We start from the raw sequence: 56724 nt of genomic DNA, 5'->3' as shown, positions 1-56724 counted from the left end.
AAAGCCACCTTTGTCGAAGTATGCAGTGAAAAAGGCGCTGCCCTCCTCGATGCCGCTGCGAAGAGCAGTGCACTTAGCACCTGTGCACCTGTACCCCAGGGACTTGTCATCCGTGGAAAAGTAGAGAATGCCATGCTCAAACTCGGTGACAGATGCCGTGCGGAACAGTTTGGAAAACTCGGTGACAGTGAAGACCGTCTGAAGTATATTATCGACAAGACCTCACGCTGCATCAAGTGCTACCAGTGCATCGACAACTGCCCCATCTGCTACTGCGTGGAATGCTCCACCAAAAAGTCGCACCTGGTCACACCCGGTGAAGTGAACCCACCCTTTATGTTCCACCTCATCCGGTTCAGTCACATATCCGACTCCTGCATCAACTGTGGGCAGTGCGAAGAACTCTGCGCCATGGACATCCCGAATTCACTCTTCATGCATGCCATGCAGGTGGAGATGGAAAGGATGTTCGGATTTGTACCGGGCGTCAATATGGATTTACCCATTCTCGCACTCGTTGAAGAACCCACAGAACGAAAGCGCCTCTCCAATACCGGAGATGATCAGATCTTCAATATTTTCGGATAAAAAAAGAGTCTGGATCTGCAGAATCCCTCAATCAGGAGGGACTGTCCCTCCTGAACCCCCCCATCCCCCCCACACACAATACTCTTCAGATACCCTGAACGCCCGGGAAATAAAGCGGGCAAATCATATTTTACAAAATGATGAGACTGAATAATTCCAATTCTCGTGAGTTGTGAACAGGTTCATCATTTCAGATCAACTCGAAGACAATGAGAGCACCTGACCCGACAGTTTCCACACGAATCCCCGGCAGAAGATGCATCTGCGGCACAGGTTCGGGATGAACACCATACAAATTCACGGTGAAACGGTGTCACCAAAGTAACACAGGAAAAAAAAGAGTTAGTATTTCATATAAAGCTGACCGTAGGTGACGACACCCTTGCGCTTGGGGGGGTGACGTTCGCCCATGTCTCCCTCATACAGAGCAAAGTGGCCTTCCTCGCCATCTACTTCAAGGTCAGCGTCATTGCGGTACTGGAACCCTGGCATCATTACGTCAATGTCACCATAAACGTAAATCGTTCCTTTCACCATCTGTCCGCCGACACGACTCTTTGCATCGCCCTTGACGATGATCGTGCCGCCTTCCATGTGGGTGCCGACATGCACATCGATGTTGCCACCGACGACAATGGTACCGCCACGCATGAACGTACCGACATCACTGCCAGCGTTGCCGCTCACACGGATTTCTCCGCCCTGCATACCACGCCAGTCGCCACGGTATGCTGCGCCGAGATAATTGCCTGCGTTTCCGTTGACAATCAGTTCTCCGCCGGTCATGCCAAGCCCTGCGAATGCTTCGATGTCACCGTTAACAGTGATTTTGCCGCCGGTCATCCAGCCGCCGACATACATGTCTGCATTGCCGTTGACGATAACCTCGCCTGCGGACATTTTCATGCCAATGTATTTCACACGACTGACGTCACCATTGACGACAACCGTGGTGTCGGCTGCAGTTGCGCCACCCTCACCCTTGACAGTGAAGTAGTCACCAAGGGTGACGGTGGTCTTGCCGACAAATCCGTGCAGTGCTGCGATCTCCGCTGCATTCTTCCCTGCAAAAACATCGGGTGTGATGTTCTCTGCCTCAAGGAAGAGTGTGGGGGGTCTGGTTGGGTAAGAATTACTTTTGCCATATCTCCTTCACCTCACTTTGTTGCATCGACCTCGATGACATACGGATTGCGGACATAGTGCTCTCCCTCAACCGTATAGTTGTTCTGTGTCACCGTGTAATACCGGCGGAACTTCTCTGAAATATCACGCTCAACCATCGGGTTGTCATTGACCGTGGCATTGACCCAGAAGGTACGCTTGTTGCCCATGTCAACGATCTCGCCCTCGTTCACGATCAATTTGCCACCCTTGATGAGATAGGCTGCATTACCGAATGCATACTCAATCTTCTCAGGGTCATCAGTGTCCGTCTCGGGGTTGTACGGATAAACTGCGACATCACCCTCAAGACCTGGTTTGAGTGAACCGAACATGTGGGAAAGACCGAGGGTCTTTGCCGGTCCTGCACGGGTCATCATGGCAAGTTCGTAGAGGGATATTTCGCGGTCCAGTTCACCGATGTAACACCGCTCACGGATCTTGTCACCGTATTTGAGCGTGTTGTCAAGCATGTCATCACGTGCCTTTGCACTCATGAGCCACTTGTAGACACGTGGGTAGCGGCACAGTGGTCCTGCATTGGGTGCATCGGTGGTGATGTATGCACGCATCGGGTCCTTGATGAAGAGACCGCATTCAAGACCGACTGCCCACTGGGCACCGGCGATGAACGTCTTCGGGTTGTAGATGAACGGAACAATACCGGATCCGGTCTCAAGCTCCACATCGGTATTTGCCCACTTGAGGTTGTTCATGTGGGAGAGGTGGTGCTCGAACGGACCGTCTGCTGTCATCGTGGTGGTCTCGTCAAGGGTTACGACACCAAGGTCATAACTGATGTTGTCAACGGAGTTGATGTAGTTAACAACTTCCTTGGACTTGGACTCAAAGGACTTGGACGCATAGCTCTCACCGCCATAGCAGTGGAACTGCAGGTGAGTGTTATGCAGCACAACTTCACGACCGAAGTCGTTCTGTGGCTTGAAGTCCTCTGCAATCTTCAGCGTGTCAAGGGTGATCTCGTAGTTGCCGGGTTCACCCAGACTGTTGCCATGCACGTGCATGCAGTGCGGAAGGCCGAGGTACTCGTTTGCGGCAATGAGGCCGGAGACAATCTGCCGCGGGGGGGTCACGTCAAAGTACGGGACCACGTCATCGACGGTCTCACAGTTCATTCCCCAGCCCCAGGACTCGGTACCACCGGGATTCACACACTTAATGCCGAATCCCTTGGTCTGGTTGAGAAGCCAGGCAATGTATGCCGCGGTGTTCTCAATCTCATTCTCCTTGAGATACTCAAGGACAAACCAGTTGTTGCCAAAGACCGGGAGCGCTCCCTGATCGATGATTGGGGGGGTGTCACGGATTTCCTCATGAGTATGGCGTGCATACAGAGGCGGCATCGCTGCCTCCATGGAGAAACCGAATCCCATACGTGCATACAGGTATGCCGTCCTGAGAACGGTAGGGACGGAAAAACCGCCCTCCATGCGCTTTAGACCGCTGCCTGCCGTGGTATTGAATAACTTGTCTTCCGGACGGAAATTCCGGCCCGTATTCACCTTAGGACCTGCGACGTGTGCGTGTACGTCAACACCTGCTGCCATTACGGTCATGCCAGTGGCATCAATGACGGTCGGCTTTGTGACATCGCCTGCATCGACGATCTTGCCGTCTTTGATAGCGACATCCACTTTGTCTCCGTTAATCCCCCCCTGAACAGTCGAAGACAAAACCATTTTTGATGAGATACTCTGTCATGATTATGCTGCCCCCCCTTCAGTTCCCGTACACGGTCGAGGACCTTCTGCAGGAACTCCTCATCGGTGAGCATTCCTTCCGGAGGTTCAACAACCTTTCGGGTCTCAATCGGGACATTGTCCATACGATATGCACATCCGCCGACTTCAACACCCACAAATGCCACCGGCACATGCATCTTTGAGACTGCAGATGTCGGGGGGGTGATATGTGGGTCAATACAGACAGACGGAAGCTGTGCAATCTTCTTCACGGAACGAACCGGGAAATGTGCACCGGGGGGGTCAGACCCAAGTACAAAGACTGCATCCACCTCGTCACGGACAAGCAGATCGTTGGATGACGAATCGCCGGGGTTATACCGGGCAAACCCACGGGTCAGGTCAAGACAGAACGGGAACCCGAACTGCCATCCCCCCCAGACCTGTCCGGAGCCGGTCACATTGTAATGGCCCCCCCGCATCGCAACGATGGCTGCTTTCGTATAGTCATTGAGATCACGGGTGACCATGATTGCAATGTCGATGTTATGGTTCTTTCCCAGTGAATGGGTCACACCCATACCGAAGAAGATCACCGTAAACCGACCGGACTTAAGCGTCTCCGCAGTCTCGTAGATCTCTTCTTTGGGAATGCCTGCAACGAAATCCGGAAGTTCCTCGCCACGGATGGCGACCCGGATAGCGCTCAGGAGCTCATAGTCACGGCCCTGCTCAAGCTGCAGATGGACATCTGCCATCTTGGCGGTGTCGGTCTTACGCGGATCAACCACGATCATCTTTCTTGACTTTGAACCCTTGCCGGTAAAGAAACCACGAGGGAATATGGAGTACCGCGACATGTGACGGGGGTGAGCATGTGCCGGGTTGCATCCCCCCCAGAAGACCACACGGTCTGCACGGTTTGCAATCTCACCAAGGGTTGCTGACGGTACACCAACATCCTGCACAGCAATCAGGGTTGAACCGTGACATACTGTTGCAGTGTTGTCCATGCATGCACATACTTCTTCACCGATCTCGGATCCAACGCCCTGTGCAGGACAGCTGGTAGATGACCAGCCGTACATTAACGGCTTTTTGGCATCTACGAGCAGGTTTGCGGTATAGTCAACCGCATCATCATATGTTACTTCTTTCCAGGAGCCGTCTTCCTGCTTCATCCGTGGGCGGGTGATACGATCCTTTGCCTGGGAATGGAGAAACTTTGTTGCTCCGATAGCGCAGGCATTGTACACCTCGAGGATCTCCTCTCCGTCATCGGAGACAGCGACCTCAAGATCATCGCAGAGCGTCCCGCAGAACGGGCAGACGACATCTGTTATTATTTTTGTCATCTTTTACACCGCCTATAAGCACTCCTCTGTGATCAGAGCGATGGCGTCAAGGACTGTCTCTTCCTCAGCGACCTCGACGGTCACTGGAGTACCCTTGAACGTTGGCATCCCGGTGGAGTAGGTGTTGGGGTCAACAACTGCATTGGCCCATGGTCCCATAGGGATCCACCCAAGTCCGGGGTGCGGACCCTGGGTTGCGCCAATTGCCTTGACCACAACACTCCCAAATTCACTTGAAACACGAACATTCGTGTTTTTAAAGCACCCGAGACGCTTAAACTCGGCGTCATCGAGTTCAAGGATCCCACAGGCATCTCGATAGGCAAGCTTTTCCTTGCCGCCTTCCATCGAGACGCCCTGCTGGATCGTCCTACCTGAAATCAGGTTTATCTGAATAGCTGCCACACCTTCATCTCCGATTCAGTTATCTCTCGTACTTCTTGATCGGGCTTGGGCCAAGTTCTTTGACCGTTTTGACAACATCTTCCATGACTGCTCCCCACTTTGCACCCTCGGATGCAGAGACGAAGGTCATTCTCAGACGGTTGTCATCAAGACCGATATTCTTCAGGAGGTTCTTTACAAGGAACATACGTTTTGCACACTTGTAGTTGCCCTCAAGGTAGTGGCAGTCACCGAAGTGGCACCCTGAGATCAGCATTCCATCGGCACCATCCTGAAACGCCTTCATAATGAAGAGCGGATCAACACGGCCGGTGCACATCACACGGATGGCACGGACATCAGGTGGATACTGAATACGGGCACCACCAGCAAGGTCTGCACCTGCGTATGAACACCAGTTACAGATGATTGCAATAATTTTTGGGTTCCAGGTCTCATCTGTCATTAGTTATCCTCTCCTTTCAAAAGGAATGCGTCTATCTGAGCACAGATCTGTGGTGATGTGAAGTGCTGCATCTTAATTGCACCACCCGGACAGAATCCTCCGCAGGTACCGCAACCCTTACACTTTGCTTCGGTCACTTCCATCACGGTGCGGCCGTTCTTCTCAACAAGGTCCAGTGCACCATATGGGCACTGCTGAAGACACATACCACAGCCTGCACAGATTTCGTCCATGCACTGTGCAAAGTACGGCTCAAGCTGCACTTCACCGGTGTGGATGGGAATCGATGCTGCGGATGCGGCACCCTCTGCCTGTGCGACGGTGTCAGGAATATCCTTTGGTCCCTGGCAGACACCGGCAAGGTAGATACCTGCAGTGGTGGTGCCACATGGGTTGAGTTTCGGGTGTGCTTCAAGCAACCAGCCGTCCTGTGACTTGGAGACACCGAACATCTGGCGAATCTTCTCAGCTTCAGGTTTGGGCTGCACTGCTGCAGCAAGGACAACCATGTCCATTTCCATACTGACAGGTCTGCCAAGCAGGGTATCTTCCGCGTTGACGATAAGGTTCTTTGTGATCGGATCTTCCAGAATGTTTGCCACACGACCGCGGATGAACTTTGCACCCTCGTTCTGGATACGGTAGTAGAACTCCTCGTACATCTTTCCAAAGGAACGAATATCCATATAGAAGATGTAAGGCACTGCACCGGGGATCTTTTCCATGATCTGGTGGGCGTGCTTGAGTGAATACATACAGCAGAAACGGGAACAGTACGGTTTGTTCACGCCGCCGGTGTTGTCACGGGAACCTGCACAAAGCACAAATCCGACTTTCATCGGGGTCTGGCCGTCAGACGGACGGATCAGGTGACCACCGGTTGGACCGGATGCACAGATCAGGCGCTCGAATTCAAGACCGGTGATGACATTGTCAAACTGCTTGTATCCCCATTCCATCTTCTGTTCGATCGGGATGTAATCATACCCGATAGCAAGAATACAGGTACCGACTCTGATCTCTTCAAAGGTGTCGACACTGTCAAGGTCAATCGCACGCTTCTCTGGCCCACATGCCTCAACACAGAGACCACACTTCACGCATGAGTCGAAGTCAATGGTGTACTGCAGGGGGGGCATTACCTGCGGGTGATAGATGTAGATTGCCTTCCTTGGTGCCATACCCATCTCGAAGGGGGGGTTTGGCTTAATGACCGGACAGACTTCAGCACAGTCACCACAGCCGTTACAGCCGCCGCCGACAATGCCGCGTTCCAATGCTTCGGTTGGGTCAAGAACACCACGTCCTTTCTTGCGGAGCGTGATCGTAAAGTTACCGATGTAGCCCTCTACTTTCTCAACTTCCGTATAGGTTTTGAGTTCAATGTTGGGGGGGTGACGACCGACATCCACCATCTTTGGTGTCAGGATGCACTGTGAGCAGTCCAGTGTCGGGAAGGTCTTGTCCAGCTGGGACATGCGTCCACCGACGGTGGGGGGGGCCTTCTCAACAAGGTAGGTCTTAATGCCTGCGCTTGCAAGGTCAAGTGCAGCCTGCATACCTCCGACACCGCCACCAAGGACAAGTGCGGAATGTTCTACCGGCACACTCTTCGGCTGGAGGTCTTCAAGCATCCGGGCCTTTGCCACAGCAATGAGGACCTGATCCTTTGCTTTTTCGGTTGCGCCTTCCCAGTCGTGCATGTGCACCCAGGAGTTCTGGTCACGGATGTTTGCCATCTCGAACCGGAACTTATTCAGTCCGCCTTCCTCTGTTGCGGTACGGAACGTTGGCTCATGAAGACGTGGTGAACACGCTGCAACGACAATACCGTTCAGGTTGTGTTCTTTGATTGCGTCGATGATCTTCGATTGTCCCGGAGTTGAACACATGTACTGGTATTCATCTGCGACAATGACGCCATCAAGGGTCATTGCGTAATTTTTGACCTCTTCAATAGAGAGGGAACCCGCGATGTTTGTACCGCAGTGACAGATAAACACACCTATTCGTGATTCTTCTTTTGTTTCAGCCATTTATTTCACCTCTCAAAGAATCTTCTCCAGGAATGGTTTACAGTCAACAGCGTGTAGATCAAGAGCAAGCTCCTGTGGAGTCATACCTTGTGCAAGACCAAGGAGTTCGTTGTAGTGAAGAACCGGAAGGTTATATGCCTGACCGAATTTCTCCTGAATTTCAACCTGACCCCGGTCGTACTGAAGCTGGCAGAACGGACAGAATTCAGTGATTGCGTCAGCTCCGACTTCCTGTACATTGATCAGCTTCTCATTGGTGATATCCAGTGAGTGAGTCAGATCAAATCCACGGACACCACCACCGGCACCACAGCACTGCATTTTGTTGCGGTACTGAACGGATTCTGCTCCCAGTGCATCGATGAGCTCCTCAAACCACATGGGGGGGTTCTCTGTGTCACCGAAGTGGCGTTCTTTCTTTGGCTTAAGCAGGTGGCACCCATAGTGTGGTGCAATCTTTGTTCCGGAAAGCGGACGGGTAACACTCGCACGAACCTTCTCAACACCGCAGATTTTCTCATCATAATAGAGTTCAATCAGGTGCCAGACATCAATGGAACCCTTGAATTCCATATCAACTTCCGCAAGCACTTCGTTCACACCATCACGGAGTTCATCGTTGTGCTTAAGGATGTGGTTAACTTCCCAGATAGACTTGTAACACCCATTACAGATGAGTGTGATATCCATGTTCATCTCTTCTGCAAGCACGAGGTTACGTGCTGCAAGTGCGTACCAGACCTTCAGGTCAATGGCGCCAAATGCACCAGGTGCAGGACAGCAGCTTGCACCCTTCAGCGGCAGAAGTTCAATACCCAGTTTTTCACTTGTTTTAATTGCTGCTGCCTCACATCCAGGGTAGCGGTTTGGTGCAATACAGCCAAGGAAGAATGCATACTGTTTCATATTTCCAGACATTTACTTACTCTCCTCAGCGAGAATCCGGTCTGCATTCTCTTTCATCTTATAGAAATCCATGATCTTCTGAATTCCCGGAATAAATTCAGGATAACTGTGTGTCGTTGGCGGATCTGCCGGCAGACCGAGTTTTACCCGGGCTGCTCTGTTGACATCATTATTGGGCACACCATGTCCGGTGTTATAGATCAGCTGCACGGTCTTGAGGAAGTTGCGTGGCACAATATCAACTTTGAACGCAAGGTTCCTCATTGCCATGATTACATCGGTCGGTGCAAGGTCACGTGGACAGCGGTCTGTACATGAATAACAGGTGGTACAGAGCCACAGATCAGGATCGTTGAGTGCTTCCTGCTCGAGACCAAGTACTCCCTTCCTCATGAAGAGACGAATCCGATATGAACTGCGGGGGGGTGCTGACGGACATGAACCTGTGCATGTTCCGCACTGGTAGCACATATTGGCAGCTGTACGACTGAGTTTCTTCACATCTTCGAGAAACTGAGGGTTGGAATCAGTTGTATAATAATTCGTATCTCTGAGTTTCTCTTCCAGTTCGGCATTGCCGTATTCTTTTACTCTTGCCATTTCCTTTTCCTCACGCGGTTTCCATCATCTTGAGTTCAACCTCGTCCTTTGCGGCCTCTTTTACCATAGAGGTGCGCGGAGTGCAGAGTTTGTCCTTGATTTTCAGGAAGAGATCCGTCTCCTTACCCTTCACACGGATATTAGTCCGCGTCAGTGTAATGATATCCTCACCAGGACATGCGTTCACACACGCACCACAGAGAATACAGAAGTCTTTATTGACTGCAATTACCGGTTCATTTTCGCCCTTCAGGTCTTTTGCAGCCTTCGGGGGGGTAGGGAGGTAGATTGCATTTGCGGGACAGACCTCAACACAGGTGGAACACCCGGCAGCATTTATCTGCATTGAATTCAATGTCACCTTCAAAGATCTTCTCAACAGTGATTGCCTCGGCCGGACAGTTGATTTCACACCAGGTACAGGTGCAGCAGTTCTCTTCAAGGATTTCGACCTTGCCACTGAGTTTTGCTGATTCAACTGCCCTCTCGACGGTGATTGCCTCTTCAGGGCATGCTTCGACACAGACCTGGCAAGCGTCACACTGTTTCTCGTCCCAGACGACATCGCCCACAATTGCTCCGAACTCTGCGGAGAATGGTTTGCGCTTTACATCGATTGCCGGACAGAGCTCTGAACAGATACCACAGCGAGTGCACTTTTCATCATCAACAGTGAAAGTGGTCTTTCCTGCGATTACTGTCTGCTTCTCAAGTGCTCCCTCGACCGTACCCTCAAATGCAGGGACTTCACGGCTGATGGCATCTCGGGGGGACAGACGTCCTCACAGATAGTACATTTTACGCACTTGTCCTGGTCAATCTTTGTGACCATATCATATTCAGGGAACCCTTCACGTTCGACAATCGGAAGAGCTTCCTCGCCGTCAACTTTGAGAGTCAGGGAGTTGAACGGGCACATCACTACACAGACACCACAATATGAGCACTTCTTTTCATCAATGTTCACGGGTTCTGCATAGTCAACTACACCACGACGAACAGCACCTACCAGTCCAAGACTGATTGCTTCCTCCGGACAGGATTCTGCACAGATTCCGCATCCGGTACATGTCTGTCCGTTCAGGATCAGGTTGCTAACGCTCGTGAGGAGCTTCTGCTCCATAATTACGTTAACGCCTTCTCTCTTTTTGGAGAATTTCGGGAAGAATGTATCCATGTTTAAACCTCACTCCATACCTTCTGCCAGGGATTTGGATTTCGTATCCCACGGTCCTGCCAGCCGTATCACATTAAATGGACATGCCTCAACACATACGCCACACCCGGCGCAGAGTTCGTGATCTACATCGAGAACAATGGCCTTGCCATTCTTCACCTGGTAGATCTTCTCGTCGGTCACCGGATCTATGGTAAATAGCTCCAGTGCATCGACAGGACATGCAACCACACATGCGTTACAACCGGTACACCGCTCCATGTTAATATGCAATGCAAATGCCATGGTTTCACGCACCAGTATCGATCAAATCGATTACAGGAAAAGTTGTTGAAAAGAATAGATAAAGGTATTGAAGTGAGGTGCTTTCAAAAGAAGAGAGTATTATCCGTATTTTCTGATAAAAAACATTTACTATCGGAAAAAATTAATAGCATTCCATTGATTTCTGAGATCGATATCCACCGATAATAATCAAAAATAATTCTTCGGGATTTTCTTGTATTCTGCATTTTAATGATGGTTTCACCTCCCACCCAAAAATCCCCCCCTTTTTAAAATGCAATACCCCCCCAATATTATTCCTCATTTTGGGAACAGCACTGTTGGATTCAGGCAACTTTGCCTCAATATCAACAGGTATTCCCGTAGCAGAAAAATAATATCCGCACGCTGACATCTTCACACAGTAAACCTAATTTCAATCAAAGACCACCATATGTTAGCATGACAACAGACGACCTTGCAAAAATATTCGAAGACTATGGAATTGAAAATGAGATCACCTGTATACAGGCATTTGAGATCTCTGAGAAATATGCGGTATCAAAGACCGCCATTGCCCGCTACTGCAACAGCCGGGACCCCCGGGTCAAGATCAGGGGGGCTGCCAGCTGGGCTGTTTCAAATGAGCATTTTTCTTGATCTTATTCCGGTCTCTGAGGCAGAGGAGGTACTCCGAAAGATCGCACCGCTCATGGGAGAGGAAACAGTAGCTCTCTCTGAAGCATACAACAGAGTGCTCTTTCGTCCGGCCACCGCAGGAGAAGACATTCCCGGCTTCACCCGCAGCGTGGTGGACGGATATGCCGTCCGTGCAACGGATACGGTCGGTGCGGGTGAAGCACTGCCTGCGATGCTCACCATCACCGGCCGCGTCGGGATGGGAGACGGGGGGGATGCCGGAGAGGTCGCACCAAACGAATGCCGGTATGTCCCGACAGGCGCCGTCATCCCGGAGTGCCGATGCCGCTGCCATGATCGAGTATGCAGAGGAATCAGGGGACGATGTGCTCGTCTACCGGGCGGTCGCACCGGGGGAAAACCTCACCCTCCGGGAGATGATTTCCAAAAAGGAGATCGAGTATTTCCGGCGGGCAGGTGCCTGTCACCCCCCCGTGACCTCGGGGTTATGGGTGCACTCGGCATCACCACGGTGCCGGTCTGCAGGCAGCCGGTTCTTGGAATCATCAGCACCGGCAATGAACTCATCAGCCCGGAACAGACACCCGGACCCGGGAGATACGGGACGTCAACACCTATCTCTGCGACGGATATGCACAGACACGGGGGCACCATCCCCCCCGCATCTATGGCATCATCCCTGACGAACGCGGCCCCCCCTTGAGGAGGCCATCCGACAGGCGGTCGCCGAGTGTGATCTGGTCTGCATCTCCGGTGGCAGCTCCAAAGGGGGAACGGGACATGTGTGCGGCCATTCTTGCAGACCTCGGCACCGTGCATGCACACGGGATTGCACTTGCACCCGGCAAACCGACCATCATCGGCACCATTGATGATGTCCCTGTCCTCGGCCTTCCCGGCCACCCGGCATCTGCATATGTGGTGCTGGTGGCACTTGGCGATGTGCTCATCGCTGCCATGACGGGAAGCAATGTCACACGAATAACCGTGCCTGCCCGATGCGCCGCCCCCCCGGTTCCGTCCGCACGTGGACGCGAAGACTATGTACGGGTCAGGCTTGAGGGCCGGGACGCATACCCGCTCTTCGGGAAGTCCGGCCTCACCAATACCCTCATCGAAAGCGATGGTCTCCTCCGTGTCCCGGATGGCAGGGAAGGCTACGAGAAGGGTGCAGAAGTTGAGGTGATCCTGTGGTAACACGATTTCTAGAACTGGTCTCCCTTGAGGAAGCCCTCAGAAAAACACTCTCATCATTTTCCTACACACCCACCGAGGAAGAGGTATCATTATCCGACGCGGCAGGCAGGGTGACGGCCGCACCGGTCTTTACCCGGCAGTCTGTTCCGCAGGTACACCTATCGGCGATGGACGGGATTGCAGTGAAAAGCAAGGATACGCACGGTGCCGGTGAACAGCGTCCGGTGATTTTGCAGGACTTCCTGCGAGTCAACACCGGCAATGTGGTACCCTCAGAGTATGATGCGGTGATCATGATCGAGGATGTGGAGGAGGATGAGGCAGGACACTATCTCATCCGCAGGGCCGCCGCCCCCCCGTGGCAGCACATCCGGCCAGTGGGAGAAGACATCGGCGAATCCGAGATGATCGTCCCTTCATCCCACCGTATCCGTCCCCCCATGAAATCGGGGCACTGGCGGCCTACGGGGTGACAACCGTCCCGGTGCGAACCGTACGGACCGGGCTCATTGCCACCGGCAGTGAACTGGTGCCCCCCCCGGCACCCGGCCAAAAGTAGGGCAGGTCATCGAGAGCAATATGCAGATGGCTGTGGCATGCTCCGTGACCTCGGTGCCACGCCCACCCACTATGGCATCGTGCCGGATGAACCGGAACAGATTCGCGAGGCCGTCATCCGTGGCATCAAAGAGAATGACATGCTCATCATCTCTGCCGGTTCTTCCAAAGGAACCCGTGACTACACGGCATCCATCATCGAAGAGCTGGGCGAGGTGTTCATCCATGGTGTTGCTATCAAACCGGCACGTCCGGTCATCATCGGCGCTATTGAAGGCAAACCGGTCATCGGCACGCCTGGATATCCGCTCGCCGCCTACACCATCATCCGTGAATTCATCACTCCGATGATGGGAGCATATGGCCTGCAGCCACCCGTGCCGGAGACCATCCCTGCCGTTCTGTCCACACGTCTGGATTCAGCAGGGGGGGAACAGACGAATTTGTTTTGCTCTCTGTGGGCAGAGTCAGCGACCGGTGGGTGGCCGTCCCCCAGTCCCGCGGTGCCGGGGGGGTGCAGATGAGTGCCGTCCGTGCCAATGCCTATATGAAAATTCCCGCACGAAAAGAGGGAGTGATGACCAGTGAGGAAGTGCAGGCGACGCTGATGGTTCCCCCCCAGTCCGTTGCAGCGGAATCCCTCCTTATCACCGGCAGCCATGACCCGTGCATCGATTACCTCGGCGACATGCTCCGGAAACACGCAGTCACTCTCCATCCCACCCATGCCGGCAGCATGGGTGGTGTCCTCTCCCTAAAACAGGATACCTGCCATGTGGCACCGATGCATCTTCTCTCAGATGACGGCAGCTACAACATCCACTACCTGGAAAAATATCTGCCGGAGACACCGCTCACTCTCCTCTGCGTGGCAGAACGGGAACAGGGCATCATCGCTCCTGAGCCGATCACGTTTGATGAGTTGCTAGACAAACGGATCATCAACCGCCAGAAGGGCTCGGGAACCCGCATCCTCTTCGACCATCTCCTGAAGGAGAAGGGAGTGAACCCCGCAGAGATCACCGGATACGAACGGGAGGCCACCACCCATCTTGCCGTAGCCCTTGCGGTCCGTTCAGGCGAGGCAGAGGCAGGTATCGGCGTATACAGTGCGGCAAAGGCCCTGGGTCTTTCGTTCACTCCCATCGGGACAGAACGCTATGAACTGGTAACACGAACTGCGACCTTAGATGCCATGCCTGAAGTCAGGCAACTCTTTGAGAACGTGGCTTCAGATACGTTCAAAGAGATACTCCACCGTCTTGGCGGTTACCGTACCGAAGAAACAGGGATCGTAAGAAGAATTCCCTGATATCTTTTAATTTTTAAAAAAAATTATTCTGCGGGAAGAACCTTCTTCCACCAGATGACCTGTCCGTCCTCAACCTTGAGCACTTTCAGGTAATTGATCATTACATCAGCAGGCACTGCAGATACATCTGCATCGGTTGGCACAAAGAGCATCAGTGGTTCAAGTGCCACCCCCCCTGCCTCACGGGCCGCATCGTAATGCTGCTGTATCGTACATGCCTTCTCTGCAGACACACCTGCTTCCATGCAAACTTCCACAGGATAGCGTAACGTTTTGCCGAAGCGTTTCCGTGAGACAACGTATGCAAATGATGCACCGCCGCACTCAGGGTCTCTGTCAATATTCCATCCCTCACCCGGTGAGAACATCTTTCTCAGGTCGCGGGTAACATATGAATTCATTACATCTCTGGAATCGCCCATGTTCCAATCTCCTCTATAATATGAGATTTCATCTTACTAAATTTAAACTTATCTCATTTGTTGGATCGACATATTCATAAAAAAATGGACAATTACTGATTATTTCGGGAAATAACCTGAAATATAACGAAATGCTCAGCATCACCCATACAATCAGCACCTCCTTCGACCGCCCTCATCTGCTGCAAATAACAGCGAAAAAGAAAGCTTATAGTAATGGGGGTGCACCACATATTGGATTAGTATCGAGAGGTTTAATAATGGAATTAAACGGCGTTTTTATCGAAGATGAGTATGCAGAGGCATTCCCCAACTGGGCATGCCGGGTCATTATCACCGCAATCAATGAGAAATGGGCAGTGAACGCAGCAACAGAAGCAACCGGTTTTGCCACATCAGCCATCGGCTGTCCCTGTGAAGCAGGCATCGAACGGATTCTCTCTGCCGAAGAGACACCGGACGGACGGCCCGGCGTTGCCATCCTGATCTTTACCGGCGGCAAAAAGAAACTCAAGGAACAGGTTGTCGAGCGCCTTGCAGAGTGTGTGCTTACCTCACCCACCGCAGCAGTCTTTGACGGCATGCCCGAGGCAGAGGAACGCATCGATGTCAAACTCCACTTCTTTGGCGACAAATTTGAGCACAAAGTGGAAGTCGGCGGACGCAAATGCTGGGCCATCCCCCCCATCATGAACGGCGAATACATCGGTGAGGAAGAGTTCGGCATTGTCAAAGGCATTGCAGGCGGCAACTTCTTTATCATGGGAGAGTCCGTTGAAGCTGCACTCGAATCTGCAGAGAAAGCAGTCGAGGCTATTAAGACCTGTCCAGGCTCCATCACCTCATTCCCGGTTGTCGCATCCGGTTCCAAGGTCGGCTCAAAGGCCTACAAGTTCATGGCGGCCACCACCAATGAGAAATACTGTCCCACCATCCGTGACCAGGTGGAAGACTCCAATGTCCCCCCCGAGGACGTTGCATGTATCTACGAGATTGTCATCGACGGTGTTGACGAAGCAGCTATCAAGGCAGCCACCAAGGCAGGCGTTGAGGCAGCAGTCACCGTGCCCGGCATCAAGCGGATCACCTCAGGAAACTTTGGCGGCACCCTCGGTCCGTACAAGTTTTCACTCTCAGAAATACTCTAACACTCTTTTTTCCCCCCCGGTGCACTGCGCATCCCTTAAATACCTTTGTTGCCGATAATTCTGTTAACGAAATTTTCGGTGACAAACACATATGATAGTATTCACACCTGACGAGATACAGAAACGCTTCGGGCGCCTCTTTTCCCAGCGCCTGTTGGTAATGGTTGACGAAAACGCAGGACGTGCAGAGATTCTGGAGGAGTGCCGGTGCCGCGGTTCCATTGAATGGGATGTCATGAACCGGAAGCGTGCCGGTGGTGCTGTTACGGGCATCACGGTCGAGGGTACATCGATGACCATGCAGGCGAAGATCGGCCTCTACCCCCCCGCCCGCTTTGGCCCGGCGGATCAGGAACTGGGCGGTCAGGCACTGGAAGGTGTGGAGATCTGCGGTGATGAGGTCGTCACGTCATGGGCAGGCATTGCCGGCGCCGGCGTCGGTGTCGCCGCATGCCTCCCGCAGGCACCCGGCGTCATACGGACCGAGTTTGAATCTGAAGATGAACTGAAGATCGGCGGTGCCCGCCTCAGCCGGTCACGGATTTTCACCCCCCCGCTATGAGAAGGTGACCATCGGTATCGATGACACGGATACCAAAGAGGAAGGGGGGGCCACCTGGGTGCTTGCAAGCCAGTGTGCCGAGCATGCCCGATTGAAGGCGTGGAATACCTGAATATGCGCCTCATTCAGCTGAACCCGAAGGTCCCGAACAAGACAACAAACTGCGTCGGTTCGGCCCTGAACTTCGCAGTGCGCCCGGATAAAATTGATGAACTGCTCATTTATGTGCGTGACTTCATCCAGAAAAATGCGGTCAGTGATGACACCGGCATTGCCGTCTACCGCGGCATTGACCTGCCGGAAGAGTCAGCCTACAAGACAAAAGTAAAGACCGAGGTCTTAAACCAGCAGGAATGTGAAGCAGAGGCAAAACGTCTGGGCATCACCTATATCGACACCTGCGCAGGGAAGGGCAGAATAGGGGGGGCACTCGGTGCAGTGCTCTGGGCAAATGCAGGCATTGAAGCGGCCGGGTTATATGGCGAACATCTCTGACCCCTATTCCATCCGCTACCCGGAGATCTGCGCGGTCGCAGATGTTGACGGCAAAACCGTAGAACTCATCGAAGAGTTTGCCTGCACCGGCGGGGCGATGTGGGCCGGACACAATTATCAGAAAAGCCCTCTGGTGCAGTCTGTCCGGGTGATCGGCAACACCCAGCGTTTCCTGCTCTCAGCAGGAAAGACCACACTCCCGCTGGAGGGATCCTACTTCCCGGCAGGGATTGCCGCCGTCGTTGTCACCGATGAGAGATCGGCATCACCTACCGCGGCGTGGGCGGCGGTGGCGTGGGCGCCACGGTCTGCCGGGCAGAGGCAAAAGGCGTCATCCGGTCAAAGAGCGACCCCCCCTGCGGCGGCGGGCGTGAGGCTGGTGCCCAAATCTGGCTGCCCCCCCGGCGGGAACGGGTGATCATCGGCGTGGACGACACCGATACCCCCCCGGAGGAGGGGGGCCACATGGACCCTGGCACACAACATCGCTGAAGCCGTTCAGACCCCCCCGGAGACCCGCTACCTCTCCCATACCATTGTCCAGCTCTTCCCGGTGCCCTACCGGACAAAGAACTGCGTGGGTGTGGCATGCGAGTTTGCCACATCAGAACCGGAACGGCTGGTGGCCGCATTCGAGGAACTGCTCCGGAAATATACCCTCTCGGATGAGACCGGCATGGCAGTCTTCCGCGGCTTCTCCCCCCCGGCACCTCTCATGGATTATGGGTGGAAGGTGAAACACGGCGAGGTGACCCGCGATGACCTTGACGCCATTAGTGAGCATATTGAATGCCGCCTGAACGGGCGGGGGGGCATCATCGGTGCTGCAGCGGCCATCCCGTTTGCAACCCGCTACCATGAGGCGCTGTCCATATGCACTGGGGAACCCTGAAGGCTCGGATTCTCGCGCACGGCAGCGTGCGCCTGACAGGCACCTACCGGTTCCATCCGGAACAGTCTACCGCAGGCCCGGGGGCAGGCGGCAGGGGTTCCATCTTTTTTGCGACATCACAGGGTCGCATCCGGCTTGCCCTTGATGATTATTCTCTTCTGACACTGACCGCAGATGCAGACGGCAGCGCCCGCCTCACCGGTCCGGACATTGATATCTGCGGCCACATTGAAGAGGCGGTATACCACTGTCCCCGGCAGCATTCATCACCCTCTCGGAGGGGGGGTGCATCTTCTCCTGCCGCTACTGTGCGGTGCCCTCTCTTCCAAAATATATCAAGACGAGAGATGAGGTCTGCGCAATGATCACAGCGGTGAAAGATGACATTGATGCAATATCACTTACGAGCGGAGTGATCGGATCTGTGGAGGAGGATGAGAAAAGAGCCGTTGCCGTGGTGCAGGCGGTGGCAGACTTCGGTATTCCGGTGGGCGTCTCCATCTATCCCCCCCTGCCCGGCACCCCCCCGCAGCGGCTCAAAGACGCCGGTGCCTGCGAGGTGAAGTTCAATATCGAGGCAGCGACACCGACCCTCTTCCATGAGATGTGCCCCGGTCTGGACTATGCAGCCACTTGGGAGATACTGGAGGATTCGGTTCGCATATTCGGCAGAAACCGGGTATTTTCCAATGTCATTCTCGGACTGGGAGAGACCGATGCGAGATGGAGACCTGCATCCGCCGTCTCACGGAGATCGGCGTGATCCCGGTCATCCGACCCCCCCTTGCCCCCCCCCCCCCCCCGGCCTGCCGGGGGGGCTTCTCCGCCCGACGGCAGACCGCATGCTCCGGATGGCAGAGTTTGCCAAAAACGCACTCGCGAAAGCGGGCCTTGACCCCCACACAAGCAAAGACGATGTGCACGCTCTGCGGCGGATGCGACCTTGTCGCCGGGAGGGACATATGAACCCCCCCGATCGGCCCGGTGAAACCGGCGAAGCGTGCCTTGCCACCGCACTCCGGACGGCGGCAGACCGTTTCTACACCGTGCCGGGATACCCCATGACCACGCTGGGAGAGAGCTGCGGGGGGGCAGTCTGCACCGTTAACGAAAAGGTGGCGCTTGAGTACGCACTCGGGGGGGACGCTGTCTCCGGGCGGCGTGCCTGTGTCATCCTGAAAAATGTCGGTCTGAACGCCTGCATGGATCCCCTGATGAATGCTGCCGTGCAGGGACTTTCCGGAGGCCTTGTGATCGTTGTCGGCGATGATACCGAAGTCAAAGGCTCACAGAATGCACAGGACTCCCGCTGTATCGGGAGAGTCGCAGAGATACCCGTATTCGCCCCGGCGGCAGACGAACTTGCCACCGTTGTCGAGACGGCATTCCGGGCCTCGGAACAGTTCTCCCGCATCGCACTGGTGCGGGTGACCCCCCCCGCAGTCCTTACCGCAGAGACAAACGGCCACCCTCCGGCGCGAAACCAGCGAGCGGGAACCATCGCAGATGCGTCACTGACCATGCGGGGGGGGCGGTCCGAGGCAGCGGAGAACCGGCGCAGAGAGATGGTCAGGTGGGCACAGGAAAACACCATCCCGCACTCGTTTTTCCGCCGCATCAGGCAGCGTGCCCTCCTGTTCAACCGTCTCACCCCCGGCCGGTGCGCCGGAAACGATGCAGTCACGCGGCTCGGCCCGCACCTTCTGCCGGGGGGGCTGTCCGTATATCCCCCTCCTGGAGGTCATGCGGGAGAAGAACCTGCACCCGATCCTGGACATCGGTTGTGGCCTTCTCTCCAAAAACCCGCCATGGGAAATTGGCACTGCCGGATATGGGCTGGGATCAGCCCTGCGGTTGCTGCGACAAGCACCGGGGGGGTGGCGCTGATGGGCGACTATGCACTGATGCACTCCGGCTGAGCGCCCTTGCAGACATACACGAAAAAGGGCTGCCCGTCCTTGTCGTGATTGTGGAAAACGGTGTTCTGGGGGGGATGACCGGAAAACAGGCGGCACCGGATATCCTGCCCTACATCAGCTGGGCAACACCGGTGCTGGTGGATGCCGCAGACCGTGAGGCCATCCGGGCCGCACTAGTGCCGGAAGACCGACTGAAATGCATAATTATCAGGGCAGATGCCCCGAGGGAGAATACCATGAAACCGTGGAATGTTGAGATCTGTGATGTGACACTCCGTGACGGTGAACAAACACCGGGCGTGTCCTTCACCTGCAAAGAGAAAATGGCAATCGCCTCGCTCCTGGATGAGACCGGAGTGGAGGTCATTGAGGCCGGTTTTCCGGTAGTATCAGAAAATGAATACCGATGCGTACAGGAGATCTGCAGAATGGGACTGGACGCCCGCATCTGCTGCCTCGCACGTGCCGTCCCCCCCGGCGATATTGACGCGGCCATCGGCTGCGAAGTGGATCTGGTGAGCATCTTTATTGCGACATCCGACCTGCACATGCGAATAAAATACCGGTGCACACCGGATGAGATGCTGGAACGGGGGGGTCTTGCCATGGTTGACTATGCCCATGATCACGGGATTGCGGTTCGTTTCGCCGCAGAGGACGCATCCCGCAGCGACCCTGTCTTTCTGCAGAAGATGTATGCGGCAGGGGGGGCAGAGCATGGTGCCGAATACTCTGGATTTGCCGATACCCTCGGCTGCCTGACACCGGTTGATATGATGCAGTTCATGGAAAAGACCGGCAGTACCATCTCAAACAAGCTTGCCATCCACTGCCACAATGACCTTGGGTGCGCCACCGCAAACACGATCACCGCAGCAGCATGCGGGGCATTTCAGCTGCACACCACGGTAAACGGCATCGGGGAACGGACCGGCAATGCCCGGCTCGAAGAGGTGCTCACCCTCCTGCAACTGAACGGGGGGGCGTGGACCGCTATGACCTCACCCGCCTGCCCGCGCTCTCGGCGATGGTGGAGAACTACAGCGGCATCCGGATGATGGATACCAAACCGGTGGTCGGGAAGAATGCCTTCTCCCACGAAAGCGGCATCCATATCGCAGCGATGCTCGATGACCCGGAGACCTACGAAAACCTCCACCCGGAGACAGTGGGTAGCATCGGCGGTATATCCTCGGCAAACATACCGGCAAAAAGGCCATCGAGCATGTAATCGCCTCGAAGGGATGCACCCTCTCCCCCGCACAGGTGCACTGGGTGCTCTGTCGGGTCAAGGAGATCTCGGAAGGGAAATGCAATGTCACCGATGAGGTCCTGATGAACCTCCTGCGTGAGGCACAAAACCGGGGGGGTGAGGCATGAGCACGCTTTCCGAACGTATCCTCGGCGGCCCTGCGGGCAGCTATGTGGATCGCGACGTGGATCGGGCCTTTGCCCACGACGGCACCGGGGGGGTGCTTGCCATGGAGGCCTACCGAAAGATGGGGGGGAACCCGAAACCGGCCCGCCCGGAAACGGTCTCGATCATCTACGACCATATCGCACCGGCGAACACCTCCCATACCGCCTCGCTCCAGAAGGAGCTGCGGGCATTCGCCGCTGCCGCAGGTTTTGTTCTCACCGACGTCGGCGTGGCATCTGCCACCAGCTGATGAGCGAAGGGCGGGCATTGCCCGGTGAGGTGGTCGTTGGGGCAGACTCCCATTCCTGCACGATGGGTGCCTTCGGCGCCTTCTCAACCGGCGTGGGTGCGACCGACATGGCGGCCATCTGGGCGGAGGGGAGCACGTGGTTCCGCGTCCCGGAAACAATCAATATCGAGCTCACCGGCCGTCTGCCTGCGTGCTGCGAGGCAAAGGATATCGTCCTCACGGTCACCGGCGAAATCGGCATGGACGGCGGCACCTACCGTGCACTGGAATACACCGGCGACGGCGCCGCCGCACTCTCGATGGCAGGCCGCCTCACCCTCTGCAACATGGCCATTGAATGCGGTGCAAAAACCGGTCTCTTCTACGCCGACAAAACCACACAGGAATATCTCGCCCAATACGGTCACCGCATCGAACGACAGGACCCGGAGGATGCCACCTACTGCCGTGAGCTCCCGGTTGATCTCTCCGACATGGAGCCGGTCCTCTCAGTCCCGCACCGTGGATACCGTGGCCCCCCCGGTCACCGAGTATGCGGGCACCCCCCCCTCGATCAGGTCTTCGTCGGCACCTGCACCAACGGGCGCTACGAGGATCTGGAACGCTTCGCCCATATCGTCCGCGGCAAAGAGGTCGCATGCCGCACCATCGTTATCCCGGCGTCCCGTGCGATCATGCAAAAGGCGGCGGAGAGCGGTGTCCTCGCAGAGATCATCGCCGCCGGGTGTATGGTCGGCCCGCCGGGATGCGGCCCCTGCCTCGGCATGCACATGGGTGTCCTCGGTGAAGGGGAGGTTGCCCTCTCGACTGCCAACCGCAACTTCAAAAACCGGATGGGCGTCGGGGGGGCGGAGTATTATCTCGGCTCGGTGGCAACGGCCGCGGCAAGTGCGCTGAAAGGCGAAATAACCTCACCGGAGGGGGGTATTATGACCCTCTCCGGCCCTGCCGTCTGCATCGGAACCGACATCGACACCGACCTTGTCATCGCCGGTCGCTACCTCCGGACAAAGGACACCTCCGTCTGGGCCGAACATGTCTTCGAAGACCTCGACCCGACGCTTGCTCCCCGCTGAAGGGCGCCGTTCTTGTGGCAGGCAATAATATGGGCTGTGGGTCATCCCGCGAACAGGCACCGGTCGCCATACGGGAGGCGGGTGCCGTCGCCGTCATCGCCCCCTCCTTTGCCCGGATCTTCTTTCGGAATGCGATCAATGTCGGTCTGCCGGTCATTGAGTGCGAAGGGCTGACCTGCTCTGAAGGCAGCAGCGTCATTATATCACTGGAGGAGGGCTGGGTGGAGACGGGCGGGGTGCGCCACCCGATCCGCCCCCCCTCTCAGAGCGGATGCAGGAGATTCTTGCGGCAGGCGGGCTCGTTCCCTACTGGAGAAACAAATGATCTTCCCGGAAGAGTGCAAGACCGTCGGATCGGCAGATGAGAAGCCCGCCGGAGAGCGAGTATACTTCCTCTCCCGCTACCTTGTCCGCCGCACGGATACCGGCCATGAAGTATGGGCGGTTGAACCGGAAGCAGGCACGACAATGCTCCGTGCGATAAAATCATCCCGCCTGCTGGCGGGCGCTGCAGATGTCTGCATGTACCCGGAAAAGGTGAACCTCCACAACCGCACCGACCTCATCCGGCGGGCACTCGCGACAGGAAAACGCTGCACCGTCTTTACGGGGGGGCTGGATGAGCACAGGACCTTTGTCTGTGACCCGTCAGAAGAGGAACTCTTTACGATCCATGTCTATGACGCAGAACCGCCCCGGCCGAATCTCGCCCACAACATCCGTGACCTGGAACAGACCGGCCTCTTCGGGGGGGAATGCACGGTGCAGTTCTGCTACCATATCGCAGACATCCGGAAGACTGACGCAGAGGCCTACCCCCCTGCCGGGCGGCAGGATTCTCCCGGACGATTGACAATGACCGTCTGCGGGGGGGTGATGAAACGGTCGCAGGGTGCCTGACCGCACGCCAGGTGCTTGCCGAATGCTACGGAGCGGAGGCCGCGTTCTCGGTCACCGACATCTGCCCCCCCGCAAACCAGGTAACAGCAGAACCATTCATCGCCCGCTGCTGCCGGTCGGAACGGGCCGGCATTGGTGTCCATGATGGATACTACGGGGCAGTCGTCCACTGGGGGGGGCCACCCCCCCCGAACCATCGCCGAGGCAGTCTTTGCCATCTGTGCAGGTTGGGAAGAAAGAAAATCGAACGAAAAGGAAGAAAGGGGGGGAGAAAAGGGGGGGATCAGAAATGACCGCCATTGCAGTCGTGGAAGGGGGGGACGGCATCGGACGGGAAGTCATCCCGGTGGCTCGTGACGTCCTTGCCCTCCTCCACCCGGAGTATGAGTTCTATCCGGTGGAAGTCGGCTACGCGACATGGCAGAGAACCGGGGGGGAGGCATGCGGGGGGGCAGATGCCATCTCCCTCCTCCGGGATGCGGATGCCATCCTCTTTGGGGGGGCGGTGACCACTCCCCCGGCATCCGATTACCGCAGTGTCGTGTTGCAGATCCGAAAGGAACTGGATCTCTATGCCAACCTCCGGCCCATTCAGGGAAACAGAGTGGACATCATGGTCGTGCGGGAGAACACCGAAGGCCTCTACTCCGGGATTGAATGGCAGGAGGAAGACCGGGCCTCCACCCTGCGGGTCATCACCCGCAAGGGGAGCGAGCGGATTGCACGAACCGCCTGCCGCATTGCACGGGAACGCAAAAACCAGCTCACCATCGGGAACAAGGCAAACGTCATCAAATCGGATGTATTCTTCCGTGACATCTGTATCAGAACAGCAGAAGAGATGGGCGTCAGCTACACCACCGCGTTCATCGACGCCCTGACACTGGATGTGCTCATGCACCCGGAGCGGTATGATGTCATCGTCACCACGAACATCTTTGGCGACATCCTCTCTGACGCAGCCGCCTATCTGGTGGGGGGGGACTGGGTATGCTGCCCAGCGCCAACATCGGCGATTCGCACGCCCTCTTTGAACCGGTACACGGGAGCGCCCCGGATATCGCAGGACGGGGGGGCATCGCCAACCCCATTGCCGCCGTCCGGTCGGCGGCGATGCTGCTGCACCATCAGGGAGATATCGCCGGGGCAGCCCTTATCGAAGATGCCATCCGCCTGACAACAGAGGCAGGCATCATGACACCCGACACCGGCGGGAAGGCATCCACCAGGGAGGTGGGTGCCGCAATGATCTCCGGACTCAGCCGGTTAATGGAACAAAACTGACCGGGAACCTCTCCCATCATTCCTCCAGTTCTACATCCGGCGGCCCCCCCGCCCGCCAACATGCCACCCTTTTTGTCTGCCGGATGCAGATGCATTCCTGACAGCCATGATCAACATCGGATGCCACGTCTCCATCGCAGGATCCCTCGCACAGGCCATTCCCCGTGCACAGGAACGCACCTGCAGCACCTGCCAGATATTCACCTGTAACCCACGCAGCTGGAAGACAAAACCCCCCCTGACCGCAGAGGCAGCATCCACCTTCCGGCAGGCCGTAGAGGAGAGCGGCATCGCCCCGGTGGTGGCGCACATGCCCTACCTCCCCAACCCTGCCACACCCCCGGCCGGACGTCTGGGAGAAGTCAGTTTCAGCGATTGTTGAAGAAGTGGAGCGCTGCCGCATGCTGGGCATCCCGTATCTTGTCACCCATCTGGGCAGCAGTCTCGGCAGCGACGCTGCGGCGGCACGCGAACGGGCGATAACGGCCATCGGCAAAGGAGTGGCAGCCGCTGAAGGTGAGGTGATAATACTCCTCGAGAATACCGCAGGGACACAGAACAGCATCGGCACCACCTTTGAGGAGATTGCAATGATCATGGAGGGGGTGGAGCAATATGGTCCGGTCGGTGTCTGTTTTGATACCTGCCACGCATTTGCGGCAGGCTACGACCTCAGGACAGCGGAGGCCACAGACTCTGTCGTCAGACACTTTGATGCAGCAATTGGTCTCTCCCATCTGAAGATCATCCACCTCAACGACACCCTGTCCGAACTCAACGGCAGGCGTGACCGTCATGCCCATATCGGCCTCGGGATGATCGGCGAGAAAGGCATCCGGTCGGTGGTCACCCACCCGGCACTGCGGGCCCTCCCGTTCATCTGTGAGACACCGGTGGACTGCCGCCGAAACGACCGTGGGAATATTGCATGTGCCCGGAAACTGGCAGAAGAGGCAGGTACCGGAGTGCCTTCCCACCCAACTATTTAAGATATCATCCCCCCCAATTTTACTAACAGTGAAGGCGAGACGGGACGGCACCACCGTGGTGCTCGGAAAGGACGGACATACCCTGTATGACCAGAGCGGGTATGGACGAAAGACAGCGGACGGCCTCAGCCTATCTCCGGAAGAGGCCCTGTATCTGGTGCTGAAAAAGAAGATCACCGTAGAGGGCGAGAGTTTTGAGTCACTCATCACAGACTTCTCATCTCTGCCCGGGTTTATGCGGCGGTTTCTGGTCTACCGGGATATGCGGGAAAGGGGGGGCTACGTGATTCTACCCGGCCCCCCCCAGGACTTCCGCGTATTCCGGAGGGGGGGAGAGCGCCCCCCCGGCACCGGGAGAACAAATTATCTCATCCGTGTGCTCTCCGAGCGTGACCTCATCACCTTCCGTGAGCTTGCCGGGGGGGAAGTGGAATCGGCAACGCATATGCGCAAACAGTTTGTCCTCGCCGCAGTCGATGATGAAGACGAACTCACCTACTACGATGTGAAGACCGAGTCCCTGAAGGAAACAGGTGCGGCACCGGATATCCCCCCCAGATAACCGGCATACGTGCCGGAAATTCTGTCATCACGAATGACACCGAAGCGTTCCCCCCCGACTCCCTGTGGTTTGGTACAAAACTGGACTCCGCACGTCTGATGCTCTCCCCCCCGATGGAGACGCTCTACCTGCTGGACACACGGGGGGTTCTCACCATCACCGGAGATGAGAACGGAGAAGCCATCCGACAGGATATCCCCAAAGAGGACGCGGAATGGAAAGAGAAGTCTCAGGTCTATGCATACCTGCGCTCTCAGGGCCAGACCCCCCCCGTACCGCCTATAAATTCGGCCACCATTTCCGCGTATATTCAGGAGAGAAGAAACACTCTGAACTCCTCGTCCACGCCCTTCCCGCCGATTCATCCCTGCCCATGAGCGTGATATCACGTTCCGTCAGGCTGGCACACAGTGTGCGCAAGAAGATGCTTTTTGCATGTACCGAACAAAATGGTATTGAATTCGTTGAATTTGCACGAATCAAATTGTGAGTGATCTGTTTCTATGCAGTCGGAGATTAACCCATGGTCTGCAAACCAGTCCATCGACACGGATAAACTCTTTACGGAGTTTGGAATCGAACCTATTGAGCCGGTGATCCCGGAGATCCACAACCCCCCCCGGCATTTCTGCGCCGGGGCATTGTGATCGGGCACCGTGACTATCGCCCCATCGTGGATGCGATGAATAATAACACCCCCTTTCATGTGCTGACCGGGTTTATGCCATCCGGGCATCCCCATCTCGGTCACCTGATGGTGATGAAGGAGGTGGCCTGGCACGTGCAGCAGGGCGGAAACGGCTACGTGGCAGTCGCCGACCGTGAGGCACATGCCGTGCGCAATATCTCATGGGACAAATGCAACGAATACGGCAGGGAATATCTCACCTGTCTCTATGCACTGGGGGGGTATGAGGGAGAAACCTACTACCAGAGCACCAATAACCGCCTCAAAGACCTCGCCTTTGAAGCGGCAATAAAGATGAACTTCTCCGACCTGCAGGCAATATACGGCTTCGGGCAGGAGACAGCCCTTGCCCATGCGATGAGTGTCGCAACGCAGGTCGCCGATATCCTCTTCCCACAGGAGGATGCCGGGCCCGCACCCACCATCGTTCCGGTGGGCATTGATCAGGACCCCCCCACATCCGCCTCACCCGTGACATCGCACACAAACTCCGCTTTTTCACGGTCGAGATGCGGGACGGGTATGTGAGCGTGCGCTCCAAGAACGCACCCGAAGAGGCACTCGCCGCCGTGCATACGGCATTCCCCGGCTCAAAGAAATACGAGGGGGGGCATGTTGATATCAAAGGGGGGGCAGGCCTCGCTGACGTGGATGCAAAAGTCCGCAGCATCGAGATTGAATATGGGGGGGGATTCGGATTCTACTCTCCGTCTGCCACCTATCATTACTTTATGCAGGGCCTGCAGGGCGGTAAGATGTCGTCCAGTGTCCCGGAGAGTTTTATTGGGTTCTGTGACACAGACAAGGCGGTCAAAAAGAAGATCATGGGCGCTGTCACCGGCGGCCGGATGACCCTTGAGGAACAGAAAAAGCTTGGCGGTGAACCGGAGAAGTGCTCGGTGTATCTCCTCAACCTCTTCCACATGGTGGACGATGACGACGAACTCACCGAGATTTGCCGGGCCTGCAAGGCGGGTGAACTGATGTGCGGCACCTGCAAGAAGGCAACCTACGAACGGGTCAAAGAGTTCCTTGCAGACTTTAAAGAGCGGATGGATGAAGCGGAACATAAGGTGGATGAACGATAATGGCGGAACTGACATATAACGAAAAACGCATGATGGTGGTCTTAAACACCATCAAAGAGCTACACCCGAGGTGATTGCCGGGGGGGAACTGAACACAACCGCAGCAGCGGTGGTACAGTTCGCCCACCTCTGCGCCGACAAGGGTATTGCCAGCCTTGACCGAACCATCACGGTCAGCTATGCCCTCACGACAGAAGGAGAGCAGTATGCCACCCTTGGCCTCCCGGAGCGGCAGGTCTATGCCTCATTCCAGAATGAGATCAGCATGAAGGAGATGCAGGCACATCCACTCTCCCGGATTGCCATCGGCTGGATGAAGAAGAAGGGCTGGGTCACCATTGAGAAAGGGCAGGTAAAAAAGACCGGTGATGCACCGGAAGGCGCTGACGAAGTGGCGCTCCGTGACCCTGACGCAAACAGGGAAGGTATCCTTGAACTGGTGAAACGCGGTCTCGCCGAAGAGACCGAGACCACCACCTATTCGATTGCCATTACCGAGGCGGGAAAGGCGCTTGTCGAAGCAGGCATCGACCTGAGAGAGGAGGTGGGCACCCTCACCCGGGAACAGATCCTCTCGGGTGACTGGAAAGACCTGAACCTCCGGCGCTACAGCGTAGACAAACTGCCCAAACGCATCGTCCCCCCCGGCAAGATACACCCCTACCAGCGCCTCATCAATGAGATGCGCAATGTGCTCCTTGAGATGGGGGGGTTCATTGAAATCTACGGGGGGGATGTGGTGCAGAGTTCTTTCTGGAACTTTGACGCCCTCTTCCAGCCACAGGATCACCCCCCCGCACGGGAGATGCAGGACACCTTTTATCTGGACAGCACCACCCCCCCCTGCCGGAGAACTGGGAGCAGGTTCGTGACGTGCACGAACACGGCGGCACCACCTCATCCGTCGGATGGGGCGGCACCTGGTGCCTGCCAAGCACAGACCAATGTGCTGCGAACCCATACCACCGGCCTTTCAATCCAGTACCTCAAGGATCATCCCGACGAACCGGTGAAGGCCTTCTGCATCGGGAGAGTCTACCGGCGTGAGGCCATCGACCCCCCCACCCCATACCCCCCCGGAGTTCGAGCAGCTCGAGGGTATTGTGATGGACAAGGACGTCTCATTCCGCCATCTCATGGGATTCTTAAAGGAGTTCTACGGGAGAATGGGATTCGAGGACGTGCGGTTCCGCCCGGCCTACTTCCCCCCCTACACCGAGCCATCGGTCGAACCGGAGGTATATGTGGACGGCCTCGGCTGGGTCGAACTTGGCGGAGCAGGTATCTTCCGTGAAGAGGTCACTGACCCGTGGGGGCGTAAAATACCCGGTGCTTGCCTGGGGGGGACTCGGCGTCTCCCGTGTTGCGATGCTAAAGATGGGTCTGCGTGACCTGCGCCAGCTCTACCGCAGTGACGTGGACTGGATACGTGACACCCCCATGATGCAGGGAGGGAAAGACTAATGCCAATCATCAAACTGCCCTACAAATATCTGGAGACCCTGACCGGCACCGACCGTGATACCATCATCGACCGGGTGCCGATGATCGGTGCCGACATTGAACGTATCGAAGAGGATCATATCGATGTGGAGTTCTTCCCTGACCGGCCGGATCTCTTCTCCACCGAAGGGGGGGTTGCACGGGCGATGCAGGGATTTCTGGGACTCAAAGACGGTATCAATGACTATCCCATCACCCCCCCTCCGGCATCAGCTTCCGGGTTGACCCCCCCGGCCTCGCTGAGATCCGGCCCTTCCTCGGGTCTGCGGTCATCCGCAACGTCTCGTTAACGGAAGAGGCCATCGAGAGCCTGATGGGTCTGCAGGAAGCCCTGCACTGGGCGGTCGGCAGAGGCCGCGGCAAGGTGGCGATCGGGGGTGCACGACATGGACACCGTCACTCCACCGTTTTACTACCAGGCCGCACCGCGTGACCGTGCCTTCGTGCCCCCCCTCGATTTCGCAGAGGAGATGACGCTGGAGGAGATCCTTGAGCGCCACCCGAAGGGGATGGACTATGCCCACCTCGTACGCGACTATGCACAGTTCCCGCTCATCACGGACGCAAAAGACAATGTCCTCTCCTTCCCGCCCATCATCAACGGTGAACTGACGAAGGTGACCACCGCAACACGGAATATCCTCCTCGACTGCACGGGCACGGACAAAAAGGCCGTGATGACCGCGGTCAACAACATCTGCACCGCCCTTGCGGATGCCGGGGGGGCCACCATCGAGAGCGTGGAGATAGACGGCACACCGATGCCTTCCCTTGCCCCCTCCCTCCGCACGGTCAGTGTGGACGAGTGCCGCCGCCTCTTAGGCATCCCCCTCACTGCAGAGGAGATGGTTGCACACCTGCAGACCATGCGGTTCGGGGGGGCTGAGGCAAAAAGTGAGGATGAGGTCACAGTCACTGTGCCCTGCTACCGGTCTGACATCATGCACGACTGGGATATCTTTGAGGATGTGGCCATCTCCTACGGCTTCGAGAACTTCGATGCCGCCCTACCGGAATCGTTCACCACGGGAAGACCTCATCCGGTGATGGTCATGATGGACGGGGTGCGTGAGATTCTCGCCGGTCTCGGATTCCTGGAGATGATGCCTTCACGCTCACAAATGAACGGGTGCTCTATACCGCGATGCAGCGGGAACCAAACGCAGAGGTGCTGAGACTGCAGCGTCCGATATCAGAGGAGCAGACGGTCATGCGCACCGACATTCTTCCGCTGCTGGTGGAGACGCTCCAGATCAATCACCACCGGGAACTGCCGCAGCGCCTCTTTGCCATCGGTGACTGCGTGGAAGGCACCGAGACCTTCCAGAAGGTGGCCGCCGTGAGCATCCACACGGAGGCGGACTTTTCAGAAATTTATGCCTGCGCAGACGCCTGATGCGGGAGATGCAGCTTGCCTATGAAATAGAGGAGTCAGAGGATCCCGCATTCATTCCCGGACGCCGGGCGGATATCATCGTGGACGGCAAAAAAGCAGGGGTATTTGGGGAAATAAACCCGGATGTCATCCGGGCCTTTGAACTGGACGCACCCATATGTGCGATGGAAATAGATCTCAGATGCGTACAGGCACGTCTCTGTCTCTGAGATACTCTTTTACCTCTTTTACGGTCATCTCACCGAAGTGAAAGACACTTGCGGCAAGGCAGGCGTCGGCATGGCCCACGACAAAACCGTCATAGAAGTGTTCCAGCGTACCGACACCCCCCCCGCTTGCAATCACCGGAATGCGACGGCATCGGATACGGCCGCAGTCACCGCCACATCAAAACCCTGTTTTACGCCATCGGTTTCCATCGAGGTCAGAAGAATCTCACCCGCACCACGGCGTTCAACCTCCTGTGCCCATTTTACCGCGTCGATGCCCGTCGGGTGGCTGCCGCCGTAGATGACCACTTCATACCAGACGACGGACCCGTCCGGCATCGTGATGGGCGTCACCCCCTCCCGCATCTCATCGTTTTTGCGCACATCCATTGCAACAACGATGCACTGCGACCCGAACATCACCGCCCCCTTCGGATATGAGTTCCGGGTGCTGCACGGCGCTGGTGTTGATACTGACCTTGTCTGCACCAGCCCGGAGAATCTCCCGGATATCGTCAATGGATCGGATGCCGCCGCCGACCGTGAGGGGGGGCAAAAAGAGCTGATCCGCCGCACGCTCGATCACATCGATAATGATACCACGGGCCTCCTTTGATGCGGTGATATCCAGAAAGACCACCTCATCGGCACCCTGTTCATTATACCGGGCCGCAAGTTCCACCGGATCCCCCGGCATCCCGCAGACCAAGAAAATTAACCCCCCCTTTCACAACCCTGCCGTCCTTTAAATCCAGACACGGTATGATACGTTTGGTGAGAACCATCGTAGTAGATGGTGGGCAGGGGGGGCATATGATTATTGTGTATCAGTCTGCCGAAGTGTCTGAATTCGTGATAATAAAAAGTCCCTTAAACCGCTGTAACATACGCTAATCAGGACAGTGAAATGACCATGGACTCAGGAGAACTGAAGATGGGCTGGGCCCGGCAGTATATGCCGGTGCTTGCAGAGATTCGCAAGCGGTTTGAAAAAGAACAGCCGCTTGCCGGGGGGGCCACCGTTGGTATGGCCCTCCACGTAGAGGCAAAGACCGCGGTCCTTGTCGAAACAATGGCCGCGGGCGGGGGGGCAGAGGTGCATATCACCGGCTGCAACCCCCCTCTCAACACAGGACGATGTGGCCCGTGCTCTTGGACGGGTGCCCGGTGTGCACTGCTATGCTACCCGTGCCTGCAGTGTGGACGAGTATTATGCCGCAATGGACCAGGTCCTTGATGCATCCCCCCCTAATATCACCATCGATGACGGTATGGACCTCATCCACCGCATACACACACTTCGCCGGGATCTGCTCGATACGATCATCGGCGGGTGCGAGGAGACGACCACCGGTATCCAGCGCCTGCGGGCGATGGCAGACGACGGGGGGGCCTTGAGTTCCCGGTCATCGCGGTGAACGACACCCCGATGAAACGCTCCTTTGACAATATCCACGGCACCGGCGAGAGCGCGCTCTCCTCCATCATGATCACCACGAACACCCTCATCGGCGGCAAGTGGTTTGTGGTGGCAGGATACGGCTACTGCGGCCGCGGACTGGCACGAATGGCACACGGCCTCGGTGCAAAGGTCATTGTCACCGAAGTGGATCCCCCCCGGCGTGCTCTTGAAGCACACATGGACGGCTACCACGTGATGACCATGAAAGAGGCGGCGGCCATCGGTGAAATCTTTGTGACCACGACCGGCAACACCTCCATCATCACGGGTGAGCACTTCCCGCTGATGCGAAACGGCGCAATTCTTGCCAACGCCGGGCACTTCAACGTGGAGATTGAAATCCCGTGGCTGGAAGAACATGCAGAGGCAAAAGAGACGCGGGACAGCATTGACACGTATCTTGTGAACGGCAACCGCATCAGCGTGCTCGCAGAAGGGCGACTTGTCAACCTCGCCACTACGAAGGGCATGGGCCATCCGGTGGAAGTGATGGATCTCTCCTTTGCCCTACAGGCACTCTGCACGGAGTATATGTATAAAAACGGCGGTGACCTGAAGGGCGGCGTCTATGAAGTGCCCCATGAGATTGATACAACGGTCGCGCACCTCAAACTGGCATCCCTCGGTGTCACCATCGACACACTCTCAGAGGAACAAAATACCTACATGCACTCCTGGACAACAGGCACATAATACCTTTTTTTGATTTCGTTTCAGCATTATTCGTCGGCATAGGATTCGCGGACAGCAAAGAGATACTCCTGTGCGTAGCCTGCGTAAGGCCCGAAATGCTCCTGTGCAAACCGGCGGATACGCTCGTATTCCGCAGGCGTGAGGGATTTTTCCGGATTGCCGATGCCGTAGAGACGGTGCATGATCATCCGTATCCAGACATCCACCGGAAAGGACTCGTACTTCTGGAAGCCAAAGAGCAGCACACAGTCCGCCACCTTCGGGCCGATGCCGGGATAGGCCTGCAGCGCCCGGCGTGCCTCTTCAAAGGGCAGCTTTCGGATGCGTTCGGCCCATCCGGGGGGGTCTGCAGCGATGGCAGCGGTGGTTTTGTGAATATAGGGTGCCCGGTATCCAAGGGAACATCCGCGTATCTCTTCGAGAGAAAGGGTGGCAAGGGCCTCTGGTGTGGGAAAGGCATACCGGATCGTGTTGTCCGGTGCTTTGATCGGTCTCCCTGCGGCGTGGCACAGGTTCTCGATCATCCGGGTGATGAACGGGATGTTCGCATTCTGGGCACATATATACGAGATAAGACACTCCCATGGATCCTGCCGGACGATGCGCAGACCACCGATGCGGCGTACGGCATCGGTGATATGGGGGGGTCACCGCAGAACCCGGAGACGATGGCATCACAGGCGCAGTCGAGGTGCAGATATGAGATGAGAAATGCTTCCGAACAGCCGGTAAAGGAGAGCCTCACCCCGTCCTGACAAAGGCTGATGACCCTGCCATCCACCACTCCCTGCCAGGTATCTCCCCCTTTTTTTCCATCTGAAGAGCTGGCCGCAGGAGAGGGTGGCATCCAGGTTCAGTGGATATGCAGGTTCGTACACCAGAACCTCATGTGCGGGTATCTCTGTTCTGCCTGTCATTGTATATCCTGTAGCGTTCCCCCCCGCAACTCTTCAAAAAAATAGTGATACCGGCATGCAAAAAAGAGGAGTGCTCAGGCCCGGAACATCGTATCATTAAGTTCGCGAAGATCTGCCCTGACCCGTTCGAGTTCATCCACATGTGCCTGCAGGATGACCTCCACATCGTCCAGATCCATGATACCTTTCTGTATGCCGGAGGTGAGACCTTTCAGGCTGGCCCTGACCTGCTCCACCGGATTTTCCAGTTTGTTGGTCACCGCAGAGAGGCAGGCGACACGAGCCTCCTCCGCCACGAACGCCGGTGTTTATAGATGGATGTCTCAATCGTGGTATAGAGTTCCCGCGGCCGGATCGGTTTTATCAGGTAGCCATATGGGTTCGTCCGTATCGCACGCGAGAGCGTCTCCTCATCCGAGTAGGCAGTGAGAAATATCACCGGGATCTTCAGGCGCCGGTATATCCTCTCCGCCGCTTCAATGCCATCCATCTCACCATCCAGACGGATGTCAATGAGGGCCAGGTCAGGTTGGGTCTCCATGGCAAGATCAATTGCCCGCTGTCCCGTCGTTGCCCTTCCTGCCACCAGGTACCCGAAGCCATGAACAGAGTCTTCCAGAGCCATTGCGATGATGACCTCATCCTCTACAATTAGTATCTTCGCATTGGTCAGAGAACTCTGATAGCTCTCACACTTCATCACCATTGCTAGGGAGGGTATAGTATTAATATTTGATCTGCCGAAAAACCCGGACTGAACAGAACAAAACGGCAAAACCACCGGCATCATCCACCGGCAATCAGATTCTGAGCATTTCGACGGCAAACCGGGAAAAAACAGATACTGAGAACATTTTATGCCTCATGCCGGGGGGGAGCCTGCACCGGTAGATTACATGTCTGACGGGCGAGAGAGATACTCCGGAAAAAGCCGACATCGCCGAAGAAATGACAGGAAACAATACGGACAGGAATAGTGAGGCTTCCCTGTCATCCCCCCCGGACAGACAGAGAAGCCAACACACCTAAATCAACAGTATCATAATTAATACTTTGCCTTGCAGACCCCCTGAGGAGGATGGCGCACGGCAGGTAGGGTAAACGGGGTCGTCTTTCCCATCCGGTTGTGTGCCACCATGCACCAGATGGGCTCTCCGGCGATAGGATCCTCTGTCCGGCGCTGTCTCTGCCGGTCTGTGCATCCGGATACCTTCCGCACTCTTTTCCCCCCCTGTTACCGCAAACAGAACAGATACAGATTTTTACGATATCACACGAGGAGACCGAAAGATGGAGAAGAAAGGTGACGGCAGGCAGAGGCGGAATATCTCCCCCCCGGGGGATAACGTCAGGATTGTCCTGAAAAAAGATCAGAGAACCGGGAAACTGACAGACGGCATAGTAAAAGATATTCTCACCAATTCCTCATTTCACCCGCATGGTATCAAGGTGCGGCTCGCCGACGGACAGGTCGGCCGGGTGCAGGAGTTTGCCGGGGGGGACGAGTAAACACCGGCGTCCGGGGGGGGCCGGGTCAGGTAAAACCTCCCGGCCGGACAGAGCCGGAAACAATCCTGTCATAATCGGCCTGTGTCAGCACCACCGGTGCATACGATTCACCCTGCTGTTCGAGGTTCCGTACAAAGGCACGCAGGTGATTCTCCGACCCCCCCCGTATCAGATTATCATAGACATAGCGGATGTCCCCCCCGTTTTCTGTCCGGCTCATCGCATCCCGGAGATCCACAATATCAGTCTCTTCAACCAGAATGGCGGCACGAAGGGCGTCTTCAGGAGACCGGGCACCTCTTTTCACCAGATCATCGTAGAGCTCCTGCAGTTCGGGATAGGCAAACACCCCCCCTGTGGTGGCTGATGCAGACGGATTCTCCAGTCCGTAGCGTTTGATGAGAACGGTCACACTGTCCATATGTGTCTGTTCCGCCTTCCCGATATTTTTGAAAACCTGCATGTTCCAGGTATCAGAGAAGACACCATACACATCACGGGCAAGTTTCTCTTCTTCCTGCATGTAGAGGAGATCTGATTCCTCTGCTGCCGAGAGGGTTGCTACCGGATATTCGTCAAGTCGTGCACCAAGTGTTCCCGCATCCAGAACGGTTGCATAGGATGACTCGTCCGGAGTTCCGTCAGATTGGGCAGGAGCCTGTTGCTGGTCGGTGGTACAGCCGGTGCTTAACACCACGATCAGGATGCAGACGACGGCGGCCGCACCACGGGTGGTCAAAACCTTCATGTTCCGGTGTTGGGCAGGGGGGGAAGAGCAATAACCCTTTTGGAAGGGGGGGGACATTCGCATCTCCCGCAAAAGCAGCTGCCATTGCAGGGGGGGATGCGTATCTCTATTGACAAATCTTATCAGATGCCGCGACCGGTGCCGGGGGGGAATGCTGAACAAAAATCACCACTGAAAACACTAACCATTCCAAAGAAAAGCACATGACCGGCAGCAATGACTACGGAAAAAACCTCACCAATGGCTCTATTTTCTTTTTGCACATATAAAGCTTCGAAGCAAAAGATAAAGCGGCAGCTCTATAATCTACAGTCTCCAATGTCCACATATGGCCATCCGGATTCTTCTGGTAGATGACGAACCGGTCCTGCTTGATATCGCAACGATATACCTGCAACGCGAGGAAGACTTCTTTATCGAAACCGCACAATCTGGAGACCAAGCTTTGGAATTACTTGCATCCAACTCTTTTGATGCCATTGTCTCGGATTACCAGATGCCGGGGGGGATGAACGGCCTTGCACTGCTCTCTTCGATCAGAAAGCAGGGAATTTCAATACCATTTATTATCTTCACCGGCAAAGGCCGGGAAGAGGTCGTCATTGAGGCGCTCAACCGTGGGGGGGCCGATTTCTACCTCCAGAAGGGAGGCGACCCAATGTCCCAGTTTGCCGAATTGAAGTCCAAGATTATCCATGCGGTGGAGAAGAGAAGGGCCAACACAACCTTAGAGGAACAGAATCAGCGCCTTGAGGAAAGCGAGGCAAAATTCAGGAATCTGGCAAATTCCACCTCGACGGCCATTCTCCTCTACCAGGACGACCAGTGGATTTATGCAAACCCGGCAGCGGAGAGGATGTGCGGCTATTCAGCAGAAGAGATCTGCGCAATGAAATTCTGGGGATTCGTTGCACCGGAGTTCCGGGACGTTGTGAAAGAATGGGGACGGCTAAGAGAATCGGGAAGGGATGCCCCCCCAAGACTTATGAATTCAAAATTCTCACAAAAACCGGAGAGAGAGTCTGGGTTCACCTCATGGGGGGGAGTACAACAGAATATCAGGGCAGACTGGCGGGGGCTGATATCGGTCATCGACATCAGCGAACGGAAAAATATGGAGGAGGCGCTCAGGGAAAAGGAGGAGAACTACCGTACCCTCCTGAATTCCATGAGCGAGACTATCCTCATCATCGATGGGGGGGAAGACCGGTTTACCGGCGTACACCACAATAAAGGAAAAATCTACGCCCTGCCTGAGAATTTTCTGGGCAAACACATCGGGGGGGATGTTCTGGCCCTCCCTATTTATGAGCACTACCGCGTCGCAGCAGATATCCTGCGAAAGACCGGAAAAACCCAACTGGGCGAATATTTCCTTGAGTTTGAGGGTGAACAGCACTGGTTTGAAGCAACGCTGAATCTCCGGGATGGGGATGAAAGTATCGTCGCAGTGATCAGGAATACTACTGATCGAAGGCAGATGGAAGAAGTACTTCGGGAAAATGAGGCACGATTCCGTACTCTGGTCGAAAATGCCCCCATCGGTATTATTCAGGCGGATACCTCCGGACGGATCAGCTATGTCAACCATCAGATCCTTGAGATCCTTGGGTCACCTTCCAAAGAGGCAACAGCACAGATCAATCTGCTCACCTTCCCCCGTCTTTGTGAATCCGGGATCAGCCATGATATCCAAACAGCAATCCGGGAGAAACGGACCGTAGAAAGCGAACATCGGCATGTAAGCAAATGGGGGGGAACCGATTCCTGCCTGAGATGCCGAATGGCACCGCTTGATACCGATGGTGACGTGACCGGTATTATGGGAATTGTCGAGGATATCACGGTGCGCCGACGGGCAGAGGATGCACTCAGGCTCGCCAACCACAAACTCAGCCTCCTCTCACGGATCACCCGGCATGACATCCTGAACGACATCACGACCGCGAAAGGCTACCTTGAACTCCATGAAGCCGAGTGTCCCGCAAGGGTATCCCCCCACTCTCACCCATGTGGAAGAGGCGATCACACGCATTGAACGGGAGGTAGAATTCACCGCGGAATATCAGGAACTCGGGACATCACCCCCGAAATGGCAGGGAGTCAGGCAGGTCACCGAGGACAGTCTCAGCCAGATGAATGTGCCAGTAGAGATCCAAACAGAAATGGATATCTCCCCCCCGGTGGAAATCTATGCCGACCAGCTGCTGACACTTGCCATCTCCAATATCATCCGAAACGCCCTCGTCCATGCCAAAGGTCTGACGAAGATCACGGTCATAACCCGTGAGAAACCGGGAGGTGAGCTCTGCATCGCAATCGAGGATGACGGAACAGGCGTGCCCGACGAAAAGAAGGAGGCGATACTGCAACCAACCTACAACCGGAGGTCCGGACACGGTCTCTATCTGGTCCGGGACATTCTTGACCTGACCGGGATCACCATCCGGGAAACAGGAACACCGGGAGAGGGGGGCACACTTTGAACTGGTAGTGCCGGCCGGAAGATGGCGGTATTTTACCGAAGACTCTCCCTGAGGATCCCATACCATTTTCAATCCGGAGGGATATTATCCATCGTTTCATGGGGGTGAAACAGTAATGGCAACAGTTACACGAAAAATGGTGGAGGATGCCGGTGTCGATGTCGATCACCTTGTCGATCTGCTGGTACGAAATGCGGCAGCAGAGCTTACGACGTTTTACTACTACACGATTCTCCGGGTCAATCTTATTGGTCTTGAAGGAGAGGGCGTCAAGGAGATCGCCGAGACCGCACGTATCGAGGACCGGAATCATTTCGAGGCACTGATTCCCCCCCGGATATATGAACTGGGAGGGGGGGAGCTTCCGGCAGACATGATGGTGTTCCATAACATCTCCGGCTGTCCGCCGGCATCCCTCCCCGAGGATCCGACCGACGTCACCGCAATGATAGAGGTTCTCCTCCAGGCGGAGCAGTGTGCAGTCCGACAGTATACTCATATCTGCAACCTGACAGCAGGAAAGGACCACCGGACCTATGACCTTGCACTCTCTATTCTCCACGAGGAGATCGAGCACGAATCATGGTTCTCGGAGTTCCTCGGCCATGGACCTTCCGGACATTTCCTCAGGCGGGGAGAGACGTCACCGTTCGTCTCCAAGTTCCTGCGGTAAAAAAAGACTTGGCACAATCATCCCATTTTTATGAACCACGACCTAAACTCTGAAACGATCCGAATGTACGCAATTCCTGTTTCTCCTTTAGATATTCCATTTGTGATCGAAATTCTCTTCAAAAATCAGAAACCAAATGCACCAGGTGTTCCATGATGTGGGACTATTTTCTGACGCTGACACCGGTGACACAGGCACTCCTCGCAGGAATCTTTACCTGGGGAATGACGGCGTTCGGAGCTGCAACCGTATTTCTGACACGGGAGGTGAACCAGAAGTTTCTCGATGTGATGCTCGGGTTTGCTGCAGGCGTGATGATCGCCGCCAGTTTCTGGTCGCTTCTGCTGCCGGCAATAGAACTCTCAGCGGGACGGATCATTCCCGCATGGTTCCCCGCCGCTGTCGGGTTCATTCTGGGAGGCATCGCACTCGGTTCCATCGACCGGGTCCTCCCACACCTCCATATAGGATATTCCAGAAAAGAGGCGGAGGGTATTCCAACATCATGGCCCCGGAGCACACTCCTCCTCATTGCGATAACGATGCACAACATCCCCGAGGGACTCGCCGTGGGCGTGGCATTCGGCGCTCTTGCCGTGGGATCGACAGAAGCCATGGCCGCCGCCGTCGCTCTTGCGATCGGCATTGGCATCCAGAACTTCCCGGAAGATGGCCATCTCGATGCCACTGCGCCGGGAGGGGTTTTCGGCCCGCCGGAGTTTCTGGTACGGGCAGCTCTCCGGTCTGGTCGAACCGGTGGCAGCCGTCATCGGAGCAGCGGCGGTCATCATTGCCACACCCATCCTGCCCTATGCCCTTGCCTTTGCCGCCGGAGCGATGATCTTTGTGGTCATCGAAGAAGTGATTCCTGAATCCCAGCACAACGGCAATGCCGATGCGGCAACCGCCGGGGCGATGATCGGGTTTGTGGTGATGATGATCCTGGATGTGGGGCTGGGGTGAGGAAACATTTCCCTAACACGACACCCGTACAATTTTGCATACTCCGTGCCCAAGCATTTTTTTATCCCATAGGTTGGATAGTCTCCTGAATGGACGTCATCCTGCAGATTCTTCTCCTCCTTATCGGTGCCAAGCTCTTTGGTGAGCTGGTGGAGCGTTTGGGCTACCCCGCACTCATCGGCGAGATTGCTGCAGGGATTCTCCTCGGGCCCTCACTTCTGGGATGGGTGACGACGAATGAGACGCTTGAGGTCTTTGCCGATATCGGTATCATTGTCCTCCTCTTTGTCAGTGGTGCGGAGATGAACCTGAAGTCGTTTCTGGAGCGGCGAAATGTCGCGGTCACCACAGCCGTTGCGGGCGTTCTCGTCCCTTTCGGGAGCGGGATACTGTTGGGATATCTTTTGAATTTCTCACAGGCTGAGGCACTCTTTCTTGCCATTGCCCTCTCCATCACCTCCATCGGTGTCTCGGTCCGGATGCTTGTCGATTACAAACAGTTAAACACGGTCATCGGAACCGCCATCGTGAGCGCCGCTGTTCTGGACGACATCATCGGCATCTTTCTTTTAGGCATTCTCTCTGCGGTTGCAATGCAGGGCACCACCCTTGCAGGGGATTCCCTGTCTGCAGGAATCCTCATCGCCATCGGGTTTCTGGTGCTCTTCGTCCTCATCGCACCCCCCCAGTGCTGCGTGTTATATTCGACCGGGCACGAAAAACCGAGACACACGAGATGGTCTACTCGGTGGCCCTCATCCTCGCCCTTGCCAGTGCCTGGCTCTCTCACATGGCAGGACTCCACTATTCCATCGGTGCGTTCATCGCAGGCCTCATCCTCGGAGACAGGATCAGGCACGACCGCATGCTCTTCGACAGCCTGATGGACTTCGGGTTCGGATTTTTTGTCACGCTCTTCTTTGCATCCATCGGCCTCCTCTTCAGTTTCACCGGGGGGGAGACATTTCTCTCCCCTACATCATCCCCATCATTGTGGTCGCCGTTGCAGGCAAGATCATCGGCGGCTATATCGGCTCTGTCCACTTTCTTTCAAAAGCAGAGGCACTCCTCGTCGGTCTGGGGGGGATGACACCACGGGGGGGGAGATCGCCCTCGTCGTCGCCAAGGTGGCCCTCGTGGGGGGGGAATCATCGGAAGTGCCCTCTTCTCCGCGGTGACGGTGATGGTGATTGCCACAATCATCATCACCCCCCCTCTGTTGATGAAGCGGGGGGGATTTGTATGGGCACAGATCAGGGATCGGGAATCACCCTGAAAAGAAAAACATGCAAAAAAACAGCCCAGAAGTAATCCTCTGAAAAAACAGAGATCACGGAAAATGAAGAAGATGGCATATCGTTAATTTAAACGCATTTTTCCGACACAACAGTGATTTTACCTCATATTTGCCCGGGAAAAACGAGTCCACACAGAGGCACGGAGTGGGCCGTACCCAACCACAGACAACCCATACATCCTCTCAAAATATCCGCCAGTGACGACTCCACAATAGTCTGCAATAATCCGTAATTTTAGCAAATAAGAAGCATTACAGACGTATTTTTTCCGGCAGAAAAATCGATCAGAAAATACATCCGTTTTAGCCCCCAATCCCTTGGCACAAGGGACCAAAGAGAATGGACGCCGGGGGGGATAGGTGGTGAGGAAATAAAACCCATTTCCAATCACTCATCCAAACGGGGTTTTCACATTCGCACACCTGTTCTTCCTGTTATTTTCGGGTGTATGGGATGGGATTCCTGTGAAGAGTCCGGATCAGATCTCCCTTCCCGGACGAGAAACGCAATAATATCGCACATCTCCACCAGACCCACGGCAACACCATCGCCATCAATCACAATCAAATCCGGATGCCGGTTCTTCTCCATGGCAAGCAGGTCTCTGCAATGGTAGCGGTATCAGGGACAGTCACATGGCTGCGGGTCATCAGTTCCCCCCCGGCATGGCGTGCTGCACTCTTGTGCAGGCATTCCAGACACCCCAGTTTACGCCTGCTCCTGACACCCATACCCGGTGTGATTGCAGAGAGAAGGTCCATGCGGGTGATGATACCCAGAAACCGGCATGCCTCATCACAGACGATGATATCGAAACACCCTTCCGGGTAAACGAACGATAGATATCAGCAACCGGCGTCTCCGGATGCACACGGACAAAGTCCTCCTGCATGATCGCGGTGATCGGGATATCTTCCGGGTCCGGTTTGTCCACCTCTCTGCTCTCTCCTTTCCCCCCCATCATGTGGATAGTCTGTGATCTGCGCCGCAGAAGATATAGATAGTGGCAGGAGCCATCGTTACAAAAACCCCGGAGCCTTCGAAAGAGACATCCCATGAATGACATCAGATGATTCGCCACCAGAAAAAAATGACAATAAAAAACAGACCGGAACACCCGATCGCCGGGAAAGATCAGGTATCTTAGCCGGGCACTAGCATAAATACCACAAGTGCCACCTTCCTCGCGGGAATATCGATTATTCCCATCACACAGGAGGAGAAAAATGACATATGGCCCAATACACCTGTTGGCAGTCGGGTTTGAAAACCCCCGATTTTCATGGACAGATACTCAAAGAGCTTCAGGCAGTCAGAGAAAAAGGACTGATCAGACTGATTGATGTACAGTTTGTCTGGAAGGATGAGAACGGGGGGGATATTGCAGCACTGGAAGCAACCGATCTCTCCGAAGAAGAACGAATACGATTCGGCGCTGTCGTCGGGGGGGGTCTCATCGGCCTCGGTGCGGCTGGAGAGAAAGGCATGGAAGCAGGTATCGAGGCAGGTGCTCTTGCCGTTGCCGAACGCGACTTTGGCCTCACCTATAAAGAGTTCATCGAACTCGCCGATGCCATCCCCAATAACAGCGCTGCTGCAATTATGCTCTTTGAACACCTCTGGGCAATTAAATTAAAAGAAGCACTCATTGATGCCGGTGCGATACCCATCGGGCAGGGCATCGTTACCCCCGGAATCGCTGATGATGGTTGGTGCAGAACTTGCAGCAGCGGTTGAGGCGGCAAAACTCGAGGAGTGAAAAGAAAATACAAACTGCCGGGTAATCCGGAGAAGATACAGGAGGAATGATATTTATGGGACTTGGACCGCTGGGCCGGGGTGGAGCGAGACGCCGGACCCGAAGGCGCTGGATGGCGATGTCTGCCATGCTCAGCTCAAAACACAAAGCAGAGATTGAGCAGACTACCGGAAAGAAACTCGATGATCTGTCAGATGAAGAACTGGAAGCAGAGATGAAAAAGAGGGGCATTACCCCCCCGCCGCCTCCGGGCCCTGACGACTAATACCCGATACCGGAGTGGGGAGTTTTAAATCCGGAACCCTGCGGAATGAAGAACAGGGTATCTGGAAACGGGTTTTTCAGTGGCCGGAAGAAAACAGGACCACCTCCTCCGGCACCGCCCATCATCAGAAAGTACCGGTGAGGGAAAAAGGCTACTTCAGCCCGCCCTGTATGGTAACTGTCTTCTCCGTAACCGGGATCGTCTTCCCCGACTGTTCCAGTGCCCGGTCGACGACATGCCGCACACCGCCGCAGCACGGCACCTCCATACGGGCGACGGTGATCGATTGGATCGTGTGGAGGGAGAAGATCTCTGAGAGTTTCGCGACATAGCCGTCAAGATCAGCATCCAGTTTCGGGCAGAAGATGATCACGATCCTGTCCCGCAAAAACTCCGTGTGAAAACCGGCGAAGGCAAAGGGCACACAGTCAGCAGCGATCAACAGATCCGCATTGTCAAAATACGGAGCGGAAGGGTTCAGAAGGGTGAGTTGAACCGGCCACTGCCGCAGCTCTGACTCCATATTCGCAGACGGGACACGGTGCCCATGCGTATCCCGTTTAATACTCTGCGCTGCCGTCCCCCCCGGACACGCAGCAAACAGATGGTTGTCACTTTTCGCAGATTCCGGAGAAGAAACCGTGACATCATGATACGGGATGGAGGACTCATGTTCTATCAGGTACTCGATTGCCTGATTGTAGAGTTCTCTTTGCCCGTGACCCGCAAGATGTTCGAGATGGGCCCGGATGACTGCTTCTCCCTGCCGCACAATGGTCGCCATCACCGCCTTCTCATCGTAGGCCTCCGCCTCCCGTTCAATGACCGTGATGGCCCCCTCCGGGCAGGTGCCGATGCAGGCCCCGAGACCATCGCAGAAGAGATCGCTTACGAGCCGTGCCTTACCTTCGATGAGCTGAATGGCCCCCCCTCCGGACAGTCCGGGATGCACGCACCGCACCCCGTGCATTTGTCTTCATCGATACTGATTATTTTCCGTTTCATACCTGCGTTCCCCCATACTGATAGCAGTCAGATGGAGTTCATCACATAAATACTCAGGTCTGATAACGGAGAACGGATCGAGCTGTGCGACAGTGAGGGGGGGAGACATACTAAAAACGATGAATCTGAAACGAAACGGATTGCTGATACCATGCAAACGGAAAAATGAGTATACCCCCCCGGGCGGATTCGAACCGCCGTAACCAGCTCCAAAGGCTGGTATGATTGACCGCTACACCACGGGGGTGCATATACAGAAACAGCAAGTTTCTGCCTTGTGCCTGAATCTATTTCTTCTGCAACGATTTTAGTGTTTCCCGAAATTGGGTGAGAATAGTGACCACCGGTCACTCCATCCGGGTCACCCTGATATGAACATCCTTCCCCCCCGTAAGCTTGATGAGCCGAAACACCACATCCATTGTCCGGACTTCTCCCGGTTCATAGGAACCGGCATCAATCTCCTGTGAGGCAAGGAGCGTTTCGCCTCCGCCGGTCACATCCAGTAATTCTGCCTGCAGACGGATATCAGCTACTGACAAAATCCCCCCCTTGTTTTCAACCATGACCGGATAGGAAGCAAAATTCTGCCCGACCTTCCCGTCCCCCCCGGTGGTGATCACTATGTCCTCTTCAAGCGATGGCAGTGCGGTATTACCGGGAAGCGAGGAACACCCCCCCGCAGCCATCACACCCCCCCATACCATCGCGCATGCCAGTATACCAAGACAGACGGCATGTCCCCCCCTCGCCGTCAGATCCGCTCTCCTTTGTATCATATTCAGGCCCCCCCCGTTATGAACAGTTCTGTTGCATATCTGTCCCCCCCACAGGTACGGGGGGGCGTATATACCGACCCGCATTGCTGTGCATCATTCAGTTGCATGCAGATATGGGATTCCCATCCCCCCCATCAATCAGACGGTGGTTCCCCGGCAGAGACCGATTCACCAAAGGAGATATCCTATCGGCGGGTACCATGCACCAGATGCGCCGCACAGGTGCACCAGATATTTAACTATATTTAATGTGGCCAAGAGTATTGATTACTATCAAATACCAGACAGAGTAATGGAACAGCCAATGGCAGCAACAATCACAGAGAAGATCTTCTCCCGCAGATGCGCAACGAAGATCTCAGCAGGTGATGTCATGATAGCCCCCCCATCGATGCAGCGATGATCCATGACATCACGGGCCCGCTTGCAATCAAGAAGTTCCGTGAAATGGACGGAACGACGGTCTTTGACCCGGCAAAGATTATTATGCTCTTTGACCATCAGGTCCCGGCCGACTCTATTCCTGCAGCAGAGAACCAGAAATTTATGCGGGCATTTGCTGCCGAACAGGGAATTCTCAACTACGACATTCACGAGGGTGTCTGCCATCAGGTGGCAGTCGAGAAGGGACGGGTGCGTCCGGGCGACATCGTCGTCGGCGGTGACTCGCACACCTGCACCTACGGGGGGGCCATCGGAGCCTTTGCCACCGGCATCGGCTCAACCGACATGGGCTTCGCGATGAAGTACGGCGCCCTCCACTTCCGGGTTCCGGAGAGTCTGAAACTCACCACAACCGGCAGGTTCTCACACCGTGTCGGCCCGAAAGACCTCATTCTTTCGATGATAGGCGACCTCACGGTGGACGGCGCCACCTACCGGGCAGTGGAGTTCACCGGCGACACCATCTCAGACATGTCTGTCCCCCCCGGCCGGATGACCTGCTGTAATATGGCCATTGAGATGGGCGGCAAGGCGGGCATCGTTGCACCGGACGAGGTGACCCGCGCCTACTGCGGCGGACGCATGGACGGCGGCTGGTTTGACCTCGCCCCCCCGGATGAGGACGCCACGTATGTAGTGGAACGGGACTACGACGCAGCCGACCTCGTCCCGCAGATTGCGGCCCCCCCCACAACGTGGACAATGTGGCGGATGTGACAAAATATGAGGGCACACCGCTGGATCAGGTCTTTATCGGGTCCTGCACCAACGGCCGGTATGAAGACCTGGCAGAAGCGGCAGAGGTCCTAGGCGACCGGAAATTCTCACCGGACATCCGGGTGATCATCGTGCCCGCCTCAAAGACCGAATACCTGAAGGCCCTCCGGGCAGGCCTCATCGAGACCTTTGTCGAGGCAGGGGGGGGAATGGTCGAGGCACCCTGCTGCGGCCCGTGCATGGGCGGGGGGGCGTTCGGCATTCTCGCACCGGGCGAGGTCTCGCTCTCCACCTCCAACCGCAACTTCCGCGGCAGGCAGGGGAGCACCGAGGCAGAGGTCTACCTCTGTTCACCGGCCACTGCCGCTGCCAGTGCGATAACAGGCGAAATAACCGACCCGCGGGAGGTGGCATAATATGGCGACCTGGAAATTCGGCGATGACATCGACACCGATGCCATCATACCGGGCCGCTACCTCACCCTCTACGACCCGAAGGAACTGGCGGCCCATGCCTTCGAAGCACGAGGGATGCATTCGCAACAGAGGCAGCAGAGGGGGGACATCATCGTTGCGGGCAGAAACTTCGGGTGCGGTTCCTCACGCGAACACGCCCCCCCATTGCCATCCGGGGCGCCGGGGTGCAGGTAGTCGTTGCCGTATCCTTTGCACGAATCTTCTACCGCAACTGCATCAGCACCGGTATCCTGCCGGTGATATGCCCAAAGGCTGACAGCATCACCGAAGATGAAAAAATTACCCTCCACCTCGACGAGGGATACCTGACCGCAGGAGAACGCACCCTCGCAGTCGAACCCGTGCCGGTGTTTATGCGCAAAATCATCGATGCGGGCGGACTGGTTGAATACGCAAAGATCCTCACGGAGATAGAAACATGTACAAAGTAGCCGCCATCGGCGGGGACGGCATCGGCCCGGAGATCGTGGACGCCGGAAAGGTGGTCCTCGATGCAGCAGGAGAAAAATATGGATTTGACATTGACTGGACCGACTTTGATATCGGGGGGGCAGACCGGTATCTTGAGACCGGTGAGCTTCTCACCGAAGAGGATCTGAAGGCACTCGACGCCTTCAAATCCATCTACTTCGGATCCATCGGCGACGACCGCGTCAGACCGGGGATCCTCGAAAAGGGTATCCTCCTCGGTCTCCGGTTCCATTTCGACCAGTACATCAATCTCCGGCCGGTGCGCATGCTCGCGGGCACCCGGACACCCCCCCTGGCCGGGAAAGGGCCTGACGACATCAACTTCCTCGTCGTCCGTGAGAATACCGAGGACTTCTACGTCGGCATCGGCTCGCGGTTCAAAGGAAAAGAACACCGTGACCTTGAAGTGATACGTGACATCTACTCCATCAAATTCGGTCTGGACGTCGAGTCCGACAGCGAGGAGATCGCCTACCAGATTGGTGTCATATCACGCGAAGGATCGGCACGGGTCATGGAGTATGCCTTTGATGCGGCGATGAAGCGGAACCATAAAGTTGCGAGTGTGGACAAGGCCAATGTGCTCTCTGACGTCTACGGCCTCTGGCGGGACGTCTTTACCGAGACGGCCGCACGCTATCCGGAAGTCACAACCGAGTTCACCTTTGTTGACGCCATCACCATGTGGTTTGTGAAAAACCCCCCCGAATGGTTTGACGTGGTCGTCGCCCCCCCCAACATGTTCGGTGACATCATCACCGACCTGGGTGCGATGATACAGGGCGGTCTGGGCCTCGCCCCCCCCGGCGGCAACATCAACCCAAAGGGCACCTCACTCTTTGAACCCATCCACGGTTCGGCGCCAAAATACAAGGGCATGAACCGGGCAAACCCCCCCATTGCGACCATCTGGGCAGGCTCCCTGCTCCTCGATGATCTCGGCGAACCGGAAGCGGCCGCAGGCGTGCTTGCAGCCATTGAGCAGAGCATCGCAGCAAAACAGACCACGGTGGACCTCGGCGGTTCCCTTGGCACCCGTGAAGCAGGCGCCTGGATCGCAGACGCGGTACGGAACGGATAAGACCGAAGGGTGCACAGACACCCATCCCTTCTTCATGCGGCAGGTGCCGGGCAAAAGATCGGGCCATACCGGCCCCCCCGCACCCGTGCCCGGTGCCGTCACCGGGACAGATATTTCCGGAATGCATCCGGAACCGCATCAATGCCGTCAATCGCGACCTGGTTCAGCTCTGCGATATTCTCTTCAATGTAACTGAGCGCTTTCATCTGAAGAGAGAAGAAGATCATCAGCTCCTCGGTGGGGGGAGAGAACCGTCCTGCATGGCCGAGACCGTCTCCTCCAGATTGCTGCGCATCTGGGAGAGCGGCACCGTAATCTTTACCACCGTATCCGCCAGGTGCTGAACAAGCCGCATGTCAACATCGTGTTCCCAGGTAACATCACAGGAATGTGCGATCATGCCTGAGACAGTCCCCCCCGCCGGGTCATGGAGCGGAGCCAGGGAGACAACCAGATCCATTACCTCACCGCTCTTTTTGAGGCCCTGCACAGTAAACTGCACCATAGACTCCCCCCCCGCTGCCACACGGTCCACATATTCCCCGAATATCTCCCGGGATGCGAGGGGGGGGACCAGTTCATGAATCCCTACCCCCGAGAGATCTTTGGTCGGGTATCCAAAGATCCGTTCGGCCCCTTTATTCCAGCGGACAATGGTGTGGTCAGGCCCGGTCACCACCACCGCATTATCGGTGGCTGCCACCAGGTGATTCAGCTGTTCGGTTTTTTCCTGGAGACGGACATGATCACCGCCATCCCGTATGTGTGAGATCATCCCCTGGAATTCCCCATCTGCCCCAGCACCGGGGGGGTCAGCCGGTTGATGTGCCAGGTATTATCATACTCCATCATCACCGACTCCTGACTTTTGTTCTTCAGTATTCTTTCATACGGGCAGTCAGAGAAATTCAGTCCAAACCTGCGAACCATCTCATAGCAGTGCCGACCCAGCAGATCGTCAGCATCCACCCCCCCAAAAAAAGAGAGTGAGGCAGGATTTGCCCAGAATACCGTACCATCAGCATTAAAAAATAAGGCAGGCTCTGCGATAACATCCGATGTCCGTTCCCACAGACCCTTTGTGGATGTATCCGGCGGGAGCCAGTCATCCGGCCCATCCGCATTCTCCTGAAGTTCAGTTTTTCGCATCGTGTTCCCCCCCGGACTACACATTCCCCTCTCCAGGGGGGGAATGCACTGAAACGTCCCTTATATCATGACACATATTTAAATTCACTCGTAGCCGGGTATCTTCCATACACGATAGACAGAATACACCCCGATCACAAACGCGGACAGATAGCCAAAGAGTGCGAGATGGTAGGGCACAGACGTCTCTTCCGGGGGGGAAAGAAAGAGCATCATCGACGACCCGATGACAATCGCCCCTACGATAAATCCGACCAGCATCTTATTGGAGGCACGGTCAATCGACCGGGACAGGTGCAGGACATCCACGGCTGCCACATCGATATTGATGCTGCCGTCCGTTGCCTTGGTCAGTGCCCGGTTGAGTGATTTTGGCACCGAGAGCACATCGTCCACGAGATCCATCGCCTCTTTTGCCACATAGCGAATGGTGTCCCGTGACAACAGGTGCTCGATCTCCATCTCCTTGATATAGGGTCCCACTTCGGTTGAAAAATGAAAATCCGGGTCCAGATGTTTGCCGGTATCGAGCACCATCGCGATGACCTTGATGACCTGCATCAGGTTCATCGGCACCTGCAGCTGGTAGCGGTTGAGCAGACCGGGGGGGATCTGGTTCATCAGACCGGGGGGGAGATCAAAATGTTCAATACTGGAGCCGGAATATTCTGCAAGAATACCATAGAGATCATCCTTGAACGCATCAAGGTATCGGTCATCGATATTCACCCCCAGCTGAATGAACGAATTCACAATCTCATCCACATCATCCTCAAGGATGCCCAGAAGCAGCGTGATGATGGCCTCCTTTCGTTCCGGCCGTATCATTGCCACCGACCCAAAGTCCAGAAACACCAGGTCTCCTTCCATATCGACGAGCAGGTTGCCCCCCCCGTGCGGATCAGCGTGAAAGAACCCGTATTTCAGGATCTGTTTAATATAACATTTCGTGCCCCCCCGGTTGGCTACATCACGGGGATTTGCGCCGATGAGACGAATCGACGCAACGTCATCAACCCGTACACCCGCGATATACTCCATCACAAGCACCCGTTTTCCGGAATACTGCCAGTAAATATCCGGGACACGGACATGGGGGGGCACCTCGGCGACAATCGGACGGAGGTGGTCCGCATTCTTCCCGTCATTGCGAAAATCCAGTTCTCGACGAATCTGGATGGCAAACTCCCGCACGATGCCGGTGGGATTGTATATCTTCATCTCCGGGTAGCGGGTCTCTATCCGTTCTGCAAACGACTGCAGAATGGCGAGGTCCACTTCGATAACCTCTTCAATATGCGGGCGCTGAACCTTGACCGCCACGAGAGTGCCGTCTTTGAGCATCCCCCCGGTGTACCTGTGAGAGCGAGGCTGCAGCGATGGGTGTCTCTTCCAGACACTCAAACGCCTCGCCAACAGGTCCGCATGCTTCCAGAATCGTGGGATGCACCTCTTCATACGGCAGGGAAGGCACCTTATCGGTCAGTTTCTGGAGTTCAGCAATCAGTTCTTCCGGGAACATCTCCCGGCGGGTACTGACAATCTGGCCGAATTTGACGAAGGTCGGTCCAAGCTCTTCAAGTGCGAGACGGATACGTTCGTAATCAGATAGGTCGTTTACCGGGGGCTTTCTTCCGAAAGAACCGGCGCCGGGCGCTCCCCCGGGTCCACCTGTTCAAGAGCGATGCCAAAACCATATTTGATGAGTATATCGGCAATCTGGCTGTAGCGTCGCAGCCGGGTGACCATCTGACGAAAATAGGTGAGATACCATTAAACAGTTTCCCTGTTCCGGGTATGCCACGGGTAGGGGGGGACGAATGCAAAGAAGACCAGCGATAACGCCACGGGCACCGTAATCAGAAGCATCGCGGTCGTCAGTCCGGCCACATCAGCGATATATCCACTCACGGCGACACCCAGACCTCCCGCACCCACCGCAAGACCCAGCATCAGACCGGAAACCAGACCCGGACTGCCCGGCATCATCTCATGCGACATGGCAACGGTGGTGGAGAAGGTCGACCAGAGGCAGAAGCCAAACAGGATCAGACAGATGAGGGAAAGCATGCCCGACAGGGTGAAGGCGGCGACAAAGAACGGGATCGCAAGCAGGGTGAAGAGCAGCACCAGCTCCTTTCTCCCATAGGTGTCAGAGAGGGTGCCGATGATAATCTGTCCCACCACCCCCGCGACGAGCAAGACGGATACGATGATGTTTGCCGTTGCAAGGTCAAACCCGCGTACCATGCTGAGATAGGTCGGCAGAAAGGCAACCGACCCGAATATGCCCCCATGCACGCAGGGCTGAACCGGTGATCAGAAGCGATATGCCATGGTATTTTTGGAAACCGTTCTCTGTCGGGGGGGCAGCCGAGGAATCTGAGGAAGAGATCGGAGAAGGAACAGGGGGGGGCGGATGCCTCCGGTTGGGCATCGATTCCCTTCGGGATGATCACGTGCAGGATGACAGCCATGCAGATACCGGGAATGATCATGACCACCAGGCCGGGAAGTCCCCCATAGCGTGACCAGCACTCCGGCGATCAAAGGCCCTACGGCAAACCCGATGTTCCCTCCTACTACGAAAAAAGAGGTGAGACGTCCCCGGTTGGGCCCGGAGGCGAGACGGGAGACGAGGGACAGGGCACTCGGATGAAAGAGGGCATGCCCGAGTGCCGCACAGGCGGCGAAGAGCAGTGTCAGCCAGTAATTGGATATCAGCCCGATACAGGAGATGAAAAACGCACAGATGAGGATGGTGTATTTCACCGGCACCCCCCCAAAGCCCCGTTGGTCATTCAGCCAGCCAAAGAGCGGCTGGGTAAATGACGAGGTCAGGTTCCATACGGTGACAATGAGCTGCGAGAAAGTAGGAGTAACCGTATTCAAGTATCAGAAGTGGCAGGATGGCCGAGAGCACGGGGGGGGAGTAGATATCTGTCACCACATGGGCCGCGGAAAGGCCCATGATGGGCCGGAGGTTTGTCATAGTTCATCTTCTCCGGTACGCACCAAACGGATAAAGTCGACAGGGATTGCCATGATATCGCGGGTGTGATGGGCAAAGGTCCGGCGGATGGGAAATGTGGCTGAAATCTCGGTGTCAACGACGGCCCGGCCGCGAATGTATGACTCCAGAAAGGAACGCGACCCGCTGTTGAAGATACCCCCCCATACCACCTCTGCGGAAGCAAGCCCGGCGTCGATGAACGGCCGATCCGCATGGGCCCGCTGGGCACCGAAGGGAGGGTTCATGATGACCGTATCGGCAGGCGGAATATCCGCACCGGAGCGGGAGACATCCGCTTCCAGAAAGGTGACGTCGCATCCGAGTGCTGCCGCATTTTCCCGAGCCACGGCAAGGGCTCCTCTGTCCCAGTCGATGCCGATGACTTCTCCTGCGCCAAGGAGGGCTGCACCGCAGGCAAGAATACCCGTCCCGCAGCCGAGGTCGACCACCCGCATGCCCCGGATATCGCCCTGACGGTTCGCTTCATAGAGGAGACGGGCGCCACCACTGCAGGGGGGGTGGCATACTGTTCGCTTCTCGCGTCCGGGTCGGGAAACCCTGCACATTTTTCCAGTAGTATCTCAAGCTGACGAATACGCATGATCAGATCTCATCGATAATATAATCGTCCCAGTCACGGATGCCCCCCCGCACGATCTCATACTCCGGCGGGGAAAGGACCGGCACCGGAAACCGCACCTGATCGTCATAGGCCAGACGCGGGCAGGCGGTGTTGACGTAACATGCATACCCAAGGTTCAAAAGGGAGTCGGGCGAGACCTCCTGCATGCAGATGATGTCTGCCACAGGCGAAAGGGACGCCAGATGCCGGGCAAGTTCCTCCCGTCGCTGACCGGTCTTGGTGCTGAGAATGATCCCCCCCACCGTCTCTGCCTCTCGTGCCTTCTCGATCTGGGCAAACCGGCGACGCAGGAGTCGGCTGGCATCGGCCTCTTCCACAACTCCCGTGTACGGGTCAAGGGCCACCACCCGTGCCCCCCCGGTGGCAAGCCCGACGCCTATTGCATGGAAGACACCGGTGCCGATATACAGAAACTGGCTGGTGCCTGCCGCACGTGCGGTGGCATAGGAACAGCCCAGCACCTGCCCGCGGCAGGGAGTGCGTGCATTGCCGTCACCCACCACAACCGTAAACCCGTGGCCCTCAAGGACTGCTGCGACCGCATCGGTGAGGTGCGCATGCTGAACCGTGGTGACCAGTCCCACCGGTTGGGCCGGGTCTAACAGAGCAATGGCATTTTCTGCGATTTCCGGGTCAAAATCAAACCGCACATACTCATAGATCACGCCGGGACGGCTGTCCACTGGTGCATGACCGAAATGGATGAGCACGTCGGCAAGGTCCAGCGCATCCGTTGCGAGATCACAGGCGCCATAACACGGATCTCCGCTGATAATGACGGCATACCCCCCCGCCTCTTTCAGGGCGGCGGCCGTCTCCGGGGCCCGGCGTTTGAGCCTTCCGGAAACTGGAGGGCCACCGTCCGGGCAGGGGGGGATGCACGAAGCTGTTCCCACGTTTCAGAAGAAAGTATCTTTGACATGCACGCCTGACTCATCGACTTCAATTTCCACGAGCGCCTTATAGGGTCGGCCGATATCACATTCGCCACGTTTAATGACCACAAGGACATCCTGCACTTCAGCACCCGCAATCGCAAGGCCTTCAAGCAGGGCCTTCATCGTACCGCCGGTGGAGAGCACATCGTCAACGATGATGACCCGATCGCCGGACTCAACACCATTGAGATAGAGTTCTCCCTTGGAGTAGCCGGTGGACTGGTGCAAAGCCACCTCACCCGGCAGGTCATAATTCCGTTTCCGGACAATGCAAAGGGGGGGAATATCGGTAATAAGCGAGAGGGCCACACCGATGTGAATACCCATCGCCTCTGCCACCACGATCTTTTGTACCCCGGTGAAGTCCAGCACACGCACCATCTCGACCGCGATCTCCCGCAACAGGCCGGTTCGACGAGAGGCACGCCGTCGCTCACCGGGTGGATAAAGTAGTGGTAGTCGCCGCGCTGTACCATCGGGCATGATTCAAGAGAAGAAACCAGTTTTTTAAACATGCATATCGCCAATATCCTTCAGAAATTCTTCGATTATGGTGGTGGTGATGTGGGGCATACAGACAATTCTCATATGCCCGTGACGGGTGCGTGAGACCTGCCACCCTTCGGGACTGAGCGGGCAGTCGAACGCTGCGACATTCACCTCGGGTTCGGCAAGAACCGGATAGCCGAGGGCGGCCATACCGTCCGTGAGACGGCGGTGGTTTGCCATGCACTCCGCCACAACGGTGGTAAAGCCGTCACGCCCCAGATGTTCAATGACCGCAAGGGCGCCTGCTACCGCTCCACCGGAACGGGTGCCTGCAAGCGTAAACTCCTGTTTTACCGTCAGGTAGGGAGTGTCTACGTTCAGGGAACAGAGCATGGAGGGGTCGCGTGTCAGGAGGCAGCCGACCGGGATCGTTGACATCCCCATCTTATGGGGGGGATCAACCGATATACTGGTGACCCCGTCCAGCTGGAAGTCAAAGAGAGGGGGGGCTTCGGGCAGAAACGGCAGAACCAGCCCGCCAAATGCCGCGTCGACGTGAAGAGCGATGCCCTTGTCCACTGCGATATCCGCAAGGGCGGCAATCGGGTCGACCACCCCCGTATTCGGTGGTGCCAGCCACGCCCACGAGGGCGATGGTATTTTTGTCGGCAAGACTGGCTGCCGCCTCTGCGTCCATCCGGTATCCGTCACCCGAAGGTGCCACCCGCATCTCAAGACAGAGAATTTCACACGCCTTCTCAAACGAGAAATGGGCTGATTCCGGCACGATGACATTGGGGGGGGAACGCACACTTGCATCCCTGCGTGCCATCCTCAATGCCTGCAGGTTGGATTCCGTACCGCCTGAGGTCGCATATCCGCAGGCCTCCGGAAGATGCATCAGCGAACCCAGCCGTTCAACGAGAAGTGCCTCAAGAGAGGCCGTTCCTTCAAAGAGACCCGGGTCACCAAGATTTGACTCAATAAAAAGGTTCATTGCCCGCACGGCCACCGGATGAGGCAGCGAGCACATCGAACTGAGCACATGTCGATAACGCCGATCCTTCTCTCTGACCGATGTAAAAAAGAGAAGAGTTCCTCTTCTGCTACGCCGTGGCTGCGCATCTATCGTCTCGCCATGTCAAGGATCATCCGCTGCTCGGTTCGGGCAGCGGTCACACGGATCTTCTGCACCGCGTCAATGTTTGAGGAGACGCTGGAGATACCGGTCTTGATGAGCCACTCCACCATCTCAGGGTCGGACCCTGCCTGCCCGCATATGGAACACTCGACACCGCCTTCACGGCACCTTTCGATGGCATATTTAATGAGTTTCAGGACGGCCGGGTGTTTTGGGAAGTACATGTCCGCCACATTCTGATTGTTGCGGTCTATTGCCAGCGTATACTGGATCAGATCATTGGTGCCGAAGGAGGCAAAGTTGATTCCTGCCGCAATGAACTCGTCGATCATCAGTGCACTGGATGGAATTTCAACCATGATACCAAGGGTGGTGTTCTCCACATCCACACCCCCCCAGCCGGCAAGCATCTGCTTTGCCTGAATGAACTC

At 56.0% G+C, this 56724-nt stretch carries 52 protein-coding genes, 1 tRNA gene and 24 pseudogenes (2 of these 77 cut by a window edge); 39 read left to right on the top strand and 38 right to left on the bottom strand.

Going from position 1 to position 56724, the window contains the following annotated elements; genetic code table 11:
* Positions 1-588, top strand: partial view of a Coenzyme F420 hydrogenase/dehydrogenase, beta subunit C-terminal domain gene (locus JCM10550_RS01655; protein WP_062396485.1) — the final stretch only. 651 nt of this gene lie to the left of the window's left edge; only the last 588 of its 1239 coding nucleotides appear in the window; its start codon lies beyond the left edge, outside the window; the stop codon is at positions 586-588.
* A 342-nt stretch (positions 589-930) separates the two neighbouring features.
* Here the strand turns inward: JCM10550_RS01655 and JCM10550_RS01650 are convergent.
* From JCM10550_RS01650 to JCM10550_RS17910, 11 genes and pseudogenes are all read right to left on the bottom strand, one after another.
* Positions 931-1701 (bottom strand): annotated as a pseudogene (locus JCM10550_RS01650) (formylmethanofuran dehydrogenase subunit C); the annotation flags it as partial.
* Between the two features lie 44 nt (positions 1702-1745).
* Positions 1746-3407, bottom strand: a complete 1662-nt coding sequence (locus JCM10550_RS01645; protein ID WP_245618596.1) for a formylmethanofuran dehydrogenase subunit A — start codon at positions 3405-3407, stop codon at positions 1746-1748.
* Entirely contained in the window at positions 3326-4810 is a 1485-nt protein-coding gene (locus JCM10550_RS01640; protein WP_245618595.1) for a formylmethanofuran dehydrogenase subunit B, read from the bottom strand. Before JCM10550_RS01640 ends, JCM10550_RS01645 begins: the two co-directional genes overlap by 82 nt.
* A gap of 12 nt (positions 4811-4822) precedes the next feature.
* A complete protein-coding gene (locus tag JCM10550_RS01635) occupies positions 4823-5215 on the bottom strand; it encodes a molybdopterin dinucleotide binding domain-containing protein (protein WP_083475216.1) in 393 nt (130 codons plus the stop codon).
* A gap of 19 nt (positions 5216-5234) precedes the next feature.
* Positions 5235-5660, bottom strand: coding sequence for a hydrogenase iron-sulfur subunit (locus JCM10550_RS01630; RefSeq protein ID WP_062396482.1), 426 nt, complete (start codon positions 5658-5660; stop codon positions 5235-5237).
* Positions 5660-7696: a CoB--CoM heterodisulfide reductase iron-sulfur subunit A family protein gene (locus JCM10550_RS01625; protein ID WP_062396481.1), complete on the bottom strand. Its 2037-nt coding sequence runs from the start codon at positions 7694-7696 to the stop codon at positions 5660-5662. The genes JCM10550_RS01630 and JCM10550_RS01625 overlap by 1 nt, the downstream gene beginning before the upstream one ends.
* Positions 7697-7708: 12 nt before the next feature.
* On the bottom strand, positions 7709-8602 hold the full coding sequence (gene hdrB / locus JCM10550_RS01620) for a CoB--CoM heterodisulfide reductase subunit B (RefSeq protein WP_172673726.1): 894 nt from the start codon (positions 8600-8602) through the stop codon (positions 7709-7711).
* Between the two features lie 12 nt (positions 8603-8614).
* Positions 8615-9202: a CoB--CoM heterodisulfide reductase subunit C gene (gene hdrC / locus JCM10550_RS01615; protein WP_062396479.1), complete on the bottom strand. Its 588-nt coding sequence runs from the start codon at positions 9200-9202 to the stop codon at positions 8615-8617.
* A 10-nt stretch (positions 9203-9212) separates the two neighbouring features.
* Positions 9213-10379: pseudogene (locus JCM10550_RS01610) on the bottom strand (4Fe-4S binding protein).
* A 9-nt stretch (positions 10380-10388) separates the two neighbouring features.
* Positions 10389-10664 carry a 4Fe-4S binding protein gene (locus tag JCM10550_RS01605; protein WP_062396478.1) on the bottom strand — a complete coding sequence of 92 codons (276 nt, stop codon included), beginning with the start codon at positions 10662-10664 and terminating at the stop codon, positions 10389-10391.
* Positions 10665-10806: 142 nt separating this feature from the next.
* Positions 10807-11058 (bottom strand): hypothetical protein, encoded by a 252-nt coding sequence (locus JCM10550_RS17910; RefSeq protein ID WP_157199828.1) that lies wholly within the window; start codon positions 11056-11058, stop codon positions 10807-10809.
* A gap of 47 nt (positions 11059-11105) precedes the next feature.
* Here JCM10550_RS17910 and JCM10550_RS01600 point away from each other — a divergent pair, with 47 nt between their 5' ends.
* The 4 genes and pseudogenes from JCM10550_RS01600 (at position 11106) to JCM10550_RS01590 (ending at position 14370) form a co-directional block, all read left to right on the top strand.
* Positions 11106-11303, top strand: a complete 198-nt coding sequence (locus tag JCM10550_RS01600; RefSeq protein ID WP_245618594.1) for a hypothetical protein — start codon at positions 11106-11108, stop codon at positions 11301-11303.
* On the top strand, positions 11287-12006 hold the full coding sequence (locus JCM10550_RS21405; protein ID WP_245618593.1) for a hypothetical protein: 720 nt from the start codon (positions 11287-11289) through the stop codon (positions 12004-12006). The genes JCM10550_RS01600 and JCM10550_RS21405 overlap by 17 nt, the downstream gene beginning before the upstream one ends.
* 29 nt (positions 12007-12035) lie before the next feature.
* Positions 12036-12500: a hypothetical protein gene (locus tag JCM10550_RS21400; protein WP_245618592.1), complete on the top strand. Its 465-nt coding sequence runs from the start codon at positions 12036-12038 to the stop codon at positions 12498-12500.
* A pseudogene (locus JCM10550_RS01590) lies at positions 12494-14370 on the top strand (molybdopterin biosynthesis protein). Before JCM10550_RS21400 ends, JCM10550_RS01590 begins: the two are co-directional and overlap by 7 nt.
* A 23-nt stretch (positions 14371-14393) precedes the next feature.
* Here JCM10550_RS01590 and JCM10550_RS01585 read toward each other — a convergent pair.
* Entirely contained in the window at positions 14394-14792 is a 399-nt protein-coding gene (locus JCM10550_RS01585) for a hypothetical protein (protein WP_157199827.1), read from the bottom strand.
* Between the two features lie 260 nt (positions 14793-15052).
* On the opposite strand from JCM10550_RS01585, the gene fhcD reads away from it, so the two are divergent.
* The 21 genes and pseudogenes from fhcD (at position 15053) to pheT (ending at position 31173) form a co-directional block, all read left to right on the top strand.
* Complete coding sequence (fhcD, locus tag JCM10550_RS01580; protein WP_062396474.1) at positions 15053-15940, top strand: formylmethanofuran--tetrahydromethanopterin N-formyltransferase; 888 nt, start codon at positions 15053-15055, stop codon at positions 15938-15940.
* 91 nt (positions 15941-16031) lie between these two features.
* Positions 16032-16502 carry a hypothetical protein gene (locus JCM10550_RS21395; protein ID WP_245618591.1) on the top strand — a complete coding sequence of 157 codons (471 nt, stop codon included), beginning with the start codon at positions 16032-16034 and terminating at the stop codon, positions 16500-16502.
* A complete protein-coding gene (locus JCM10550_RS21390) occupies positions 16459-16614 on the top strand; it encodes a hypothetical protein (RefSeq protein WP_245618590.1) in 156 nt (51 codons plus the stop codon). The genes JCM10550_RS21395 and JCM10550_RS21390 overlap by 44 nt, the downstream gene beginning before the upstream one ends.
* Positions 16602-16997 (top strand): DUF1743 domain-containing protein, encoded by a 396-nt coding sequence (locus JCM10550_RS21385; RefSeq protein WP_245618589.1) that lies wholly within the window; start codon positions 16602-16604, stop codon positions 16995-16997. Before JCM10550_RS21390 ends, JCM10550_RS21385 begins: the two co-directional genes overlap by 13 nt.
* Positions 16981-17889, top strand: a pseudogene (locus JCM10550_RS01570) (DUF1743 domain-containing protein). Before JCM10550_RS21385 ends, JCM10550_RS01570 begins: the two are co-directional and overlap by 17 nt.
* Positions 17871-18254 (top strand): hypothetical protein, encoded by a 384-nt coding sequence (locus JCM10550_RS21380; protein WP_245618588.1) that lies wholly within the window; start codon positions 17871-17873, stop codon positions 18252-18254. The pseudogene JCM10550_RS01570 and the gene JCM10550_RS21380 overlap by 19 nt, the downstream one beginning before the upstream one ends.
* The gene (locus JCM10550_RS21375) at positions 18203-18652 is read left to right on the top strand and encodes a hypothetical protein (RefSeq protein ID WP_245618587.1); all 450 of its coding nucleotides are present in this window, start codon (positions 18203-18205) and stop codon (positions 18650-18652) included. The genes JCM10550_RS21380 and JCM10550_RS21375 overlap by 52 nt, the downstream gene beginning before the upstream one ends.
* Entirely contained in the window at positions 18606-19808 is a 1203-nt protein-coding gene (locus tag JCM10550_RS01560; RefSeq protein ID WP_245618586.1) for an indolepyruvate ferredoxin oxidoreductase, read from the top strand. The genes JCM10550_RS21375 and JCM10550_RS01560 overlap by 47 nt, the downstream gene beginning before the upstream one ends.
* A 236-nt stretch (positions 19809-20044) precedes the next feature.
* Positions 20045-21188: pseudogene (gene aksA / locus JCM10550_RS01555) on the top strand (homoaconitate hydratase).
* Positions 21185-22398 (top strand): annotated as a pseudogene (locus tag JCM10550_RS01550) (aconitase/3-isopropylmalate dehydratase large subunit family protein); the annotation flags it as partial. The pseudogenes aksA and JCM10550_RS01550, both read left to right, overlap by 4 nt.
* A 9-nt stretch (positions 22399-22407) precedes the next feature.
* A pseudogene (locus tag JCM10550_RS01545) lies at positions 22408-22879 on the top strand (3-isopropylmalate dehydratase).
* Positions 22876-23454, top strand: coding sequence for a hypothetical protein (locus JCM10550_RS01540; protein ID WP_175020530.1), 579 nt, complete (start codon positions 22876-22878; stop codon positions 23452-23454). Before JCM10550_RS01545 ends, JCM10550_RS01540 begins: the two are co-directional and overlap by 4 nt.
* A gap of 11 nt (positions 23455-23465) precedes the next feature.
* Positions 23466-23747, top strand: coding sequence for a hypothetical protein (locus tag JCM10550_RS20010; protein ID WP_175020529.1), 282 nt, complete (start codon positions 23466-23468; stop codon positions 23745-23747).
* A pseudogene (locus JCM10550_RS01535) lies at positions 23744-24738 on the top strand (isocitrate/isopropylmalate family dehydrogenase). The gene JCM10550_RS20010 and the pseudogene JCM10550_RS01535 overlap by 4 nt, the downstream one beginning before the upstream one ends.
* Before the next feature lie 106 nt (positions 24739-24844).
* Positions 24845-25727: pseudogene (locus JCM10550_RS01530) on the top strand (deoxyribonuclease IV).
* Positions 25728-25755: 28 nt separating this feature from the next.
* Positions 25756-26779: pseudogene (locus tag JCM10550_RS01525) on the top strand (tRNA-intron lyase).
* 13 nt (positions 26780-26792) lie between these two features.
* Positions 26793-28065 (top strand): annotated as a pseudogene (locus JCM10550_RS01520) (tryptophan--tRNA ligase).
* A gap of 313 nt (positions 28066-28378) precedes the next feature.
* Positions 28379-29062, top strand: a pseudogene (locus JCM10550_RS24130) (phenylalanine--tRNA ligase subunit alpha); the annotation flags it as partial.
* A gap of 139 nt (positions 29063-29201) precedes the next feature.
* Positions 29202-29348 (top strand): annotated as a pseudogene (locus tag JCM10550_RS24125) (phenylalanine--tRNA ligase subunit alpha); the annotation flags it as partial.
* 7 nt (positions 29349-29355) lie between these two features.
* The gene (locus JCM10550_RS24120; protein ID WP_281175209.1) at positions 29356-29529 is read left to right on the top strand and encodes a hypothetical protein; all 174 of its coding nucleotides are present in this window, start codon (positions 29356-29358) and stop codon (positions 29527-29529) included.
* Positions 29529-31173 (top strand): annotated as a pseudogene (gene pheT / locus JCM10550_RS24115) (phenylalanine--tRNA ligase subunit beta). The gene JCM10550_RS24120 and the pseudogene pheT overlap by 1 nt, the downstream one beginning before the upstream one ends.
* Here the strand turns inward: pheT and hisF are convergent.
* Positions 31142-31958 (bottom strand): annotated as a pseudogene (gene hisF / locus JCM10550_RS01505) (imidazole glycerol phosphate synthase subunit HisF). The pseudogenes pheT and hisF sit on opposite strands and share 32 nt — an antisense overlap.
* A gap of 128 nt (positions 31959-32086) precedes the next feature.
* Between hisF and JCM10550_RS01500 the strand changes: the two are divergent.
* Positions 32087-33328 (top strand): annotated as a pseudogene (locus JCM10550_RS01500) (adenosylhomocysteinase).
* Between the two features lie 26 nt (positions 33329-33354).
* Here JCM10550_RS01500 and JCM10550_RS21355 read toward each other — a convergent pair.
* The 5 genes from JCM10550_RS21355 to JCM10550_RS17905 all read right to left on the bottom strand — a co-directional run bounded on the left by JCM10550_RS21355 (position 33355) and on the right by JCM10550_RS17905 (position 35464).
* Positions 33355-33852: a hypothetical protein gene (locus tag JCM10550_RS21355; RefSeq protein WP_245618584.1), complete on the bottom strand. Its 498-nt coding sequence runs from the start codon at positions 33850-33852 to the stop codon at positions 33355-33357.
* Positions 33849-34175: a hypothetical protein gene (locus JCM10550_RS21350; protein ID WP_245618583.1), complete on the bottom strand. Its 327-nt coding sequence runs from the start codon at positions 34173-34175 to the stop codon at positions 33849-33851. Before JCM10550_RS21350 ends, JCM10550_RS21355 begins: the two co-directional genes overlap by 4 nt.
* A gap of 144 nt (positions 34176-34319) precedes the next feature.
* On the bottom strand, positions 34320-34541 hold the full coding sequence (locus tag JCM10550_RS01490) for a hypothetical protein (RefSeq protein ID WP_157199826.1): 222 nt from the start codon (positions 34539-34541) through the stop codon (positions 34320-34322).
* Positions 34502-35026, bottom strand: a complete 525-nt coding sequence (locus JCM10550_RS01485; protein ID WP_245618582.1) for a response regulator — start codon at positions 35024-35026, stop codon at positions 34502-34504. Before JCM10550_RS01485 ends, JCM10550_RS01490 begins: the two co-directional genes overlap by 40 nt.
* 264 nt (positions 35027-35290) lie before the next feature.
* Complete coding sequence (locus tag JCM10550_RS17905) at positions 35291-35464, bottom strand: hypothetical protein (RefSeq protein ID WP_157199825.1); 174 nt, start codon at positions 35462-35464, stop codon at positions 35291-35293.
* A gap of 71 nt (positions 35465-35535) precedes the next feature.
* On the opposite strand from JCM10550_RS17905, the gene JCM10550_RS01480 reads away from it, so the two are divergent.
* Positions 35536-35754 (top strand): YwbE family protein, encoded by a 219-nt coding sequence (locus JCM10550_RS01480; protein WP_062396468.1) that lies wholly within the window; start codon positions 35536-35538, stop codon positions 35752-35754.
* Between the two features lie 25 nt (positions 35755-35779).
* On the opposite strand, the gene JCM10550_RS01475 is transcribed toward JCM10550_RS01480, so the two are convergent.
* Complete coding sequence (locus JCM10550_RS01475) at positions 35780-36664, bottom strand: DUF2202 domain-containing protein (RefSeq protein ID WP_157199824.1); 885 nt, start codon at positions 36662-36664, stop codon at positions 35780-35782.
* A gap of 166 nt (positions 36665-36830) precedes the next feature.
* Here JCM10550_RS01475 and JCM10550_RS01470 point away from each other — a divergent pair, with 166 nt between their 5' ends.
* From JCM10550_RS01470 to JCM10550_RS17900, 6 genes are all read left to right on the top strand, one after another.
* The gene (locus JCM10550_RS01470; protein ID WP_062396464.1) at positions 36831-38540 is read left to right on the top strand and encodes a PAS domain S-box protein; all 1710 of its coding nucleotides are present in this window, start codon (positions 36831-36833) and stop codon (positions 38538-38540) included.
* Positions 38515-38988: a HAMP domain-containing sensor histidine kinase gene (locus JCM10550_RS01465; protein ID WP_062396462.1), complete on the top strand. Its 474-nt coding sequence runs from the start codon at positions 38515-38517 to the stop codon at positions 38986-38988. Before JCM10550_RS01470 ends, JCM10550_RS01465 begins: the two co-directional genes overlap by 26 nt.
* 115 nt (positions 38989-39103) lie before the next feature.
* Positions 39104-39661 carry a DNA protection during starvation protein gene (dps, locus tag JCM10550_RS01460; RefSeq protein WP_062396461.1) on the top strand — a complete coding sequence of 186 codons (558 nt, stop codon included), beginning with the start codon at positions 39104-39106 and terminating at the stop codon, positions 39659-39661.
* Between the two features lie 152 nt (positions 39662-39813).
* Complete coding sequence (locus JCM10550_RS01455; RefSeq protein WP_281175208.1) at positions 39814-40533, top strand: ZIP family metal transporter; 720 nt, start codon at positions 39814-39816, stop codon at positions 40531-40533.
* A gap of 180 nt (positions 40534-40713) precedes the next feature.
* Complete coding sequence (locus JCM10550_RS01450) at positions 40714-41508, top strand: cation:proton antiporter (RefSeq protein ID WP_062396459.1); 795 nt, start codon at positions 40714-40716, stop codon at positions 41506-41508.
* A 109-nt stretch (positions 41509-41617) separates the two neighbouring features.
* Entirely contained in the window at positions 41618-41935 is a 318-nt protein-coding gene (locus JCM10550_RS17900; protein ID WP_157199823.1) for a hypothetical protein, read from the top strand.
* A 395-nt stretch (positions 41936-42330) separates the two neighbouring features.
* Here JCM10550_RS17900 and JCM10550_RS01440 read toward each other — a convergent pair whose 3' ends face one another.
* Together JCM10550_RS01440 and JCM10550_RS01435 are read right to left on the bottom strand one after the other, a co-directional pair.
* Entirely contained in the window at positions 42331-42483 is a 153-nt protein-coding gene (locus tag JCM10550_RS01440) for a hypothetical protein (RefSeq protein ID WP_157199822.1), read from the bottom strand.
* An 88-nt stretch (positions 42484-42571) separates the two neighbouring features.
* Complete coding sequence (locus tag JCM10550_RS01435) at positions 42572-42886, bottom strand: hypothetical protein (RefSeq protein ID WP_062396455.1); 315 nt, start codon at positions 42884-42886, stop codon at positions 42572-42574.
* A 299-nt stretch (positions 42887-43185) separates the two neighbouring features.
* Here JCM10550_RS01435 and JCM10550_RS01430 point away from each other — a divergent pair, with 299 nt between their 5' ends.
* The gene (locus JCM10550_RS01430; RefSeq protein ID WP_218185077.1) at positions 43186-43659 is read left to right on the top strand and encodes a DUF1269 domain-containing protein; all 474 of its coding nucleotides are present in this window, start codon (positions 43186-43188) and stop codon (positions 43657-43659) included.
* 77 nt (positions 43660-43736) lie between these two features.
* Positions 43737-43946 (top strand): hypothetical protein, encoded by a 210-nt coding sequence (locus JCM10550_RS17895; RefSeq protein ID WP_157199821.1) that lies wholly within the window; start codon positions 43737-43739, stop codon positions 43944-43946.
* 151 nt (positions 43947-44097) lie between these two features.
* Here JCM10550_RS17895 and JCM10550_RS01425 read toward each other — a convergent pair.
* The 3 genes and pseudogenes from JCM10550_RS01425 to JCM10550_RS01415 all read right to left on the bottom strand — a co-directional run bounded on the left by JCM10550_RS01425 (position 44098) and on the right by JCM10550_RS01415 (position 45814).
* Positions 44098-44951 (bottom strand): annotated as a pseudogene (locus JCM10550_RS01425) (4Fe-4S binding protein).
* 172 nt (positions 44952-45123) lie between these two features.
* A tRNA-Gln gene (locus JCM10550_RS01420) sits at positions 45124-45198 on the bottom strand.
* A 100-nt stretch (positions 45199-45298) separates the two neighbouring features.
* Positions 45299-45814 (bottom strand): hypothetical protein, encoded by a 516-nt coding sequence (locus JCM10550_RS01415; RefSeq protein ID WP_062396453.1) that lies wholly within the window; start codon positions 45812-45814, stop codon positions 45299-45301.
* Between the two features lie 289 nt (positions 45815-46103).
* Here JCM10550_RS01415 and JCM10550_RS01410 point away from each other — a divergent pair.
* The 3 genes and pseudogenes from JCM10550_RS01410 to JCM10550_RS01400 all read left to right on the top strand — a co-directional run bounded on the left by JCM10550_RS01410 (position 46104) and on the right by JCM10550_RS01400 (position 48920).
* Positions 46104-47307, top strand: a pseudogene (locus JCM10550_RS01410) (3-isopropylmalate dehydratase large subunit).
* Position 47308: 1 nt separating this feature from the next.
* Positions 47309-47799: pseudogene (locus tag JCM10550_RS01405) on the top strand (3-isopropylmalate dehydratase).
* The gene (locus JCM10550_RS01400; protein WP_062396452.1) at positions 47787-48920 is read left to right on the top strand and encodes an isocitrate/isopropylmalate dehydrogenase family protein; all 1134 of its coding nucleotides are present in this window, start codon (positions 47787-47789) and stop codon (positions 48918-48920) included. Before JCM10550_RS01405 ends, JCM10550_RS01400 begins: the two are co-directional and overlap by 13 nt.
* Before the next feature lie 98 nt (positions 48921-49018).
* Here the strand turns inward: JCM10550_RS01400 and JCM10550_RS24110 are convergent, their stop codons facing one another.
* The 14 genes and pseudogenes from JCM10550_RS24110 to ppsA form a co-directional block, all read right to left on the bottom strand.
* A complete protein-coding gene (locus JCM10550_RS24110; protein WP_281175207.1) occupies positions 49019-49147 on the bottom strand; it encodes a hypothetical protein in 129 nt (42 codons plus the stop codon).
* Positions 49147-49695: a PAS domain-containing protein gene (locus tag JCM10550_RS01395; protein WP_062396450.1), complete on the bottom strand. Its 549-nt coding sequence runs from the start codon at positions 49693-49695 to the stop codon at positions 49147-49149. Before JCM10550_RS01395 ends, JCM10550_RS24110 begins: the two co-directional genes overlap by 1 nt.
* Positions 49692-50069: a PAS domain-containing protein gene (locus JCM10550_RS01390; protein ID WP_062396449.1), complete on the bottom strand. Its 378-nt coding sequence runs from the start codon at positions 50067-50069 to the stop codon at positions 49692-49694. Before JCM10550_RS01390 ends, JCM10550_RS01395 begins: the two co-directional genes overlap by 4 nt.
* Before the next feature lie 84 nt (positions 50070-50153).
* On the bottom strand, positions 50154-51413 hold the full coding sequence (locus JCM10550_RS01385; protein ID WP_062396447.1) for an AarF/ABC1/UbiB kinase family protein: 1260 nt from the start codon (positions 51411-51413) through the stop codon (positions 50154-50156).
* Positions 51361-51591, bottom strand: coding sequence for an AarF/UbiB family protein (locus JCM10550_RS24105; RefSeq protein ID WP_083475212.1), 231 nt, complete (start codon positions 51589-51591; stop codon positions 51361-51363). Before JCM10550_RS24105 ends, JCM10550_RS01385 begins: the two co-directional genes overlap by 53 nt.
* Positions 51592-51686: 95 nt before the next feature.
* Positions 51687-51818 carry a hypothetical protein gene (locus tag JCM10550_RS24100; protein ID WP_281175206.1) on the bottom strand — a complete coding sequence of 44 codons (132 nt, stop codon included), beginning with the start codon at positions 51816-51818 and terminating at the stop codon, positions 51687-51689.
* Positions 51819-51842: 24 nt separating this feature from the next.
* A complete protein-coding gene (locus tag JCM10550_RS17890) occupies positions 51843-52370 on the bottom strand; it encodes an MFS transporter (protein ID WP_245618581.1) in 528 nt (175 codons plus the stop codon).
* A gap of 18 nt (positions 52371-52388) precedes the next feature.
* Entirely contained in the window at positions 52389-52961 is a 573-nt protein-coding gene (locus JCM10550_RS21345) for an MFS transporter (protein ID WP_245618580.1), read from the bottom strand.
* Complete coding sequence (locus JCM10550_RS21340) at positions 52867-53061, bottom strand: hypothetical protein (protein ID WP_245618627.1); 195 nt, start codon at positions 53059-53061, stop codon at positions 52867-52869. Before JCM10550_RS21340 ends, JCM10550_RS21345 begins: the two co-directional genes overlap by 95 nt.
* Positions 53058-53683: pseudogene (locus JCM10550_RS01375) on the bottom strand (METTL5 family protein). The gene JCM10550_RS21340 and the pseudogene JCM10550_RS01375 overlap by 4 nt, the downstream one beginning before the upstream one ends.
* 2 nt (positions 53684-53685) lie before the next feature.
* Positions 53686-54647 (bottom strand): annotated as a pseudogene (gene dph2 / locus JCM10550_RS01370) (diphthamide biosynthesis enzyme Dph2).
* Positions 54625-55178 (bottom strand): annotated as a pseudogene (gene hpt, locus JCM10550_RS01365) (hypoxanthine/guanine phosphoribosyltransferase). The pseudogenes dph2 and hpt overlap by 23 nt, the downstream one beginning before the upstream one ends.
* Positions 55171-56277: pseudogene (gene mfnA, locus JCM10550_RS01360) on the bottom strand (tyrosine decarboxylase MfnA). The pseudogenes hpt and mfnA overlap by 8 nt, the downstream one beginning before the upstream one ends.
* A pseudogene (gene ppsA / locus JCM10550_RS01355) lies at positions 56278-56724 on the bottom strand (phosphoenolpyruvate synthase) (it continues 1829 nt past the right edge of the window).

This window comes from Methanogenium cariaci JCM 10550, from assembly GCF_001315945.1.
In the GTDB taxonomy this organism is placed as follows: Archaea; Halobacteriota; Methanomicrobia; order Methanomicrobiales; family Methanomicrobiaceae; genus Methanogenium; species Methanogenium cariaci.
This window is presented reverse-complemented; position numbering and strand designations above follow the sequence as displayed.

What these genes read in the sequence shown, in the direction of transcription:
- JCM10550_RS01450 (WP_062396459.1), top strand. Translation starts at nt 40,714, where the DNA reads ATGGACGTCATCCTGCAGATTCTTCTCCTCCTTATCGGTGCCAAGCTC.
- JCM10550_RS01630 (WP_062396482.1), bottom strand. Translation starts at nt 5,660, where the DNA reads ATGACAGATGAGACCTGGAACCCAAAAATTATTGCAATCATCTGTAAC.
- JCM10550_RS01560 (WP_245618586.1), top strand. Translation starts at nt 18,606, where the DNA reads ATGCGAGATGGAGACCTGCATCCGCCGTCTCACGGAGATCGGCGTGAT.
- JCM10550_RS24110 (WP_281175207.1), bottom strand. Translation starts at nt 49,147, where the DNA reads ATGATCTTCTTCTCTCTTCAGATGAAAGCGCTCAGTTACATTGAAGAG.
- fhcD (WP_062396474.1), top strand. Translation starts at nt 15,053, where the DNA reads ATGGAATTAAACGGCGTTTTTATCGAAGATGAGTATGCAGAGGCATTC.
- JCM10550_RS01470 (WP_062396464.1), top strand. Translation starts at nt 36,831, where the DNA reads ATGGCCATCCGGATTCTTCTGGTAGATGACGAACCGGTCCTGCTTGAT.
- JCM10550_RS17895 (WP_157199821.1), top strand. Translation starts at nt 43,737, where the DNA reads ATGGGACTTGGACCGCTGGGCCGGGGTGGAGCGAGACGCCGGACCCGA.
- JCM10550_RS21395 (WP_245618591.1), top strand. Translation starts at nt 16,032, where the DNA reads ATGATAGTATTCACACCTGACGAGATACAGAAACGCTTCGGGCGCCTC.
- JCM10550_RS24100 (WP_281175206.1), bottom strand. Translation starts at nt 51,818, where the DNA reads ATGGTCACCCGGCTGCGACGCTACAGCCAGATTGCCGATATACTCATC.
- JCM10550_RS01640 (WP_245618595.1), bottom strand. Translation starts at nt 4,810, where the DNA reads ATGACAAAAATAATAACAGATGTCGTCTGCCCGTTCTGCGGGACGCTC.
- JCM10550_RS01415 (WP_062396453.1), bottom strand. Translation starts at nt 45,814, where the DNA reads ATGCGGGTCGGTATATACGCCCCCCCGTACCTGTGGGGGGGACAGATA.
- JCM10550_RS01395 (WP_062396450.1), bottom strand. Translation starts at nt 49,695, where the DNA reads ATGATCTCACACATACGGGATGGCGGTGATCATGTCCGTCTCCAGGAA.
- JCM10550_RS01625 (WP_062396481.1), bottom strand. Translation starts at nt 7,696, where the DNA reads ATGGCTGAAACAAAAGAAGAATCACGAATAGGTGTGTTTATCTGTCAC.
- JCM10550_RS01385 (WP_062396447.1), bottom strand. Translation starts at nt 51,413, where the DNA reads ATGCTCAAAGACGGCACTCTCGTGGCGGTCAAGGTTCAGCGCCCGCAT.
- hdrB (WP_172673726.1), bottom strand. Translation starts at nt 8,602, where the DNA reads ATGAAACAGTATGCATTCTTCCTTGGCTGTATTGCACCAAACCGCTAC.
- JCM10550_RS01455 (WP_281175208.1), top strand. Translation starts at nt 39,814, where the DNA reads ATGATGTGGGACTATTTTCTGACGCTGACACCGGTGACACAGGCACTC.
- JCM10550_RS21355 (WP_245618584.1), bottom strand. Translation starts at nt 33,852, where the DNA reads ATGATCGAGAACCTGTGCCACGCCGCAGGGAGACCGATCAAAGCACCG.
- JCM10550_RS01435 (WP_062396455.1), bottom strand. Translation starts at nt 42,886, where the DNA reads ATGATGGGGGGGAAAGGAGAGAGCAGAGAGGTGGACAAACCGGACCCG.
- JCM10550_RS21405 (WP_245618593.1), top strand. Translation starts at nt 11,287, where the DNA reads ATGAGCATTTTTCTTGATCTTATTCCGGTCTCTGAGGCAGAGGAGGTA.
- JCM10550_RS24105 (WP_083475212.1), bottom strand. Translation starts at nt 51,591, where the DNA reads ATGTTCCCGGAAGAACTGATTGCTGAACTCCAGAAACTGACCGATAAG.
- JCM10550_RS01585 (WP_157199827.1), bottom strand. Translation starts at nt 14,792, where the DNA reads ATGGGCGATTCCAGAGATGTAATGAATTCATATGTTACCCGCGACCTG.
- JCM10550_RS01540 (WP_175020530.1), top strand. Translation starts at nt 22,876, where the DNA reads ATGATCTTCCCGGAAGAGTGCAAGACCGTCGGATCGGCAGATGAGAAG.
- JCM10550_RS01605 (WP_062396478.1), bottom strand. Translation starts at nt 10,664, where the DNA reads ATGGCATTTGCATTGCATATTAACATGGAGCGGTGTACCGGTTGTAAC.
- JCM10550_RS01480 (WP_062396468.1), top strand. Translation starts at nt 35,536, where the DNA reads ATGGAGAAGAAAGGTGACGGCAGGCAGAGGCGGAATATCTCCCCCCCG.
- JCM10550_RS01390 (WP_062396449.1), bottom strand. Translation starts at nt 50,069, where the DNA reads ATGCGAAAAACTGAACTTCAGGAGAATGCGGATGGGCCGGATGACTGG.
- dps (WP_062396461.1), top strand. Translation starts at nt 39,104, where the DNA reads ATGGCAACAGTTACACGAAAAATGGTGGAGGATGCCGGTGTCGATGTC.
- JCM10550_RS01400 (WP_062396452.1), top strand. Translation starts at nt 47,787, where the DNA reads ATGTACAAAGTAGCCGCCATCGGCGGGGACGGCATCGGCCCGGAGATC.
- JCM10550_RS21350 (WP_245618583.1), bottom strand. Translation starts at nt 34,175, where the DNA reads ATGCCACCCTCTCCTGCGGCCAGCTCTTCAGATGGAAAAAAAGGGGGA.
- JCM10550_RS21340 (WP_245618627.1), bottom strand. Translation starts at nt 53,061, where the DNA reads ATGACAAACCTCCGGCCCATCATGGGCCTTTCCGCGGCCCATGTGGTG.
- JCM10550_RS17910 (WP_157199828.1), bottom strand. Translation starts at nt 11,058, where the DNA reads ATGTCAGCGTGCGGATATTATTTTTCTGCTACGGGAATACCTGTTGAT.
- JCM10550_RS21380 (WP_245618588.1), top strand. Translation starts at nt 17,871, where the DNA reads ATGCACTGGGGAACCCTGAAGGCTCGGATTCTCGCGCACGGCAGCGTG.
- hdrC (WP_062396479.1), bottom strand. Translation starts at nt 9,202, where the DNA reads ATGGCAAGAGTAAAAGAATACGGCAATGCCGAACTGGAAGAGAAACTC.
- JCM10550_RS01600 (WP_245618594.1), top strand. Translation starts at nt 11,106, where the DNA reads ATGACAACAGACGACCTTGCAAAAATATTCGAAGACTATGGAATTGAA.